Origin of the sequence: Halovivax limisalsi (assembly GCF_023093535.1) — an archaeon.
Taxonomy (GTDB): domain Archaea; phylum Halobacteriota; class Halobacteria; order Halobacteriales; family Natrialbaceae; genus Halovivax; species Halovivax limisalsi.
Genome location: NZ_CP095757.1, coordinates 342684 through 400216, shown reverse-complemented (window position 1 = coordinate 400216; position 57533 = coordinate 342684). Strand labels below are relative to the sequence as shown.

The 57533-nt window shown below is 68.5% G+C and carries 47 protein-coding genes (2 of these 47 cut by a window edge); 23 read left to right on the top strand and 24 right to left on the bottom strand.

Going from position 1 to position 57533, the window contains the following annotated elements:
- Positions 1–1213, bottom strand: the 5' portion of a protein-coding gene (locus MXA07_RS01760) for a thiamine pyrophosphate-dependent enzyme (protein ID WP_247730335.1). It extends 554 nt beyond the left edge of the window; the window shows 1213 of its 1767 coding nt (coding positions 1–1213); it begins with the start codon at positions 1211–1213; its stop codon lies beyond the left edge, outside the window.
- Positions 1214–1358: 145 nt separating this feature from the next.
- Between MXA07_RS01760 and MXA07_RS01755 the strand changes: the two genes are divergently transcribed.
- Positions 1359–2849: an aldehyde dehydrogenase gene (locus MXA07_RS01755; RefSeq protein WP_247730334.1), complete on the top strand. Its 1491-nt coding sequence runs from the start codon at positions 1359–1361 to the stop codon at positions 2847–2849.
- Between the two features lie 113 nt (positions 2850–2962).
- Here the strand turns inward: MXA07_RS01755 and MXA07_RS01750 are convergent, their stop codons facing one another.
- On the bottom strand, positions 2963–3829 hold the full coding sequence (locus tag MXA07_RS01750) for an SDR family NAD(P)-dependent oxidoreductase (protein ID WP_247730333.1): 867 nt from the start codon (positions 3827–3829) through the stop codon (positions 2963–2965).
- 166 nt (positions 3830–3995) lie between these two features.
- On the opposite strand from MXA07_RS01750, the gene MXA07_RS01745 reads away from it, so the two are divergent.
- Together MXA07_RS01745 and MXA07_RS01740 are read left to right on the top strand one after the other, a co-directional pair.
- Positions 3996–4757 (top strand): SDR family oxidoreductase, encoded by a 762-nt coding sequence (locus tag MXA07_RS01745; protein ID WP_247730332.1) that lies wholly within the window; start codon positions 3996–3998, stop codon positions 4755–4757.
- Between the two features lie 180 nt (positions 4758–4937).
- Positions 4938–6704 (top strand): thiamine pyrophosphate-dependent enzyme, encoded by a 1767-nt coding sequence (locus MXA07_RS01740; protein ID WP_247730331.1) that lies wholly within the window; start codon positions 4938–4940, stop codon positions 6702–6704.
- A gap of 157 nt (positions 6705–6861) precedes the next feature.
- Here the strand turns inward: MXA07_RS01740 and MXA07_RS01735 are convergent, their stop codons facing one another.
- Positions 6862–8136 (bottom strand): MFS transporter, encoded by a 1275-nt coding sequence (locus MXA07_RS01735; protein WP_247730330.1) that lies wholly within the window; start codon positions 8134–8136, stop codon positions 6862–6864.
- Between the two features lie 799 nt (positions 8137–8935).
- Entirely contained in the window at positions 8936–9886 is a 951-nt protein-coding gene (locus tag MXA07_RS01730) for a DUF7553 family protein (RefSeq protein ID WP_247730329.1), read from the bottom strand.
- Between the two features lie 27 nt (positions 9887–9913).
- On the opposite strand from MXA07_RS01730, the gene pdhA reads away from it, so the two are divergent.
- Together pdhA and MXA07_RS01720 are read left to right on the top strand one after the other, a co-directional pair.
- Entirely contained in the window at positions 9914–11098 is a 1185-nt protein-coding gene (gene pdhA, locus MXA07_RS01725; protein WP_247730328.1) for a pyruvate dehydrogenase (acetyl-transferring) E1 component subunit alpha, read from the top strand.
- Positions 11091–12059 carry an alpha-ketoacid dehydrogenase subunit beta gene (locus tag MXA07_RS01720; RefSeq protein WP_247730327.1) on the top strand — a complete coding sequence of 323 codons (969 nt, stop codon included), beginning with the start codon at positions 11091–11093 and terminating at the stop codon, positions 12057–12059. The genes pdhA and MXA07_RS01720 overlap by 8 nt, the downstream gene beginning before the upstream one ends.
- A gap of 98 nt (positions 12060–12157) precedes the next feature.
- Here the strand turns inward: MXA07_RS01720 and MXA07_RS01715 are convergent, their stop codons facing one another.
- The 3 genes from MXA07_RS01715 to MXA07_RS01705 all read right to left on the bottom strand — a co-directional run bounded on the left by MXA07_RS01715 (position 12158) and on the right by MXA07_RS01705 (position 15240).
- Positions 12158–13144 (bottom strand): hypothetical protein, encoded by a 987-nt coding sequence (locus tag MXA07_RS01715; protein WP_247730326.1) that lies wholly within the window; start codon positions 13142–13144, stop codon positions 12158–12160.
- Positions 13145–13207: 63 nt separating this feature from the next.
- On the bottom strand, positions 13208–14569 hold the full coding sequence (locus tag MXA07_RS01710) for an NAD-dependent succinate-semialdehyde dehydrogenase (RefSeq protein ID WP_247730325.1): 1362 nt from the start codon (positions 14567–14569) through the stop codon (positions 13208–13210).
- Between the two features lie 149 nt (positions 14570–14718).
- The gene (locus tag MXA07_RS01705; RefSeq protein ID WP_247730324.1) at positions 14719–15240 is read right to left on the bottom strand and encodes a DMT family transporter; all 522 of its coding nucleotides are present in this window, start codon (positions 15238–15240) and stop codon (positions 14719–14721) included.
- A 382-nt stretch (positions 15241–15622) separates the two neighbouring features.
- Here MXA07_RS01705 and MXA07_RS01700 point away from each other — a divergent pair, with 382 nt between their 5' ends.
- Both MXA07_RS01700 and MXA07_RS01695 read left to right on the top strand, forming a co-directional pair.
- Positions 15623–16426 carry a manganese catalase family protein gene (locus tag MXA07_RS01700; protein WP_247730323.1) on the top strand — a complete coding sequence of 268 codons (804 nt, stop codon included), beginning with the start codon at positions 15623–15625 and terminating at the stop codon, positions 16424–16426.
- A 114-nt stretch (positions 16427–16540) separates the two neighbouring features.
- Positions 16541–17713: an NAD(P)/FAD-dependent oxidoreductase gene (locus MXA07_RS01695; RefSeq protein ID WP_247730322.1), complete on the top strand. Its 1173-nt coding sequence runs from the start codon at positions 16541–16543 to the stop codon at positions 17711–17713.
- 189 nt (positions 17714–17902) lie between these two features.
- Here MXA07_RS01695 and MXA07_RS01690 read toward each other — a convergent pair whose 3' ends face one another.
- From MXA07_RS01690 to MXA07_RS01665, 6 genes are all read right to left on the bottom strand, one after another.
- Complete coding sequence (locus MXA07_RS01690) at positions 17903–19072, bottom strand: zinc-dependent alcohol dehydrogenase (protein ID WP_247731691.1); 1170 nt, start codon at positions 19070–19072, stop codon at positions 17903–17905.
- Between the two features lie 2 nt (positions 19073–19074).
- Positions 19075–19866 carry an SRPBCC family protein gene (locus MXA07_RS01685; RefSeq protein WP_247730321.1) on the bottom strand — a complete coding sequence of 264 codons (792 nt, stop codon included), beginning with the start codon at positions 19864–19866 and terminating at the stop codon, positions 19075–19077.
- A 195-nt stretch (positions 19867–20061) separates the two neighbouring features.
- Positions 20062–20655, bottom strand: a complete 594-nt coding sequence (locus MXA07_RS01680; RefSeq protein WP_247730320.1) for an HdeD family acid-resistance protein — start codon at positions 20653–20655, stop codon at positions 20062–20064.
- A gap of 569 nt (positions 20656–21224) precedes the next feature.
- Complete coding sequence (locus MXA07_RS01675) at positions 21225–22421, bottom strand: CaiB/BaiF CoA transferase family protein (RefSeq protein ID WP_247730319.1); 1197 nt, start codon at positions 22419–22421, stop codon at positions 21225–21227.
- A gap of 1 nt (position 22422) precedes the next feature.
- The gene (locus MXA07_RS01670; RefSeq protein ID WP_247730318.1) at positions 22423–23601 is read right to left on the bottom strand and encodes an acyl-CoA dehydrogenase family protein; all 1179 of its coding nucleotides are present in this window, start codon (positions 23599–23601) and stop codon (positions 22423–22425) included.
- 193 nt (positions 23602–23794) lie between these two features.
- On the bottom strand, positions 23795–24310 hold the full coding sequence (locus tag MXA07_RS01665; RefSeq protein ID WP_247730317.1) for a MaoC family dehydratase: 516 nt from the start codon (positions 24308–24310) through the stop codon (positions 23795–23797).
- An 86-nt stretch (positions 24311–24396) separates the two neighbouring features.
- Here MXA07_RS01665 and MXA07_RS01660 point away from each other — a divergent pair, with 86 nt between their 5' ends.
- The 4 genes from MXA07_RS01660 to MXA07_RS01645 all read left to right on the top strand — a co-directional run bounded on the left by MXA07_RS01660 (position 24397) and on the right by MXA07_RS01645 (position 30075).
- The gene (locus MXA07_RS01660) at positions 24397–25773 is read left to right on the top strand and encodes an MmgE/PrpD family protein (RefSeq protein WP_247730316.1); all 1377 of its coding nucleotides are present in this window, start codon (positions 24397–24399) and stop codon (positions 25771–25773) included.
- A gap of 59 nt (positions 25774–25832) precedes the next feature.
- Positions 25833–26315, top strand: coding sequence for an Lrp/AsnC family transcriptional regulator (locus MXA07_RS01655; protein WP_247730315.1), 483 nt, complete (start codon positions 25833–25835; stop codon positions 26313–26315).
- A 374-nt stretch (positions 26316–26689) separates the two neighbouring features.
- Positions 26690–28354: a thiamine pyrophosphate-binding protein gene (locus tag MXA07_RS01650; protein ID WP_247730314.1), complete on the top strand. Its 1665-nt coding sequence runs from the start codon at positions 26690–26692 to the stop codon at positions 28352–28354.
- Positions 28355–28869: 515 nt separating this feature from the next.
- On the top strand, positions 28870–30075 hold the full coding sequence (locus MXA07_RS01645; RefSeq protein ID WP_247730313.1) for a CaiB/BaiF CoA transferase family protein: 1206 nt from the start codon (positions 28870–28872) through the stop codon (positions 30073–30075).
- A 102-nt stretch (positions 30076–30177) separates the two neighbouring features.
- On the opposite strand, the gene MXA07_RS01640 is transcribed toward MXA07_RS01645, so the two are convergent.
- Together MXA07_RS01640 and MXA07_RS01635 are read right to left on the bottom strand one after the other, a co-directional pair.
- The gene (locus tag MXA07_RS01640; protein ID WP_247730312.1) at positions 30178–31212 is read right to left on the bottom strand and encodes a glutamate cyclase domain-containing protein; all 1035 of its coding nucleotides are present in this window, start codon (positions 31210–31212) and stop codon (positions 30178–30180) included.
- Between the two features lie 118 nt (positions 31213–31330).
- Positions 31331–32119 carry an SDR family oxidoreductase gene (locus MXA07_RS01635; protein ID WP_247730311.1) on the bottom strand — a complete coding sequence of 263 codons (789 nt, stop codon included), beginning with the start codon at positions 32117–32119 and terminating at the stop codon, positions 31331–31333.
- Between the two features lie 238 nt (positions 32120–32357).
- On the opposite strand from MXA07_RS01635, the gene MXA07_RS01630 reads away from it, so the two are divergent.
- Complete coding sequence (locus MXA07_RS01630) at positions 32358–32759, top strand: cupin domain-containing protein (protein WP_247730310.1); 402 nt, start codon at positions 32358–32360, stop codon at positions 32757–32759.
- Positions 32760–32797: 38 nt separating this feature from the next.
- Here MXA07_RS01630 and MXA07_RS01625 read toward each other — a convergent pair whose 3' ends face one another.
- A complete protein-coding gene (locus MXA07_RS01625; RefSeq protein WP_247730309.1) occupies positions 32798–33499 on the bottom strand; it encodes a 4-carboxy-4-hydroxy-2-oxoadipate aldolase/oxaloacetate decarboxylase in 702 nt (233 codons plus the stop codon).
- 279 nt (positions 33500–33778) lie between these two features.
- On the opposite strand from MXA07_RS01625, the gene MXA07_RS01620 reads away from it, so the two are divergent.
- The 5 genes from MXA07_RS01620 (at position 33779) to MXA07_RS01600 (ending at position 40936) form a co-directional block, all read left to right on the top strand.
- On the top strand, positions 33779–34891 hold the full coding sequence (locus MXA07_RS01620; protein WP_247730308.1) for a substrate-binding domain-containing protein: 1113 nt from the start codon (positions 33779–33781) through the stop codon (positions 34889–34891).
- A gap of 130 nt (positions 34892–35021) precedes the next feature.
- On the top strand, positions 35022–35540 hold the full coding sequence (locus tag MXA07_RS01615; protein ID WP_247730307.1) for a TRAP transporter small permease: 519 nt from the start codon (positions 35022–35024) through the stop codon (positions 35538–35540).
- On the top strand, positions 35537–36826 hold the full coding sequence (locus tag MXA07_RS01610; protein WP_247730306.1) for a TRAP transporter large permease: 1290 nt from the start codon (positions 35537–35539) through the stop codon (positions 36824–36826). The genes MXA07_RS01615 and MXA07_RS01610 overlap by 4 nt, the downstream gene beginning before the upstream one ends.
- Before the next feature lie 340 nt (positions 36827–37166).
- Positions 37167–39254: a hydantoinase/oxoprolinase family protein gene (locus MXA07_RS01605; protein WP_247730305.1), complete on the top strand. Its 2088-nt coding sequence runs from the start codon at positions 37167–37169 to the stop codon at positions 39252–39254.
- Between the two features lie 2 nt (positions 39255–39256).
- A complete protein-coding gene (locus MXA07_RS01600) occupies positions 39257–40936 on the top strand; it encodes a hydantoinase B/oxoprolinase family protein (RefSeq protein ID WP_247730304.1) in 1680 nt (559 codons plus the stop codon).
- Positions 40937–41079: 143 nt separating this feature from the next.
- Here the strand turns inward: MXA07_RS01600 and MXA07_RS01595 are convergent, their stop codons facing one another.
- Positions 41080–41799, bottom strand: coding sequence for a maleate cis-trans isomerase family protein (locus tag MXA07_RS01595; protein WP_247730303.1), 720 nt, complete (start codon positions 41797–41799; stop codon positions 41080–41082).
- Positions 41800–42110: 311 nt separating this feature from the next.
- Here MXA07_RS01595 and MXA07_RS01590 point away from each other — a divergent pair, with 311 nt between their 5' ends.
- Entirely contained in the window at positions 42111–43259 is a 1149-nt protein-coding gene (locus tag MXA07_RS01590) for a pyridoxal phosphate-dependent aminotransferase (protein WP_247730302.1), read from the top strand.
- Between the two features lie 231 nt (positions 43260–43490).
- Here the strand turns inward: MXA07_RS01590 and MXA07_RS01585 are convergent, their stop codons facing one another.
- From MXA07_RS01585 to MXA07_RS01565, 5 genes are all read right to left on the bottom strand, one after another.
- Positions 43491–43697: a DUF7576 family protein gene (locus MXA07_RS01585; RefSeq protein WP_247730301.1), complete on the bottom strand. Its 207-nt coding sequence runs from the start codon at positions 43695–43697 to the stop codon at positions 43491–43493.
- A 28-nt stretch (positions 43698–43725) separates the two neighbouring features.
- Positions 43726–44025 (bottom strand): DdfA family disk-determining factor, encoded by a 300-nt coding sequence (ddfA, locus tag MXA07_RS01580; protein WP_247730300.1) that lies wholly within the window; start codon positions 44023–44025, stop codon positions 43726–43728.
- A 69-nt stretch (positions 44026–44094) separates the two neighbouring features.
- Positions 44095–46839 carry a bacterio-opsin activator domain-containing protein gene (locus MXA07_RS01575; protein WP_247730299.1) on the bottom strand — a complete coding sequence of 915 codons (2745 nt, stop codon included), beginning with the start codon at positions 46837–46839 and terminating at the stop codon, positions 44095–44097.
- A 1472-nt stretch (positions 46840–48311) separates the two neighbouring features.
- The gene (locus tag MXA07_RS01570) at positions 48312–48722 is read right to left on the bottom strand and encodes a carboxymuconolactone decarboxylase family protein (protein WP_425492210.1); all 411 of its coding nucleotides are present in this window, start codon (positions 48720–48722) and stop codon (positions 48312–48314) included.
- 212 nt (positions 48723–48934) lie between these two features.
- Positions 48935–49855, bottom strand: coding sequence for a DUF7351 domain-containing protein (locus tag MXA07_RS01565; protein WP_247730297.1), 921 nt, complete (start codon positions 49853–49855; stop codon positions 48935–48937).
- Between the two features lie 134 nt (positions 49856–49989).
- On the opposite strand from MXA07_RS01565, the gene MXA07_RS01560 reads away from it, so the two are divergent.
- The 3 genes from MXA07_RS01560 to MXA07_RS01550 all read left to right on the top strand — a co-directional run bounded on the left by MXA07_RS01560 (position 49990) and on the right by MXA07_RS01550 (position 53721).
- Positions 49990–50742, top strand: a complete 753-nt coding sequence (locus tag MXA07_RS01560; RefSeq protein WP_247730296.1) for a GNAT family N-acetyltransferase — start codon at positions 49990–49992, stop codon at positions 50740–50742.
- Positions 50739–51440 carry an HAD family hydrolase gene (locus MXA07_RS01555; protein ID WP_247730295.1) on the top strand — a complete coding sequence of 234 codons (702 nt, stop codon included), beginning with the start codon at positions 50739–50741 and terminating at the stop codon, positions 51438–51440. Before MXA07_RS01560 ends, MXA07_RS01555 begins: the two co-directional genes overlap by 4 nt.
- 73 nt (positions 51441–51513) lie before the next feature.
- The gene (locus MXA07_RS01550; protein ID WP_247730294.1) at positions 51514–53721 is read left to right on the top strand and encodes a CARDB domain-containing protein; all 2208 of its coding nucleotides are present in this window, start codon (positions 51514–51516) and stop codon (positions 53719–53721) included.
- Positions 53722–53791: 70 nt separating this feature from the next.
- On the opposite strand, the gene MXA07_RS01545 is transcribed toward MXA07_RS01550, so the two are convergent.
- Together MXA07_RS01545 and MXA07_RS01540 are read right to left on the bottom strand one after the other, a co-directional pair.
- Positions 53792–55081 carry an MFS transporter gene (locus MXA07_RS01545; RefSeq protein WP_247730293.1) on the bottom strand — a complete coding sequence of 430 codons (1290 nt, stop codon included), beginning with the start codon at positions 55079–55081 and terminating at the stop codon, positions 53792–53794.
- A gap of 3 nt (positions 55082–55084) precedes the next feature.
- Entirely contained in the window at positions 55085–56194 is a 1110-nt protein-coding gene (locus MXA07_RS01540; protein ID WP_247730292.1) for an MBL fold metallo-hydrolase, read from the bottom strand.
- 88 nt (positions 56195–56282) lie between these two features.
- On the opposite strand from MXA07_RS01540, the gene MXA07_RS01535 reads away from it, so the two are divergent.
- Entirely contained in the window at positions 56283–57032 is a 750-nt protein-coding gene (locus tag MXA07_RS01535) for a helix-turn-helix domain-containing protein (RefSeq protein ID WP_247730291.1), read from the top strand.
- A gap of 309 nt (positions 57033–57341) precedes the next feature.
- Positions 57342–57533, top strand: the 5' portion of a protein-coding gene (locus MXA07_RS01530) for a DUF7344 domain-containing protein (RefSeq protein ID WP_247730290.1). The gene runs 150 nt beyond the window's last position; the window shows 192 of its 342 coding nt (coding positions 1–192); the start codon lies at positions 57342–57344; its stop codon lies off the right edge, out of view.

Here is a 57533-nt window from a genome sequence, read left to right as displayed (position 1 = left end):
GCGTCTCGTCGAGGACGCGACACAGCCAGAACGGGTCGATCGGCTGTTCGTCCCGGCCGTCCTCGGCGGCCCGGTCCCACCGGCGCCGCCATTTTTCGTGCTCGTCGCGCCAGTCGACCGGCCGATCGACCGAGGTAGGGGAGACGCGATCGGCCAGCGCAGGCACCAGGGCGGCCGAGTCGGCCTCGACGAGCAGATCGGCCGGATAGTTCCAGTAGTGGCTCCGCTCCTGCAGCGGGTCCTCGTCGACCATGACGATCTCCGCGTCGGTCGGGGCGCCGCCGCGGGGCGGGTACCAGGGAAACGGCGAGTCGAGGACGAAAACGAGGTCGACGTCCTTCGCGAGGTACGCCTCGAGCGTATCCGATTGGAGGAGGCCGGCACCGAGGTACAGCGGGTGGTCCATTGGGAAGTTGTTCACCCGCTTTTCGGTCTCGTAGATCGGCATCTCGAGCGTTTCGGCGAGTCGAACCAGGTCCGGCACGGCGTCCGGGTCGGTCCCGTACGACCCGGTCAACAGGAGCGGGTTCGTCGCCCCCTCCAGCCGGTCGACGAGCGCTTCGAACGTCTCCGGGTCGGGAAACGGTGGCGAGGGAACCGTCGGCTCGACGAACTCTACCGTCTCCTTCGAGCGGTCGTGGGCGAGTTCCCGTGAGATGTTCACGAAGACCGGGCCCTGCGGGGAGGCGCTCGCGACGTTGTACGCTCGCGAGAGCAGTTGTTCGGCGTTGTCGTTCGTGTCGAGCGGACACACCCACTTCGTGTACCGTTTCACGTTGTTCTCGTGCCCGCCGGGTTCCTGCGACCGGAGGTAGTGCGGTCCCGGCGACCCGCCGAACTGTTCGTTCTCGTGTGTCGCGGCGTAGGAAGACAGCACGATCATCGGGGTCCCCGAGTGGTAACTGGCGTGGAGGTCCATCGCCGCGTGGAGCGTCCCGGTGTTGATGTGGAGTTTCACCACCTGCGCTCGGCCCGTCACCATGGTGTAGCCCCGGGCCATGTTGACGGCGACCGATTCGTGCCGACAGTTCACGTACGCCGGGACCGGCGCGTCGGTATCGTCGTCCGCCGAATGCTTCGTCAGGAACTCCCAGTACGGCGCGTCGTCGGAGCCGGGCGAGTTGAAGAAGACGTCGACGCCGAATCGATCGAACAACCGGAGGTAGGCCTCGGCGGCACCCTCGACTGGCGCTGACGAGTCGTCTGCGTCCATGTGCCAGGTGATGGCAGGCCACTGGTGTATAGTTTCCCCCGGTGGAGGTGTCCGCATGCGGATCGAGCGTATTCGGAGGGTCCGCCCGGACGCGCTCGACGAACCGGAGAGACAGGTATATGGAACCCGCGTGCGACGTCGGACCATGGCAAGCGATTTCAGCGGCGACTACGACCACCACGTCGGTGGGTCGTACCGGCGATCGAACGCGGACGACCGGCTCGCGGTCGCTAACCCGTACTCCGGCGAGGAGTGGGCGACGGTCCCCAACGGGACTGACGAGGACGTTGACGACGCCATTACCACTGCTCGCGAGGCGTTCGAGAGCGACGACTGGCGGGGTATCACGCCGAGCGAGCGGGCGACGCTCCTCCACGAGATCGCCGACACGATCGCAGAGTACGCCGCGGAACTCGCCGAACTGGAGACGCGACAGACGGGCAAGCCGATCCGGGACATGGAGGGCCTGATGGCCTTACTGCCGCGCTGGTTCCGCTACTACGCGGGGCTGTGCGAGGTATCAAGCGGCGCAGTCCTCCCGGTCGACGGCGCCCCCGACCAGCAGTTCAACTACACCACGACGGAACCGTACGGGGTCGTGGGCGCGATCACCCCGTGGAACTCGCCGTTGAACCTCACGGTCTCGAAACTCGCGCCGGCGCTGGCCGCGGGCAACACGTTCGTCCACAAACCCAGCGAGAAGACACCCGTAAGCGCCCTCCGGTTCGCGGAGCTACTCTCCGCACACACCGACCTGCCGCCGGGCGCGTACAACGTCGTCACCGGCGACGGCGAGCGGACCGGGAGCGCGCTCACGACCCACGGCGGGATCGACAAGTTCGCCTTCACGGGGAGCACGACCGTCGGGCGCGAGATCGGCCGGAACGCGGGCGATCAGCTCGTCCCCGTCTCGCTCGAACTCGGCGGCAAGAGCCCGAACATCGTCTTCCCGTCTGCGACCGTCGACAACGCCGTCAACGGGATCATGAAGGGCATCTTCTCCTCGTCGGGACAGGCCTGTTTCGCCGGATCCCGCGCGTTCGTCCACGACGCGGTGTACGACGACGTCGTCGAGGCGCTGCTCGAACGCGTCGACTGGATCACCGCGGGCGATCCCCTCGACCCCGAGACCGAGTTCGGCCCCATCGCCTTTGAGGCCCAGCGCGAGAAGATCCGGCGCTACATCGAACGCGGGCAGGAGGAGGGCGCGACGCTGCTGTACGGCGGCGGGGAACCCGACGGCGTCCCCGAGGGCCGGTTCGTCGAACCGACGATCTTCGCGGACGTCTCGAACGACATGGCGATCGCCCAGGACGAAATCTTCGGCCCGGTGCTCTGTCTCATCCGGTTCGACGACGAGGCCGAGGTGATCGAGGCGGCGAACGACACCCGGTACGGGCTGACGGCGGGCGTCTGGTCGAACGACCCCGCGCAGATCCACCGCGTCTCGAACCGCATCCGCGCCGGCGTGATCTGGGTGAACGAGTACCGCCTGGGCTCGCCGCGCGCGCCGTTCGGCGGCTACGACGACAGCGGACTGGGCCGGGAAAACGGGATGGAGGGACTCGACGAGTACCGCCAGACAAAAACCGTCTGGATCGACCACTCCGACACCGTGGCGAACCCCTTCGACTAGTCCGACGGCGTCCGGAGAACGGCGCAATCGGCATCACGATGGCCAACTGATGTACGACTCGACGAGCCGCGTCTCACTCGTGCAGGGTCTATTTCGGCCTGCCTTCCGAGCCCCTACGGCCGGCTCTCTCGATTCAGGTCGATGCCCTGCGTGACGTTCCCCGAGAACCGTTCGGCGATGTCTTCGATCGACCAGCCGTCGTCCTTGACGCCGACCCTGGTGATCTGGGGTTCCGAGACGAACCCGATCTCGTCGTCGCCGGCGTAGACGGTACAGCCGGTGACGTCGGCGGCGGCCTCGGAGAACAGGTAGCCGACCATCGGCGCGACCTTGTCCGGCGAGACGTCCTCCCCGAACGGTTCGTCCGGCACCGACTCGGTCATCCGCGTGTACGCTTTCGGAACCAGCGCGTTGACGCGGACGTTGTAGGGTGCGAGTTCCTCCCGCGTGGACCGAACGAGGCCGAGGATGCCGGCCTTCGAGGCGGCGTAGTTCGACTGGGTGGGGTGGCCCAGCGCGGACGGACTCGAGACGGCCACGAACGACCGATCGCCGGTTCCGTCGCGCTCGACCCAGTGCTCGCTGAACGTCCGCAGTAGCGCGAAGTGCCCGCGCAGGTGGACGTGGACGACGGCGTCCCACATCTCACCGGTCATCTCATGGATCGGCGCGCTGCGCAGATTCCCGGCGAAGTTCGCCACGCCGTCGACCCGGCCGTACTCCGACAGCGCGTCCTCGAGCAGGGTCTGGACGTACTCCAGGTCGGTCACGTCGCCGAAATGTGCCATCGCATCCCCGCCGGCCTCGCGAATCTCCCGGGCGACGGTTTCGGCGGGGTCGGCGTCCGCGCCGGTGCCGTCGAGGTCGACGCCGAGATCGTTGACGACGACGCTCGCGCCGTTGTCCGCCAGTTCGAACGCGACCGCTCGGCCGATTCCCCGCCCGGCACCCGTGACGACGAATACGCTATCGGACAGCATATACACCGAGATGGGATCGCCAGTACGTAAACCCACCCGGTGTTCGACGGGCCGGTCGTCGCTTGGACCGGCCGACGCAGGGGCAGGCGACCACCCTGGTCGATAGGCAGATTTTTGTGAGTACCTGACACACGTCGGCACGGAGCCGCTCAACACACGTGATAGTATGGACGGAGTAGCAGACAGCGTCGGACTGGTAACGGGCGCAGGATCGGGTATCGGCCGAGCGACGGCGACGCGCTTCGCCGAAGCAGGCGCGAACGTGGCCGTCGTGGACATCGACGAGGACGGCGGCCGGGAGACGGTCGCCGCCATCAGCGACGCGGGCGGCGAGGCCACGTTCGTGCAGGCAGACGTCACTCGCGAAGCGGACGTCGAGGAGATGGTCGAGACGGTCGTCTCGACGTACGGCGGCCTCGACTTCGCGCACAACAACGCCGGGACGAGCAGCGCCGAGGCGCCGCTCACCGAACAGACGGAGGAAGCGTGGGACACACTCTACGACCTCAACCTGAAAGCCGTCTGGCGCTGCCTCAAGGCGGAGATCCCGGCCATGCTGGAGGACGGCGGCGGCGCGATCGTCAACACCGCCTCCGTCGCCGGACTCGGCGGCCACTGGAATCTGACGCCGTACGCGGCGACGAAACACGGCGTCGTCGGTCTGACGCGGACGGCGGCGTTGGAGTTCAGCGGCGACGGGGTGCGGGTCAACGCCGTCTGTCCCGGCGTCGTGAAGACCGAGGCCGTCGACCGACTCCAGGAATCGGACCCGGAGCGACTCGAACGGATGTCGATGGGCCGGCCGATGGACCGCCTGGGCAAGCCGGAGGAGGTCGCCAGCGCCGTCGTCTGGCTCTGCTCGGACGAGTCGTCGTTCGTCACGGGCCACCCGCTGGCCGTCGACGGCGGTATCACGGCCTTGCACTGACGGTATCCGCAGCGACGGGTCCACCGTCTCGCGACCGTAACGGACCCAACCGCGCCGGCTCGACGCACGTTCCTCGAGACGGTCCGACGTCTCTCGTAAACGGATCCAGTACCGGGCGATTACCCGTCGCAGATCCGCGGGAGGCACAACACCTACGGTATCGCGCTCGGTGGAGGGTGTATGGACGAGTCGGTTCGACGCGAACCGGTCGACGGGGCAGCGGAGGCGTACCTGCGCGTGTTCGCCGATCAGGGCGTCGAGTACTTCTTCAACTCGCCCGGGTCGGACGACTCCCCCTACTGGGAGTTCCTGGCGAAACACGACGCGACGGAGGAATCGACGGCCCGATCGGTGCCGACGCACATGAACTGCCGGCACGAGGACGTCGCCGTCAACATGGCGCGGGGGTACACGACGATGACCGGCGACCCGCAGGTCGTCAAACTCCACGGGAGTTCCGGGCCGCTCCACGCGGCGATGGATATCAACACGGCCTACCAGAGTTCCGTACCGATGCTCCTCCTCGGATCCCACAGCGCGACCCACGAGAACGAGCAGTTCGGCGGCACGGCGGGACCGTACTACTTCGGCTATCACCCGCCGGGCGGCCACGAGAACAACGTCGCCCGGTACACGAAGTGGATCGCCAACCTCGATACGAACGACAACGCCGAACGTCGCCTCGCACGTGCGTTCCGGATCGCGAACGCCAGCCCCGAGGGGCCGGTGTTGCTGAACATCTCGATGGAACTCTCCCACGACCGGGACAAGACCGAGGTGCACCTCCCGGAACTCGCGCCCGCGACGCCGCCGGCGCCCGACGAGGACGCGATCGAACGGATCGTCTCGACGCTCGAAGCGGCGGCCAACCCCGTCATCCTCACCAGCCGGCTCGGGCGGTCGAACGCGGATCGGGCGGCGCTGGTCGATCTGGCCGAACACCTCCACACGCCGGTGTTCGAGACCCAGCGAAAGACGAACAACTTCCCGATGGACCACCCGCTGTACATGGGAGCGACCCTCGACCAGCCGGGCGCCGACGAGCTGTATCACCACTCCGACGTCGATCTCGTCCTCGTGCTCGACGCGAAGACGCCGTGGTACCCGCCGCACGACGGAGCGCCGTCGGACGCGGAGATCGTCGTGGTCCACGAGGAACCCGTCCAGGAAAAATTCGGGTACTGGAACTATCCGGCCGATCTGCTGGTCACCGCCGCCCCGTCCCGGCTACTGGCGACGCTCCGCGAGCGAACGGCGGCCCACGAGGGGAGCCGGTCGATCGACTGGTCGGCCGCCCACGACGCCTGGCAGCGTCGCTGGGACGGGGCGATTCGTGCGGGCGAGCGGAAGACGCCGATCGACCCGTGCCTGCTCTGTCATACCGTCAACGAGACGCTCCCTCGTGATGCGATGGTCTTCCACGAGGTCATCGTTCACACCCCCGCGGTTTCGAACATCGTCGGATCGCACGGGCGCAACGATCTGTTCGTTTCGCGGGCGAACAGAGGCGGGCTTGGAACGGGACTCAGCGTCGCCCTGGGAGCGAAACTCGCCCGTCCGGATCGCCTGGCGACCGTCCTGATGGGAGACGGGTCGTTCCACTACAACTCCGTCGTGGCCGCGCTCGGGACCGCCCAGGAGTACGACCTTCCGCTGCTCGTCGTGTTGTTCAATAACGGCGCCTACGAGTCGATGAAGTTCAGCCTCCAGCAACGCTACGGCGACGGGTGGGCGGAGCAGACGGACACGTACTACGGCTCGGCGATCGAACCGGACCCCGACTACGCGTCAGTCGCCGACGTCTGGGACGGGTTCGGCGCGACGGTCGCGGATCCGGACGCGCTCGAATCCACGCTGTCGGCGGCGATCGACGCGGTTGAAGCCGGCGACGTCGCAATCGTCGACGTCCGCGTCGAGGACGGCATTCCGGACTACCCGACGCCTTGAGAACCGATAGTGTGCCACCGGGGCGCCGTCGACCTCCCGATCGGGACGCTCGTCCGACGGGCACAGGCGGCCGCGGTCACCCTCCGACGAGACGTGCTTCACTCTCCCGGCCCCGGCGGTCTCGGCCCGCAATCGAAAGGAACGCGGCGTGTTCCCGTCACTGAATTCCGGGTCCCACGTCCCCGTCGTCGAGCGGGCGGTCGGTAGCGGCGTAGACGAAGATCACGCAGCCGACGCAGACGCAGACGCTGAACAACACGACCCCGAGTCCCGCGACGCGCAACGCCGACGCGAAGCCAACCGTGGATTCGGCGAGGGCGACACCGCCTCCGATGGCGATCGGCGTGACGGTCGTCAGGAGCCGAGAGCCCATCGAGCCGAGCCCGACCAGCCCGGCCCTGAGATCGGTCGGCGCGAGGGCGGTGACGAGGCTCCGGAACAGCGTGACCGTGATCCCGAATCCGATTCCCATCGAGACGACGCCCGCGGTCGCGACCGGGAGCGTCGGAGCGAGGACGAAGAAGCCCCATCCGACCGCGAGGAACCCGTTCCCCACGAGCAGCGGCCGGTACCGGGAGCCGAAGACCGACGTGATGCGTCCCGCCTGCGCGCCGGCCAGTGCGTAGACGGCGTTGCCCAGCGCGGCCAACAGCCCGGCCTGAATCACCGTCCCGCCGAGCAACCGCACGACGACCAGCGAGTTGTACGTGATGAAGGCGATCCAGACGACGACGGGGAGCGACCGGCCCACGAGAACCGCGACGACGCGTGGGTTCCCGAGAAATTCGGCCAGCGTCGCGTAATACGACCGCCCGCTATCCGGTCGCCCCGCAGTCGCTCCAGTCGCCGTCGGTTCCTCGAACCACAGCCAGACGACGCCCCCGACGGGGATGGCGACGGCGTAGAGCAGAAAGGGAAACTGCCAGGCGACGCCGACCAGCACGCCGGACAGTAGCGGCATGGTCGCGCCGCTGAACCCGTTCGCCGTCATGCGGATCCCCTGCCCGGTCGATTCCCGGGCGCCGTCGTACATGTCACCGATACAGGTCGTGATGATCGGGGCGAGCCCGGCGTAGCCGACCCCCTGGACGAAGCGAAGAGCGAGAACGACGCGAAAGTCGGTCGTCAGCGCGATACTCGCCCCGGCGGCGCCGAAGCAGATCAGCGAGCCGGCGAGGAGCGGCTTCCGACCGTAGCGATCGGCGAGCGCCCCGGCGGCCGGAATGAGGACGATCGCCGGCGCCGTGACGAACGACATCATCAAGCCGACGTTCGCGGCGCTCGTCCCGAACGGGTCGATCACCGCGTCGAGGATGGGCGAGACGAGCGCCGTTCCCAGGACGGGAAACAGGGCCGTCAAGAGCAGGAGCTGGAAGTTCCGCTCGGACAGGACCGTCGCCTCGTCCCCGAACACGGTGCGGCCGATGGACACGCTGGTGCACCCGTTCCGCTCGCGGTTGCATAAACACGGCGTTTCCGCCGCCGACGGTGGCTCGCAGCGGCGGTCGCGCCGTCGGCACCCAATCTGTCGGCTTCGGGGCCCGGGTTGTTCTGGGTACGCAGCCGCAACCGCGGTATCACGACGGCGGGACTCGTGCTGGCCGCAGTCCCGACCCATCGCGGTTCGTGTGGCCGCCGGATCGGCGAGCGCGCCGGACGAGTATCGCCTGGCCGCTCGCCAATCCGTGGCAACCGGGTCGCATCGGGAACCGACGCCAACTGAGTGCCGGATGCGGAACTGAAACCACTACAAGACAAAAATAGACTCAAAGAATGATCACATATATTTATATACGGGCGGCTGCCAGTGGCGGCATCCTCTCGCCGCCCGCGAAGTGCCGATATCCGTTGGGAATTGCCTCATATCGGGTATTAATGGAACGGACGACCGCGAACGAGGGTGCCGGGGATCGAGACTGCCCGCACCAGCTTCCTGCGCGGGTGGTGGCGCTTCAGGCACCTCCTTGGAGCCGAAATACGGCTTACAGCCGGAAATCGGGCATCAATATCTCTGTTATTGTTCCCGCCTTCGCCAAATATAGAAATTAGAATTTGAATTGCGGTATATTTTGGCTTCTATAACTTGGCGGGAGAAGCCGTGCGCCATCGGTGAGAACGGGGTCAGCCCGCCGACTGCGCCGGCACGAGTTCCTCGTCCAGTCCGGCCCGAGAGTAACGATCTGGAGGTACGTAGCCGAACCCGATCGGCCGCCGGTGATGGGGCCTGCGAATCACTCAGACGATTCCCGATCTGCGAGGTACTCGCGAAGGTGATCCCGGCTCCGTCGAATTCGATCCGCGACCGGCCCCGGCGCTTCCTCGGCCGCCAGCTCGTCGAGTTTGGTGGCCAGTTCCTCGATGCGATCGAGCTTCGGCGGAACGTCGTCGTCGAGTCGTTCCTCGCGGATGCCGGCCTGCACCGAGTCGACGTGGTCCTGGACGGGTTCGTCGGCGGCCTCGCTCGCGCGGGTGAGCTGGCGCTGGGCTCGATCGAGGTCGGTTTCGGTCTCCAGGTCGTGCGCGTCCGGCTCGCTCGAGTCGGCTCGTTCTGTCGAGTCGCCCGACCCGCCCGGATCGTCCGCCTTCTCGCGCGTCGATTCGACGTCCGTCCCCGTATCACGGTCGGAGGCTCGCGATCGTCCCGGGTCGGCCTCGTCCGTCGCTCGATCGGCGTCGACGGGAACGCCGGCGGCGGTGGCCCCGGCGCCGATATCGCGCTCGGTGAGGCCCTCGTCGGCGTCCCCGAGGGCGCCGTCACCGTCGCGGAGTTCGTCGCCGTCGTCGACCTGCTCTCGGAGGCGGACGGCATCGTCGGTGACCGTCTCGACGGCGTCCGGCGCGATGGGGACCGCTTCCGATTCGTCGCCGCGCCAGCCGAGGGCGGCTCTGATCGAGTCCGTCAGGTCGGGATCCGCTTCGACGTACGGCGTGTCGCCCTCGACGGCGACGATGTAGCCGATCGCCGTGCCGCCCGGATCCTCGACGCGCTTGCCGACGTCGTCCTCGGATAGCTGGTGGACCATGCGTTGAGGGTGCGCCGCTGCGCTGGAAACCGGTGCTGCCTGCAGTGTCCGGAGCGAGGTGGCCGCTCCTCGACCGGCCGCCGGGCTCGCGAGGGCGGTTCCGTCGTCCGCGAGGAACGGGATCGAGCGATCCGCTCGCTCGAATGCAAGTCTCCCCATTACCAGCCCCGCCGCCGTACTCCCGCTATGGCTCGCGAGGACGTCGCGGAGTTCTCTATCCAGTCCGTCCAGGTGCTCGCGGCGGACGGCACGGTCGACGAATCGATGGTTCCCGAGTTGACCGACGAGGGGTTGCTGGACCTGTACGAGGGGATGAAGCGCTCGCGCCGGCTCGACGAGCGCGCGATCTCGCTGCAGCGTCGCGGCGAACTCGGCACGTACGCCCCCGCGATCGGGCAGGAGGCGGCCCAGGTGGGCAGCGCGTTCGCCATGGCCGAGGGGGACTGGATCGTCCCCTCCTTCCGCGAACAGCCGGCCTTGCTGGTCCGCGACACGCCGCCGGAAGCGATCCTCCAGTACGCGATGGGGATGGAGGAGGGCGCCGAGGTCCCGGGCGGCGAGGGTGCGCTGCCGCCGGCCATCCCCGTCGGCAGCCAGCCGCTGCACGCCGTCGGCGTCGGCTGGGGCGAGGCCCTCCAGGGCCTGGACGCCGTCGCGGTCACCTACTTCGGCGACGGTGCCACCAGCGAGGGCGACGTCTACGAGGCCCTCAACTTCGCGGGCGTCTACGACGCCCAGACCGTCTTCGTCTGCCAGAACAACCGCTACGCCATCTCGACGCGACTCGAGCACCAGACCGCCGCGGAGACGCTCGCCCAGAAGGCCGTCGCGGCGGGGATAGAGGGGATCCGCGTCGACGGCAACGACGTGCTGGGCGTCTACCGCGTGGCGAAGGCGGCGATCGAGCAGGCGCGCCACGGCGACCCGCTCCTGATCGAGGCGCTGACCTACCGGCGCTCGATGCACACGACCTCCGACGACCCCAGCGTCTACCGCGAGGCCGAGGAGGAATCGGAGTGGGAGGCGCGCGACCCGATCGTCCGCTTCCAGCTGTACCTCGAGGAACGCGGGATCCTCGACGACGAAACCGAGTCGGCGATCGACGAGCGGATCGAGACCGAGATCGCAGACGCGATCGATCGGGCGCGGGCGGCGCGCGAGGAGATCGACCCGGCGGACATGTTCCGCTACGTCTACGACGATCCGCCGCCCGAACTCGAGGCCCAGCGGGCGGCGTTCGAGCGGCGGATCGAGGCGGACGAGCGGGCAACGGAGGCCGAAGCGCGAGGGAACGAGGCTGGCGAGCGGAGCGGCGAGTCGTCCGGGCGAACGAACGAGGCGGACGGGCGCGGGGGTGAGCGGGGTGGCTGAGCGCCTCCGGATGGTCGAGGCGGTTCGCGAGACGCTGCGCGCGGAACTGGAGCGGGACGACGCCGTCCTCGTCTACGGCGAGGACGTCGGCCGGGCGGGCGGCGTCTTTCGCGCGACGGAGGGACTGATCGAGGACCATCCGGACCGCGTGTTCGACGCCCCGGTCGCGGAGGCGGGCATCGTCGGCGTGGGCGTCGGGCTCGCCGCGACGGGGTTGCGCCCCGTCCCGGAGATCCAGTTCCAGAGCTTCCTCTACCAGGGCTTTCACCAGCTCGCCCAGCACGTCGCCCGCATCCGGAGTCGCTCGCGCGGGACGATCTCCTGTCCCATGACGATCCGCACGCCGTACGGCGGCGGCATCCACGCGCTCGAACTGCACTCCGAGAGCTTCGAGGCGGGGTTCGCCCACGTGCCCGGCCTCCAGGTCGTCTTCCCCGCCTCACCGGCCGAGACGGCGGGGCTGCTGCGGAGCGCGATCCGCGACCCGGACCCGGTCGTGTTCATGGAACCCACGCGGCTGTACCGCTCGGTCCGCGAGGACGTGCCCGACGACCACGAGATCCCCCTCGGCGAGGCGCGCGTGGTCGAGCCGGGCGAGGACGTCACGGTCGTCGCCTGGGGATCGATGCTCCGCGAGACGCTCGACGCGGTCGACGAGATCGACGCCGACGTCGAGGTGGTCGACCCCCGGACGCTCTACCCACTCGATACCGAGACGATCGTCGCGTCCGTCCGCGATACCGGCCGCTGCGTCGTCGTCCACGAGGCGCCGAAAACCGCCGGGATGGCGGGCGAGATCATCGCGCGAATCAACGAGGAGGCCTTTTACTACCTCGAGGCGCCGGTCGAGCGGGTGACCGGCTACGACGTGCCGGTGCCGCTGTTCGCCCGCGAGGACGCCTATCTGCCCGACGCAGACCGGATCGAGGCGGGAATCCGGCGCGCGCTCGGCGACGAATGAGTGCACCACGATCGTCGCCGGGATCCGTCGCGACCGTCGTCAGAACCCGCCACGACGACCGTCAGTCACCGCCGTCGGGATCCGCGGAGCGACCGTCGTCAGTCACCGCCGTCGGGATCCGCGGAGCGACCGTCGACCCCGCCCGACGGATCGTAAGTCCAGACGGTCTCGCCGTTCGATCCCCGTCCCCGCTCGACGCCGGGGACGGAGTCGAGGAGAGCGGCCAGCCTGTCCGTGCGATCGTCGCTCGCGGCCGCCGGCGCCGCGGCGTCGACGCCTTCGTCGTCGAGTCCCTCGAGGAGTTCCACCGTCGTCGCCCGTCCGCGCTCGAAGAGGACGGCGAACGCCGCTCGCGCCGGCGCTCGCACGTCGTCTTCTTCCGGTCGCTCGTCCCCGCCGCTCTCGCCCTGTCGAACGTCGTCCGGCCTCGCGCGCTCGATCGCGTGGCGAGCGCTCGCGAACGGCGGCGGCGCGCCCATCGGATCCGCGACCGCGCGGCCGTCCCGGTCGTCGGGCTCGACCGCCGCGGTCCCGTCGTACGTCCACGACTCGGTCCCGTCGATCGGGTCGTCGGGCCGCGCGCGAACGTCGGGCAGGGCCGCCAGTCGATCGCGAACGCAGTCGTCCCACCAGCGGTCGGCCGACCCGTAGCCGGCCGGTACCTCGCTGTAGGTGGCGTCGACGATCTCGGCGGTCGTGGCTTCCTCCCAGTAGCGCAGAAAGGAGAAGGCGCTCCGGACGGCCGACGCCTCGTCCGGCCGAAGGTCGAATCCCTCGATCGCCTGCTCGACGGCGTCTGGCGTGTCGATGCGGTAGTCGCGCGCGCCGACCGGCGTCGCCTCGAGGACGCGGCGGCCGTTTTCGGTGAGTTCGTAGGCGCCGTCGACGCCCGGATCGTCGGCCGCCTCGTCGCCTTCGGCGGCGACGCGGCGGACGAGCGCGTTGTCGACCAGCTGCGCCAGGCGATCGTCGATGGCCTCCCTATCGGCGTCGAGTTCGGTTTCGAGCGCGTCGGCCGTCACTCGCCGCTCCGCGATCGCTTCGAGCGTCGCCCGGCCGAGCTCGTCCAGCGTGTTCGACCCCACGGGTCCTATGCCGCGGCGAACGCACTTAATTCGAACCGGGCGGCCGCACTCGATCGACGTTGGCTACTCGATCCAGACCGTCTTCCGGTTGACGAACTCTTTGATGCCGGCGCCGGCGAGTTCGCGACCGTAGCCCGAGTCCTTGACGCCGCCGAAGGGCACCCGCGGATCGGACTTGGTGAGCTGGTTGACGTACGTGCAGCCGGCGTCGATCCGCGCGGCGACCCGCTCGCCGCGGTCGCGATCCTCGGTCCAGATCGAGGCGCCGAGGCCGAATCGGGTGTCGTTGGCTTTCTCGATCGCCTCGTCCTCGCTCTCGACCGCGAAGACGGCCGCGACGGGACCGAACAGTTCTTCCGAGTCGGCCGGGCAGCCCGGCGGGACGTCGGTCAACACCGTCGGCGGGTAGAACGCGCCCTCGCGGTCGAGCGGTTCGCCGCCCGTCAGCACCGTCGCGCCCGCCTCGACGCTGGCCTCGACCTGCTCGTGGAGGTCCTCGAGGAGGTCCTGGCGGGCCTGCGGGCCGACCTGCGTTTCCTCGTCCGTCGGGTCGCCGACGGTGAGCGACTCGACTTCCTCGAGGAAGTGCTCGAGGAATTCGTCGTACACGGCCTCCTGGACGATGAATCGCTTGGCCGCGATGCAGGACTGGCCGCCGTTCAAGTTGCGCGCCCACGCCCCGGTCTCGGCCGCGTCCTTGAGGTCCGCGTCGTCGAGGACGACGAAGGGGTCGCTGCCTCCGAGTTCGAGGACGGTCTTTTTCAGTTGCTCGCCGGCCGTCGAGGCGACCGCGCGGCCGGCCGGGCCGCTGCCGGTAAGCGTCGCGGCGCGCACCCGCTCGTCCTCGAGGATGTCGTCGACGAGGTCCGAGGGGATCAACAGCGACTGGAAGACGTCGTCGGGGTAGCCCGCCTCGCGGAATATCACCTCGATCGCCAGCGCGCAGCCGGGGACGTTCGAGGCGTGCTTCAGGAGGCCGACGTTGCCCGCGGTCACATACGGCGCGGCGAAGCGAAACACCTGCCAGAACGGGAAGTTCCACGGCATCACCGCCAGGACGGGCCCCAGCGGGTCGAAGCGGGTCTTGACCGTCGTCCCTGGCGGGCTCGGGTGGTGGTCCTCGGCGAGGTAGACGTCCGCGTACTCGGCGTAGTGATCGCAGGCCCACGCGCACTTCTCGACCTCGCTCTCGGCCTGCGTGATCGGCTTGCCCATCTCCCGGGTCATGATCTCGGCCCACTCGCGCTTGCGATCGCGAAGCACGTCGCCCGCGCTCGCGAGCAACTCCTGACGCTCGCGCATCGGAACCTCGCGCCACGTCTCGAAGGCCTCGCTGGCCCGCGAGAGGGCGTCCTCGACGTCGTCGGCCGAATCGTCCTCGTACGTGTCGGTGCGCTCGTTCGTCGACGGATCGATGACCTCCATACGTCGCCGTTCGACGGGCGGGTAAATTAGTGTACCTTCGACCGACGGGTTCGAATTGCCAGCAGCGAAGTGCTGCCTCGGCGGCCGTGCCGACGGCCCGACGACGTCGCGAGCGGAACGGACCGCGACGGTTCGACCGCCGGCCGCGATCACTGCCCGCGCCGGTCGTAGACCGCCGTCGGCCGCGGGTCGGCCGCTCGACGGCGGGAGCGAATCGCGATAGCGCTGGCGGCGCTCGTCAGGAACGCGATCGCACCGGCGACGAGGATCAGCCACTCGCCTATCGCGGTGCTGTCAGCGCCGAGAAGGGCGACGGCGACGACGAGCCAGCCCGCGAGGATCGCGGCGAGCGTCGCGACGCCGACGCTGCCCAGCTCCCCGTTCGACTGGCGATACGCGTTGTACGCGCCCGCGGCGAGCAGTCCCGCGCCGACGATGCCGAGCGAGGCGGCCCAGCCGGGGTCGACGTCGACGCCGAGGGCCAATCCGACGAGGAACGCGCCGAGCAGAGCGACGACGACGGAGGGCGAGCGCCCCGCCCCGCCGGGGTTCGGACGGTGCTCGATGGAATCGTCGCGCGTGACGGCGTCGCCGTTCCGCCGGCGCTCGTCGTGCGGTTCGCTCGGATCGTGCTCGTCCCAATCCCGGTCGTCGGCGCGATGTCCGCTCATCCGTGCCCCTCGTCGATCGTTCGCCGCTGGTCGCGCCGACGTCCGATCCGATGCGGGTGCTCCCCGGCCGACGCCGAGCGGTCGCGTTCCCCGTTCATCCCGGACCGCCGGCCGCCCGCGCGGCGTGGACGGGCGCGGCCGGAGCGGGCGACGATTCGCCGGGTCGGCCCGGTCGCGAACGCTGCGTTCGTCCCGGACGCGGTATCGGTGCGGCGCATCGGTATCGAACCGACGCCCGGCGGCCCCAAAACGGTTCGCCAGCGTCAGGGCTGAGAGTTCCGTATCCACGCTTTTCAGGACCGTTGTGTAGTCAACCCGTCCCCACATACTTCGTGTGCGACGGATGAAACGTTTATCCTCCACTTCGATGTCGGTGGAGTGGATGTACTATCACGAACCCGAACTCCAGTACGAGGTCACCGTCGAGGAGCCGGATCCGCACTTCGCCTCGCTGCTCCAGCAGGCGATCGGCGGCGTCGAGGGCGAGATGCGCGTCGCGTTGCAGTACATGTTTCAGTCCTGGTCGATCCCGGCGACGCACGAGCCGTATCGAAACCTCCTGATGGAGACCGCGACGGAGGAACTCGGCCACATCGAGATGCTCGCCTCGGCCGTCACGAAGAACCTGCGGGGGTCGCCGAAGTCGCCCGACGAGGATATCGAAGCCGCCAGGTCCGCGACCGAACAGAATCCCCGGCAGTTCCTCTCGGCGGGGGAGTCGGCGATGCCGGTCGACAGCAACGGCGTCCCGTTCACCGGCGGCTACATCGTCGCGTCGGGCAATCTCGCCGGCGATCTCTACGCGAACGTGATGGCGGAGGCGACCGGCCGCACCCTGGCGACGCGACTCTGGGAGTACACCGACGACCCCGGCATGAAGGACATGCTCTCGTACCTCATCGCCCGAGATACGATGCACCAGAACCAGTGGCTCGCCGCGCTGGAGTCGCTCGACGACCCGGTGCCGGTTCCCGGGAGCTTTCCGCAGAGCGAGGAGAACCAGGAGGTCAACTACTCCTTCATGTCGACCCGACGGAATCCGCGGGAGGACCCGGAACAACCCTGGACGACGGGGTCCTCGCCCGACGGGAAGGGCGAGTTCTCCTTCCTGGCCGAGCAACCGGGCGGCAACGAGGTCGTCGCCCCGGACCCGGACTCGGTGACCCACGACGAACCCGAAGGGTGAGACCGGGCCGCGGTGCGCTCCACTCCGAACCGAGGGGGCCGGTGTGCGGATCCCGTCGCGCACCTAATCACGCCGGGCCCTGGTACTTCCCGCCTCGCGATGGTACCGTCACCGATGACCGCCACATCACCGCCCGTCTACGAGGTCGCCGTGGTCGGCGGCGGCCCGGCCGGCCTTACGACGGCGCTCTACACCACGCGACTCGGCCACCGAACCGCCCTGTTCGAACGCGAGGGCGGCCGCCACGCCGCGGTCGATCACGTCCACAACCTCCTCGGCGTCTCCGAGGCGGTCTCCGGCCAGGAACTCGCCGACCACGGCATCGATCAGCTCGAGGCCTACGGCGGCGACGTCCACCTCGACAGCGTCGAGCACGTCGAGCGGATCGCCGCGACCGCGGACGGTCCTCGCGGCGGCGACCGCGGGGAGGGACGCGGTGGGACCGCGGTCGGAGACGCCGCCGGCGGTCGCGACGGCCGCTCGTTTCGACTCGAGGCGACGCACGCCACGGTCCACGCCGACTGCGTCGTGCTGGCGACCGGGTTCTCGGATCGCGGCCCCGACGTCGCCCACCTCGAGCGCTACACCGGACGCGGCCTGTACTACTGTCTGCACTGCGACGCCTACGACCTGGGCGACGGCTCGGTCTACGTCCTCGGCCACGACGACCGCGCGGCCCACGTCGCGATGCTCATGCTGCACTTCACCGACGACGTCGACCTCCTGCTCGACGATCGGGGACCGGACTGGAGCGAGGAGACCGCCGCCCAGCTGCGCGCCCACCCGGTCGAGCGGGTCGACACCGAGGTCGTCTCCGCCTACCCCGACCACGCGGACGACTCGCGACTCGGCGGCCTCGCCTTCGGCGACGGAACCGAGCGCGATTACCTCGGCGGCTTCGCGATGTACGGTAGCGAATACAACGCGACCCTCGCCGAGGATCTCGGCTGCGAACTCGCCGACGACGGCGCGGTGGCGGTCGACGAGGACCGGCGAACGAGCGTCGACGGCGTCTACGCGGTGGGAGATCTCACCCACGGCCAGAACCAGACGCCGATCGCGATGGGCGACGGCGCCTACGCCGGTCTGGCGATCCACGAGGCGTTGCGGTCGTTTCCGAAGTCGCTCGACGATCTCGGCGAGGACGAGGCGTCCGAGACCGCGGCCGGTTCGACGCCCGGCGCGCTCGACGTTCCCGGGGCCGACCCGGCGATGCGGGCCCGGATGCGACGAGTCCGCGATCGGGAGACGCTCCCGGGCCTGCGTACCCCGGATCCGAACCGGTAGGGTCGGCGATCGAGGGCCCCTCGGTCGGTGCGGGCGTCCGGTCGGCGGTCGCATCCGGTCGCGTCCGATCGACGCGACCGCCGGAGCGTGAGCCAGGTGCGACCGCCGGAGCACGATTCCGGAGGCGACGCCGTTCGATCCGACGGCCACGTGCGACGACGGCGACGTTGGATTCGCGACGCCGTGCACTCAGGGCGCAAAGACCGGCCGCACGCACCCGTCCGCCTTGTGTTTGAACATGTCGTACCCCTGCGGCGCCTCCTCGAGCGAGAACTCGTGGGTGGCGAGGTAGGAGGGATCGAGGTCGCCCGCGACGGCGTGTTCGATCAGCTCCGGCACGTAGCGCTGGCCGTGTTGCTGAGCCGTGCGGACGGTGAGGCCCTTGTTCATGACGACGCCGAGCGGGAACTTGTCCATCACGCCGTAGACGCCCAGGATCGCGAGGGTACCGCCCTTGCGACACGCCCTGATCGCCTGCCGGAGCGCCTCGCCGCGGTCGGTGTGCAGCCGCAGCCGCTGCTTCGCGCGGTCGTAGGCGTGGGACAGGCCGGAGCCGTGAGCTTCCATCCCGACGGCGTCGATGCAGGCGTCGGGCCCGCGGCCGCCGGTCATCGACTTGAGCGCGTCGACGACGCCGTCGACGTCGGTGTAGTCGATCGTCTCGGAACCGGCCTCGTTCCGGGCGAGTCGCAGGCGTTCGGGGAGTCGATCGATCCCGATCACCTGCTCGGCGCCCATGAGCGCGGCGCTGTGCTGGGCCATCAGCCCGACGCCGCCGCAGCCCCAGACGGCGACCGTGTCGCCGTCCTCGATGTCACAGAAGTCGGCGCCCATGTAGCCCGTCGCCCAGGCGTCGGAGGCGAACAGCGCCTGCTCGTCGTCCAGCTCGTCGGGCACGTGAAAGCAGTTCTCGTCGCCGTGGGGCACGCGGACGTACTCGGCGTGCGAACCCGCGTAGCCGCCGAAGGCGTGGGTGTAGCCGTAGATGCCGGCGGTCGGATAGCCGAGGAGTGGCTCCTGCAACCCCGGATTCGGGTTCGTGTTGTCACAGAGCGACCACTTGTCGTCGCCGCAGAACTGACAGGCGCCGCAGCCGACGAACGACGGGACGACCACGCGGTCGCCCGCGCCGATCGTCTCGACGTCCGGACCGGTCTCCCTGACCACGCCCATGAACTCGTGACCGATCACGTCCCCCTCGCGCATCGTTGGGAGGTAGCCGTCGACGAAGTGCAGGTCCGAGCCGCAGGCGGTGGTCTTGGTCACCTCGACGACCACGTCCCGCGGGTTGGTGAGTTCGGGTTCGGGGACGTCGTTCACCCGCAGGTCGTTCGCGCCGTGCCAGCAGAGCGCGCGCATGCTCATACCAGATCACCCCGACCGCGCGCGGAGACGTTGCCATCGAGCGTGGGGATCTCGCCCGTCTCCGCGAGGCTCTTCAATCGATAGAGAGCCGTGCTCGCGAGCACGTCGCGAGCGAGGAGCCGGTCGACCACCGCCGTTCCGAGCCGACCGCCGGGCGGGTCGAGCCACAGCCGCAGGGTCACCTCGGTTCCCCGGTCGGCCGGTGCCTCCTGGAACGTCAGGGAGTACTCGACCGGCAGGACGGAGCCGTCGGTCGACCGCCATCGACTGAACGAACCCGGCTGCTCGGCGAGGAGTTCCAGCTCCCAGGTGGCGGTCAGCGCTCGCGGGCCGGTGACGGTCCACCGGAGCCAGTCGGGGTCGCCGTCGATCGGCTCGACGGACGCGACCGGACCGACGAGGCGGTCGATCGTCTCCGGATCGTCGACGAGCGCCGCGAGTTCGTCGGCCGACTCGTCGATCGTGATCGAGCGTTCGATGCCCGGTCGATCGGTCGCGGCGCGGAAATCGTGCGACCGTGCTCTCTCGAGCCCCGTTTCTCCGGCCGTCGCGTCCTCGATCGCCGTCGATTCGGACGTCGCGAGCGCCCGGTAGATGGCGTAGCCGCCGACGCCGGCGGTCAGCGCGCCGCCGAGCGACCGCCGCTGCAGGCCGCGAGCCAGCAGGATCCCCCCGACGGCGGCCAGCCCGGCACGCGTGGGCAGGGATCGGGCGTCGCCGATTTCGGTGGCGGCGTCGCGAATCCGATCGATGGTGTCGGTCGCCGCGTCCGTACGGTAGAAACTCACACGCCTACTGCCGACGAACGCGCCGTTCGTCGTTCGGGTTGCACGTGCCTGCGGACGGCCGGATGGACGTACGAGCGCTTGACGAGTCGCGTCGAATCGTCGACGAGTCGCCGGTGTCGCATTCCCGCTCGCTCGACGCTGGCGTCGGGGCCGAGTGCGGATCGCGCGATCGACGACGGTCCGACGCGTATCGGGTCAGGCGCCCCGGGACGTGCCGGTCGCCATCGAGTCCGCCTCGTCCACGGCGCCGCGGGATCCGTAGGCGACGGCGATCATCGAGAGACCGGTCGACACCAGACTCAGACCGACCACGAACCCGACGAACCAGAGCGCGTCGACCGGGAAGCCGATCCAGAGCAAGGCCGCGAGGGCGACCGAGAGAACGCCGCTCGCGGCGATCCACCCGCGCCCGGTCCCTGCCGGTAGCCGCGCGCTCGCGGCCAGTTCCGCGAGGCCGTCGACGAGCAGGTACGCGATAGCTGCGAGCGTCAGGCTCAGCAGGCCGACAACCGGGTTCGCGAGGATGAGGGCGCCGGCGAGGATGGAGACGATCGCGAGCGTCGCCTGCCAGAGCGAACCCGCCCAGCCGTCGATCGTGACGACGTGTCCCGCGTGGACGACGCCGCCGACGAGCAGGGCCGCGCCCGCGACGTACGCGATCGCGATACCCGTCCCGACGGGGAGGAGGATCGCGACGATCCCGAGAACGACCACGAGAATGCCGGCGATTCGAAGCGTCCGCCAGGCGGACGCCCCAGTATCGATTTCGTTCGAGGAATATGCGTTCATTGCTACCACATACCAATGCACGTCGTCAACAGACGTAAACCCCTCCTGTCCCGTACCGAATCGCGGCTGGCACATCGGACCCGGTCGTAAATCGGATCGGGCCGAGAGGTGCTGCACGTTATACGAAACTGATATGTTCAAATACCCACCTCGAACTCGGTCGATGGTATTGTATAATAGTGAACACATACTGCTAACTATCCGCCCCGATACTCTGGTCCAATGCAGATTCCGCCTTCGAACTCACTACCCGTACGAACGTTGCTATTGTAATATATACGCCGGCGAAATCGAACATATCCTGTGTTCAATGTACATACAGCCCCGTTTTCAAAACTAAATCGCGTTCACGAACGCTATTGGCCCGCAATACGGTAGTTTTGACCCATATTCCGGGCGACTCTGTCCCGAACCCCTCGGGGACATTAGTGTATAATTCTCACAATACCATGATGGAGTGAAACTGATTACTGTACTGTCACACTCTCGAAGATCGGCTCTTTCCGGACGGTCGGTTCCGTCGGGGAGACACCGATCGTCGTCTCGATCTTCCCGCCCGCCGCTCTCGATCAGATGACGCCCTCGGCCTCGAGCCGGGCGATCTCCTCGGCCGAGTAGCCGAGCCTGGTGAGGAGGTCGACGTTGTCGGCACCGAGGTCGGGCATCGCCTCGCGTTTCACCGAAGCATCGCCGAAGTCGATCGGGTTGTCGACGACCTTGATCTCGTTCTCGCCCGCCTGGACCGTCTTGATGAGGTCCAGGTGGTCCGTCTGCGGATGCTCCAGTACCTCGTCGATCCGGTTGACGTCGCCCCAGGGAATCCCGGCGTCCTGGAGGCGCTCGGCCCAGTAATCCCGGTCCTGGGTGGCGATCTCGGATTCGACGATGGACTCGAACGTCTCGCGGTGTTCGATGCGCTTCTCGTTGGTCTCGAATCGCTCGTCCGCGAGCAGGGCCGGTCGCTCGATCACGTCCCGGCAGAAGAGCTCGAAGTGATCCTCGCTGAGGACGGCGAAGTTCACGTAGGCGCCGTCGGCCGTCTCGTGGGGGCCGTACGGGGTCAACAAGTGGTGGCGCATCCCGACGCGTTCGGGGATCTCGCCCTCGTGCCAGTACTTGTGCGGGAAGTAGCCGAGCCAGGACAGCATGCCGCCGAACATGGTCACGTCGAGTTCCTGTCCCTCGCCAGTCCGGGCGCGCTGGAAGAGCGCCGTGACCGTCCCGATGGTCGCGTACATCGCGGCGTTGATGTCGCAGATCGACAGCGGGATCTTCGCCGGCGCGTCCGGACTGCCGTTCGAGAGGATCAGCCCGGTCTCGCCCTGCATCACCATGTCGTAGGCCTTGCGGTCGCGGTACGGACCGGAGCGGCCGTAGCCCGAGATGTTGACGTAGATCAGGTCGTCCTGCGCATCGTCGCGTCGCTCGTCGTCGCGCAGCGACTCGTAGTCGAAGCCGAGCCGCTCGACCGCGCCGGGGGCGAAGTTCTGGACGACGACGTCGGCGTCGGCCGCCAGGTCGCGGAAGATGTCCTGGCCCTCGTCGCTCTTCAAGTCGAGCGTCAGGCTGCGCTTGTTCCGGTTGACCCAGACGTGCGCCGAGGACTCGCCGTGGACGGCGTTGTCCCAGTGGCGGCTGTTGTCGCCGACGCCCGGGCGTTCGACCTTGACGACCTCGGCGCCGAGGTCGCCGAGCTGGCGGGTACACAGCGGGGCCGAGACGCCGCTTTCGAGCGCCAGGACCCGGATACCCTCGAGCGGGTGCATCTCAGTAGGACCTCGGCAGGTCGAGGACGTGCTCCCCGATGTAGTTCTTGATCATCTCGTCGGAGATCGGCGCGATGTGGGCGAGGCGAGCCTCGCGGTAGTAGCGCTCGACGTCGTACTCGGTCGCGACGCCGTAGCCGCCGTGGGTCTGGACGGCGTGGTCGGCCGCCTTCGACGCGGCCTCGCGGGCCATGTAGACGGCGATGTTGGCCGCCTCGCCGACGTCGCGGCCGTCCTTGAAAGCGCGTGCGGCCTGGTAGACCAGGTTGCGCGCGCTCGTCGTCCGGGCGTGGGCGTCGGCCAGCGGGTGCTGGATCGCCTGGTTGGCACCGATGGGCCGGTCGAACACCTCGCGCTCGTTGGCGTACTGGACCGCGCGCTCGATCGCGACGCGGGCGAGCCCGACCGCTTCGGCCGCGATGACGACGCGCTCCTCGTTGAGGCCGTCCATCACCTGGTAGAAGCCGTCGTCGACCTCCCCGATGACGTTTGCTTCGGGCACTTCGAGGTCCTCGAACCAGATCTCGTAGGAGGGAACCGCACGTCGAATGCTCTTTTCGATCTTCTGGGTGTCGACCGCGCCCTGGTCGAGCGCGTCCTCGATGTCGACGAGGAAGAGGGTGAGCCCCTCGGTCTTCTTCTCGACCTCGTCGATCGGGGTCGTTCGCGCGACGAGGACCATGTAGTCGGAGGCGTAAAAGCGAGAGCACCAGGTCTTCTGCCCGTTAATGAGGTACCGATCGCCGTCCTTCTCGGCGTTGGTGGTGATCGCCGTCGACTCGTAGCCGGCGTCGGGCTCGGTGAGGCCGAAGCACTGGAGGTACTTCTCGCCGGAAGCCAGCTTCGGCAGGTAGGTCTCCTTCATCTCCTCGGAGCCGTAGTTCAGGATCGACCGCGGGACGAACATGGCGCCGTGACAGGCCATCGAGCCGCTGAAGCCGGCGCCGCTGGCGGCGATCTCCTCGAGGATCAGCGCCGCCTCGAGCGTATCGTAGCCGGTCCCGCCGTACGCCTCGGGGATGATGGTGCCGAGCCAGCCGTGCTCGGCGAGGTCCTCGACGAACTCCTCCGGGTACTCGGCGTCGCGGTCTTTGGCCTGCCAGTACTCGTCCTCGTAGGACGCACAGAGCTTCTGTATCTCCGACTGGATGAGCTGTTGCTCTCCACTGAACTCGAGCATATCCTCCACCTCGGAGGTAGCACCCATAAACATTGCGTCCACCACCCGGCCGGGCCGCCGGCGGTCGACTGGTGTCCGATTCGCTCCCGGGCCTTCCGACGGGCCGCCGAACCGGGTCCGACGGGCTCGACTAGCACCCGGCGACCGGAACCGATGTCGGCCGAATTCCGGTGGGGCCACCGGCCGGCCGAACTCACTCGTCGTCCGTCGACTCGGCGTGTTCGCGGGTGGGAACGAGCACCGAGCGGGTAAATTCGATCACGACGTCGCCGTGCTGGTTGAAGCCGGTCGTCTCCGTCTTCACGATGCCCTGGCCGGGTCGCGACTCGCTCTCGCGCTTCGAGACGACCTCGGATTCGGCCGAGAGCGTGTCGCCGTGAAAGACCGGGTTCGTCATGCGGACCTCCTCCCAGCCGAGGTTGGCGACGGCCTGGTAGGAGACGTCGCTGACGGTCATGCCGAGCACGGTCGAGAGCGTCAGCGCGGAGTTGACCAGCTCCTGGCCCCACTCCGTCCCCGACGCGTACTCGTTGTCGAAGTGCAGCGGGTGCGTGTTCATCGTCAGGAGGGTGAACCAGTAGTTGTCGACGGCCGTGATCGTCCGGTTGGGACGGTGCTCGTAGACGTCGCCGATCTCGAACTCGTCGTAGAATCGGCCGTACTCCTCGCGGTATCGGTTCTCCCCGACCTCGCGGGTTTTGCGAACCATACGCTCACACGGGCGAGGACCGGCTTGAAGATTGTGATGCGGCGAACCGCCGAAAGTGCTTACCCGCTGGCTGCGAAGGGATCGCTATGGACATCACGGACCAGTTAGCCGCGTACTGCGCGTCGCTGACGGCGGCGGACCTGCCGGCCGAGACGGCCGTCCAGGCCAAGCGCGTCCTGCTCGACACGATGGGACTCGCGATCGGCGGGCGCCGGGCGAAGTCGACGCCCACGGTCATGGAGACGGTGCGCGAGTTGAACGGCGAGGGCGGCTCGACCACCGTCCTCGCGACCGGCGACCGGGTGACGCCCGACTACGGCGCGCTCGCGAACGCCGCGCTGGCCCACAGCCTCGACTTCGACGAGACCCACCGGGCGGGGTCGGTCCACGCCGCCGCGCCCGTGCTGGGAGCCACGCTCGCCGCCGCGGAGGAGACGAACGCCAGCGGGACGGACCTCCTGACGGCGTTCGTCGGCGGCTACGAGGTCACGGCGCGACTCGGGATGGCGCTCAACTCGGAGGCCCACTACGCGAAGGGGTTCCACGCGACGAGTACGTGCGGCGTCTTCGGCGCGGCCGCGGCCGCCGGGATGCTGCTGGACGGCTCCGCGGAGACGATCGGGCGGGCCTTCGGGATCGCCGGCAGTCAGGCCGCGGGCTCGTTGCAGTTCCTCGAGGACGGCTCCTGGAACAAGCGGCTCCACCCGGGCCTGGCCGCACACTCGGGCTACCTGGCGACGCGATTCGCCCGGAACGGCTTTCGCGCGACGACCAACCCCATCGAGGGCTCGCGCGGCTTCCTGCAGGCGTACTCCGACGATCCGCGGCCCGAACGGGCCCGCGACGGCCTCGGGGAGTCGTTCGAGATCGACCGGACGGGCCTGAAACCGTATCCCGTCTGTCGATTCCTCCACCCGCTGATCGACGGCGTGGTCGGGCTGGTCACCGAACACGACCTCCAGCCGGCCGACGTGACCGCCGTCCGCGTCGAACTCTCCTCCTCGGGCGAACTGCTCGTCGGGAACCCGTCCAAACCGATCCCCGAGACGGTCGTCGACGGCCAGTTCAGCCTCCCGTTCGTCACCATGCTCGCGATCACCCGGGGCGAGGTGACGGTCGATACCCTCTTCGACGCGATCGACGGCGAGTTCACCGCGGAGGAGAAGCGGCTCGTGGCCGCGACCGAGTCGTCGGCCGCCGACTGGGCCGACGACCTGTACCCCGACCAGTGGGCGATCGAGGTCGAGATCGAGACGACCGACTCCACGGTGTCGAAGCGAGTCCTCGACGCGAAGGGCGATCCCGAGACGCCGCTGTCCTGGGACGACGTCGAGGCGAAGTACGACCGGCTCGTCACGCCCGTCGTCGGCGAGAGCGCCGGTGAAACGCTTCGCGCTCGCATCCGGTCGATCGAATCGTTCGACACCGAGGAACTGCTCGCGCCGATCGCGGGCGACGGCTGAGCCGGCTGGCCGGGGACCGACGACAGAACCCTTAGGTCCGTGCCGACCGACCGGTCGGTATGGCGAATCCACCGACGGACGGGCTGGACGAGATCGATCGCATCATCCTCGGGATCCTCTCCGAAGATCCGCGGACGCCGTACTCGGACATCTCCGAGCGACTCGAACGCCGGGGCCACGAGATGAGCGGCGAGGGGATCCGATACCGGGTGCAGAACCTGTTCGAGTCCACCTCGACGTTCTTCATGCTCGATCCGAACGTCCACGACTGGCACGTGCTGCGCCTCTCGATCACGGTCGACGATGCGCCCGACGCGAAAGCGTCCGTCAAGGAGACCCTGAGCGAACTGCCCTACTGGTTCATCAGCTCCGGCGTCGGGTCGGTCGACATCTACGCCGTCCGACTGGCCGAATCGCTCGCCGACGTCGAGGAGAGCACCGACGCCGTGCGGGCGATCGAGGGCGTCGAGTCAGTCGACTTCTTCCTCGAAACCCGCCGCGAGACGGACATGCGCAAGTACTTCCCGACGTCCGAGAGCTGAGTCGCGAAACGGGCAGCTGCGTCGACCGACTCACCGTCGGTCCGAGTGCCAACCCGCTCCGGCCGTCGAACGACACTCGCCGGCGCATCGACCGGCCGCTCACCGTCGACTCGCCGACCCGACCGTCTCACCGCGGGGATGGCGCGATCGATCGTCGCGCACTCGGTCGTGACCGTCGAATTCTCGATCGGAGACGGATTCCCCATCGGAGACGAGCCATACGGACCGACGAGCCAACCGCTTCGACGGGCCCGGCGACCGAGCGCGAGCGGTCGTCCGCGTCCGTCGATCGGACGGAGTACCGTCTCGACCGGCGAATCATCGCCCTGAGCGATAGTTGTATATGGATTGAGCGAGCGTTCTTTCCCACGAGCATGCACGGACACGACAAAGTAATCGAGATTCTGCAAGCCGAGGGCGTCGACAATCTATTCACGTATATGTCCGAGGACAACATGAGCATGATGTCCGAGATCGCCGAGGGTGACGCGGACATCCGCCTCTACAAGAGCCGACACGAGCAAGGGGCCATCGCGATGTCGGACGGGTACGCACGCGCCACCGACTCGTTCGGCGTCAGCCTCGTCGGCCGGGGGCCGGCGATCGCCCAGGCCGGGACGGCGATGGTGACCGCCCGAAAGAAGGGCTCGAACGTCCTCGTGATGGTGCCCGAGCCGATGGGGTCGGCCGCCTACGATATCAAGGCCTTCGACCAGGAGGGCTACCTCACCTCGACGATCGGCGACGTGATTTCGGTCCGATCGCCGGAGGCGCTCGTCCCGAAGGTGCGCGAGGCGATTCGACGGGTGAAGATCGGCGACGGGCCCCTCGCGCTGCAGATCGCCTGGGACGTCCTCGACGGGCAGTTGCCCGAAACGGAAGCGGAGCGGACCGTCGAGGCGCGCGGAGCCGCGACCGGAGCGCCGGACGCCCGTCTCGACCCCGCCCCGGAGCGCATCGAAGAGGCCGTCGACATGTACGTCGAGTCGGACGCGTTCACGCCGCCGGTGATTCTGGCCGGTCGCGGGGCCGTCCGGGCCGACGCCAAGGAGGCGATCTACGACCTCGCCGAGCGGATGAGCGCGCTGCTGGTCACCTCGCTGCAGGCCAAGGACTACTTCGACGATCACCCGTACTACCTGGGATTCACCGGCAAGTGGGGCAGCGACCTGGCGAACACGCACGCCAACGAGAGCAAACTGCTCGTCGCGATCGGGGCGTCGCTGAATCCCTACACGATCGACAAGGGTCACGTCTTCGGCGACGAGACGGAAGTCATCCACGTCGACAGCGATCCGGGCGTCATCGGCGAACACGCCGATATCGACCTCGGGATTCAGGGCGACGCCAAACGCACCGTGAACCGACTGATCGAGGCGCTCGAGGAGATCGGCATCGACCGCGAGGGCGAGCTGTGGACCGATGACCTCCGGGAGCGGGCCGCGACCTTCGACCCGATGAACGACCGCGAGTTCCCGGAACGGCCCGACGCGATGGATCCGAGGGAGCTGGTGCGCACGCTCGACGAGGTGCTGCCCGCGGACCGCCAGATCACGATCGACGCGGGCCACTTCGCGCGCTGGGTCGCCGACGGAATCTCCGCGCCGCCCTCGAAGTTCCACTTCACGGCCGATTTCGCCTCGATCGGCCTCGGACTCCCCATCGGCCTCGGGACGGCCGTCGGCACCGCGGACGAGCAGTCGTTCGTCATCGCCGGCGACGGCGGCACCATGATGTCGATCCAGGAACTCGAAACCGCGGTCCGCCACGACGTCGACGTCACGGTCATCGTCATGGACGACAGCACGCTCAGCTCAGAGTACCACACCCTCGTCGCGCGCGGCGACGAACCCGAGGTCTCGCGGATCCCCTCGCCCTCCTTCAAAGACGTCGCCGAGGCGTTCGGCGCCGATGCGCATTCGGCGACGTCGATCGACGACGTGCGCGACCTCGCCGACGTCTTCGCCACGCCGCCGGACGGCCCGCGCGTCGTCGAATGTACCGTCAATCACCACGTCCGCCACCGGAGCAAGATCTAACGGCCGTCCCGCCCGCCCGGCTCGAAGTGAGACGACCGACGTACCGGCGTTGTCCCTCGGTGCGTCCGTTCGCCGCGATCGCGGCGTACCGCCGCGTTCCCGGTCTCGTGGTCCACCGTCGACTGCGTCGGTCGTCCCCCGACCGTTCGTCGGGGCCGCCCGCCGTCACTGCGGTCGAGCGTGCTTCGCTCGTGGAGACGAGCTGCGACAGCCGCCCACGGGCCTCAATGGACGCCCAGCGGACATGATCTGTGGCTCTGTAGCTCGGTACTGCAAAATCTCCACATCTCACCGTCCGGTCACCTGTAATAACGCCCTAAGGACGTTATTTCCTCTGGCTGAGTGCCGAGTTCCCACGTCGTGGTATGCCATCCCAGGTTCCCGCGTGACACGATCGAACGCCGGGAACCACGCCGGCGTATTGCCGGGCCGAGCGTACTCGACGCCTCGCACCCGAGCGGCGGGACTATCCGGAGTGCGAATACTTATGTGGAGCCCACCGGAGGCTCGACTGTATGCCTCCGAAGCCACTGGACGGGCTGTCCGTCCTCGAGTTAACGACGATGGTCGCCGGCCCGTACGCCGGGCAGATGCTCGGCGACCTCGGCGCGGACGTGGTCAAAATCGAGCGGCCGTCCGGCGGCGAACTCTCGCGCGGGATCGAACCGGACCTCGGCGGCGAGAGCTTCTACTACCTGACCCCGAACCGGAACAAGCGGAGTCTCGCGATGGACGTGACGAGCGAGGACGGCCGGGACGCCTTCCTCGACCTCGTCGAGGCGGCGGACGTCGTGCTGCTCAACTTCCCGCCGGCCTTCGCCGAGCGCTACGACCTGGATGACGATTCCCTCCGAGAGCGCAACGACGACCTCATCTACTGTTCGATCTCCGCGTTCGGCCACACGGGGCCCTACAGCGGGTACAACGGCGTCGACACCACCGTCCAGGCGCTGAGCGGAGCGATGTCGATGACGCGGACGGAAGAGACGCGGCCGATGCGCTCGGGCATGCCGTTCAACGACATCTACGCCTCGCTCTACGCCGTGCAGGGGATCTTGCTCGCCCTCCTCCACCGACGCGACACCGGCGAGGGCGACTTCGTCGACGTCTCGCTGCTCGACGCGAGCGTCGCCGGCCTCAGCACTCGCGCGACCTACAGCCTGGCGACGGCGGAACCGTACCCGCCCTTCGGCCGCCGGCACAACTACTTCGCGCCGGAAGGGGTCTTCGAGGCCGCCGACGGCGAGCTCCACCTCTCGATCGTCACGGACAGACACTGGCGGCGATTCTGCGACGTGGTCGGGGCGACCGACCTCCGCGAGGACGACCGGTTCGAGACGCTCGACGATCGGATCGAGAACAACGATGCCTGTTTCGAGGCGGTCGCCGCGACGATCGAGTCCCGCTCGCTCGAGTCGCTCATCGACGACTTGCGGGAGGCGGGCGTCCCCGCGGCGCCGATCAACGACACGCTCTCCGTCTTCGATGACGAGCAGGTCCAGGCCAGAGAGATGCGCCGAACGATGACGCACCCGGACGTCGGCGAGGTCGACACGCTCGGCTTCCCCGTCAAGTACGAGAACGCCGAGCAGTCGATCGACGCCCATCCGCCGCGACTCGGCGAACACTCGCGGGAGGTGCTACAGGCGGTCGGCTACGACGACGCGGAGATCGACGCGTTCGTCGAATCGGGTGTTCTCCGCGAACACGAGGAAGAGTAGCCGTGGTCCGAACTGTCGTTGTCCGGGTGATCTGATCCCGCAGACGCGATGCCGGTGCCCGTCCGGTGCGTGATACGATTTCTGACGCAGGCACGTCCTCGTTCAGGCGTCCTCGACCGGTTCGTCGATGTCGCCGTACTCCCGAACCTCGCGGTTGATTTCCGAGGTCCGGTTCTCGATGATGTTGTTGAGAACGGCGACGATGCCCTCCAGCGAGTCCCGGTTCATGCCGTCCACGGTGGCCGTCGGTCGCGTCGTGAGTCCGTCCGCGATTCCCGCCGTCATCCCCGCGTCGAGCATCCGGCGTTCGTCTGCGGGGGTGTGGAACGCGTCCGGGTCGCGTTCGAGGACGGCGATCATCGCGGCGACGCCGTACGCGCCGAGGTTCGACGACCCGCCGACGATCAACTCGTCCGTCTCGATGCGCGTACAGATCTCCTCGCCGGCGGGGATGTGCTCGACGACGGCGTCGCGGATCTTCGCCATCCCGATCTCGTTCCCGCCGTCGCCGAACCCGACCGTCAGGCGTCCCTCCTCGCGAGCCCGGTCGAACAGCGGCCCCAGCTTGGCGTGGTTCGCCGAGCGATCCGCGCCGATCAGGGACCGGACCGTGCCGTCGCGGGTGGGCCCCAGCTTCTCGACGGCGACGAGCGCCTGCGGATCGTGGCGGTCGAGGACGGCCGCCGCCTCCGATTCCGCCTCGTCGGCGTCCTCGGTGTATGGAACCACCGCCGCCGCGTGGTTGCGTTCGTAGAGCGTTTCGACCGAGACGGCGTCGAGGCCGATCGACCGGAGGACGGGTTTCATCGCGTCCGCGTTCCGTTCCTCGGTCGCGATCACCGGACGGACGCCGGCTGTCAGCGCCAGCGTTCGGGCCAGCGCGGCCGCCCCGTACGGCCCGTCAGTCTCGCCCCGCGGATACCACGGCGGGACGTTCGCCCCGTAGGTGATGAGGACGGTGTCGCCGGGCTCGACCGCGTCGAGCAGCGCCGTCGCGGCCGAGTACGTCATCGCCTCGTCGCCGAGCTCGCGGGCGGCCTCGTACAACGGGTGGACCGTCGGCAGGCCGTTCGGACGGGCTTCGATGCCGATCACCTGGTCGATGATCTCGCCGCTGGCGCTGTCGTCGAATGCCATGCCACTCGATTTCCCACCTCGGACGATAAACGTTGTCCCGGTCCGTGGGCCGTCGCGTTGCAGGCGCGTCGAGCACCGTGGCGGTTCGACGCGCCGGCGCCGCGAGTCGGCGTGTCGCTCAGAGCGTCGCCCGCGTCCGACCCCCGTCGACGGTGATCGTCTCGCCGTTGACGAACCCGGCCCGGGGCGAGCAGAGGAAGGCGATCGCGTTCCCGAGTTCGATCGGATCGCCGAGCCGGTCGAGGGGAATCGCCTCGGTTCGCTCGTCGATGTCGTCCTGCACGGTGTCGATCTCGCCGCGCTCGATCTTCTGTTCGGCCAGTTCGCGAATGCGGTCCGTCGCGTGGGCGCCGGGCAACACGGCGTTCGTCCGGACCGCCGGCGCCAGTTCCATCGAGAGCGTCTTCCCGAGTCCGACGACGCCCATTCGGACCGAATTCGACAGCGGATTGTTCGGGACGGCCTCTTCGACGGCTCGCGAGGCGATCATCGTGATGGTGCCGCCGTCGCGTTCGAGGTGCTCGGCGGCGGCCCACACGAGCCGAACCGCGCTCAGTACGAGCAGCTCGTAGGCTCCGATCCAGTCGGCCTCGGTGGTCCGGCGCACGGGCGCACTCGCCGGACCGCCGGCGTTCGTGATCAGGTGGTCGAGTCGCCCGAACGCCTCCACGGTCTCGTCGACGAGCCGATCGACGTCCTCGGCGACCGTGAGATCGGCCGGAACGCCGACGACGCGGCCGGGACCGACGTCCGCGAGCTCCGCGACCGTTTCGTCGATCGTCGCTTCGGTCCGCCCGTTGACGACGACGCCTGCGCCCTCTCGGGCCAGCGCCCGCGCCGTCGCCTTCCCCAGTCCGCGGCTCGACACGGCGACCAGTGCGACCGATCCTTCGAGTTCCAGATCCATGGCTGAACAGCACCAGCCCGGCCCATAATCGTTCTGCCGAGCGAGCAAGCGGCGGTCGGTACGGCGAACCGGCGACCGGGCGGTGGCCGGCGCAGCGGAACGGGCGTCGGCGCCCCTGTTCCGGACCGGGGCCGCGGATCGGCGTCGGCGACCGCGTTCTGTGCCCGAGGCCTGATCCGGGCGAGCGCCTCGATGTTCCGTACGAAACGCTTATTCCCCGACTCGCGCCAGGGTGTGCATGGACGAACTGACCCTGGACGACCTGCTCGAGAAGTACTACGCCGACTACGAGCCGACGGACTTGGTCCACCGCGACGATCCGCCGCTGCAACCTCTCACGTGGCGAGTCGAACCGCCGGGGAGCACGCGAGCGAAGCCGCTATTGCGCGGCGAGCGGATGCTCCTGCTGTACGCCGAACGCGACGCGGGATCCTACGACCCGCCGCACGTCCACCCCGATCACGAATCGCTCTCGTACCTGCTCGAGGGCGAGGTCGATGTCGAAATCGACGGCGAGACGTACGACGCGACGCCCGGCGCCGCGTACTATCACGGTCCCGGCGTCGTCCACTCGGCGCGGGCCCGGACCGACTGCGCCAAACTCGAGATCAAACACGTCCCCGAGGACCGGGTCGACTGAGTCGGGAGACTGGGTCCGGGGTATTCGTCGAGGGAGCGCTATTCGCCGGCGAGTCGCGACGGCAGGTCGACGTCGGCCTCGGCGGCGAGTCGTTCGACGGTCTCGGTCAGGTCGGCGGCTTCGAGGAGCGGCGTGCCGGATTCGATCGCGTCGTCGATCTCCCGCTCTCGCTGCCGTTTCGATTCGGCGGCGTCCGCGACCTCGCTCGCCCGTTCGTGGGGCACGACGGTGACCCCGTCGGCGTCGCCGACGACGACGTCGCCGGGATCGACCGACACGCCGCCGACGACGACGGGGACGTTGACCGATCCGAGTTCGTCCTTGGCCCCGCCGTGGTGGGAGACCGCCGGCGCGAACACCGGGAAGTCGGCCGCCGAAATCTCGGCGACGTCGCGCACGTTCCCGCCGGTGACGACCCCGGCCACGCCGCGTCGCATCGCGTTTTTCGTCGCCAGTTCGCCCCAGGTCGCGGCGGTCTGGGAGCGGGCCTCGATGACGAGGACGTCACCCGGCTCGGCGAACTCGGTACCGACGTGGATCATCAGGTTGTCGCCGGGCGGCAGCGAGACGGTGATGGCCTGGCCGCAGATCGGCCCGCCGGCCGTTCGAAGCGCCATCGGCGGCTCCATCGCACCGGTCTGGTCCATCGCCTCGTGCGCCACCGCCGCGCTGACCGACGCGAGGCGATCGAGCGTCGCCGACGCTAGCCGCGGAATCTCCGCCGTGATCGTGGGTGACATACCCTGTCGATGCCCGGTCGTGCCATTAAACCTGCCGACCGTGGCCCTGGAACGCTGGACGTCCTTCGGTCGATCCCGGAGCGCACCGATTCGCGTTGCGGCCCGACGGACCTCGACTTCTCACCTGGCCCGCCCGGCGACTGTCTCCGATGGTTTCTTCCGACAGGTGCGCGACCCACACGCCACCTCCGACTCCGTTGATTTAAGATAGATATAATTAGTCAAAAATATTGGTGGCGATAGTATTATATCCCCCGCCTTGCTTTGGAGGCACGTAGCATGCCTGAGTCAACGGTTCGCACACGACGGCGGTTCCTTACCGGCGCGGCTGCGGTCGGTGGGGTAACGCTCACGGCGGGATGTACCGAAATCCTCGGCGGTGACGACGGCGGTGAGGGGGCTGCGGCTGGCGAGGATTTCTCCGACCTCGAGTCGATGGAGGCCACGATCGCCCATCCGGCCCCGCCCGGGCTCAACCGGGATCATCGGTACGCCCTTAGCTTCAAGAATTACGTGGAGAACGCGACCGACGGGCAGTTCAGCGTCGAGATCGCGGCCGGCGGCGAGTTGGGTAACGAGACCGAGGTGATGGAGCAGGTCCTCGACGGCGTCATCGAGTTCAACAACACGACCGGCCAGGTGTTCGCGCCGTTCAACCCGAACGTCATCGCCTGGACGATCCCCTACGCGTTCGACGACATGGAGACGCTCCTGTACGCCATCGACAACCAGTGGCAGGAGGAGTTCGATCGGAACCTCCGGGAGAACACCAACGCGATGTTGATGGGGCCGGTCTACGACGGCGGCGGCTTCCAGGTCTGGAGCGCCAACTCGCGCGTCGCCTCGGCGTCCGACTTCGAGGGGATGAGCTTCCGGACGATGGCCTCTCCCTCCCATCAGGCCCTCACCGAGGAACTCGGCGCCACCTCGGAAGTGATGTCCTGGACGGAACTCTACGAGGCGCTCGACACCGGCGTGATCTCTGGCCAGAAGAACCCGATCGCGACGTTCGTGCTCGGCAACCTCCACGAGGTCCAGGACTACATCTTCCTCGACAATCACCAGGCGATGATCCAGGTGCCGTACACGAACGAGGAGTGGTTCAACGGCCTGCCGGCGGCCTACCAGAGCCTGATCAGGGAGGCGGCGTTCTCGGCGGCGATGGACGCCAGGTACCTCAACCGGCTCAACCGCAGTCGCCAGATCCCGATGGTCCGCAACGAGCTGGGCGTCGAGATCGTCGAACCCGACGAGTCGACCCTCGACGAACTCCGATCGCAGACCCAGGAGCCGGTCGAAGAAGTGATCCGCGACGAAATGACGGACACGGCCCTGCTGGACAGCCTGCTCGAAGCGTACGACTGGGCGCTCGAGGAGACGGGCCAGGCGTAAGTTCGGGTCGGTGGACTTTTCGGCGAAGTAAGATTCAAATGGTGTGGCGACACAGTAACGGCAACTTGGACTAATGAACGACAACTCTCGTGAGAGCGTATTCAGGCTGCTAACGACGGCACAGCGGGGGATGCGCGCTGTTACCCGGGTCGTCGGGACGGCGATGTGGTACAGCGCGATCGCGATGATGTACCTGCTGCTCGCGATCGTGTTCATGCGCGTGGTGACGCGGTACCTGTTCGACTTCACCTACGCCTGGAGCCAGGAACTGTCCCAATTCCTGGCGATCTGGCTCTCGCTGCTCGTCGTCGGCAAGCTCCTGATGGAGGACAGTCACCTCGGCGTCGACCTCCTGTTCGAGAAACTCTCGACCGAGTGGCAGTATCGCATCCGGAGCGTCCAGCTCGGCCTGATCTTCGTCCTCGCGGTATTCGTGACCGAGTACGGTCTCGTCTACGCGCTGAACAGCGGGCTGGGCCAGACCTCGCCGACGCTCGGGATCGAGATGTTCTACCCCTACCTGATCATGCCGATCTTCGGACTCCTGCTCGCACTGCACAGCCTGTCGAAGTTCCTCGAGATCACGGTCGACCGGGAGGCGATCGACAGCGTCTCGCGGGCGGAAAAGGTCGAGGAGGTGGCCGAATGAGCCTCGTCCTGGCCGCGATCATGGGCGTCATCCTCGTCGCCCTCATCTTCTCCCGGATGGAGGTGGCGTTCTCGATCGGTCTCGTCGGCCTGCTCTGGCTGTTGCTGATCGAGATGCCGCCGACGGTGCTGGTCTCCCGGGCGTTCAACAGCATCGACCAGTTCATCCTGCTCGCCGTCCCGTTCTTCCTCCTCGCGGGGGAACTGATGAACCGATCGGGCCTCACCGAGAACCTCATCCGCACCGCGAACCTCACGCTCGGCCGGGCGCGCGGCGGCCTCGCCCAGGCCAACGTCGGGACGAGTTTCCTCTTCGCCGGGATCACCGGCGCCGCGGTGGCCGACGTCGCCGCCCTCGGGTCGATCTTCGTCCCGTCGATGGCGAAGGAGGGCTACGACCGCGATTACAGCGCCGCCCTGACCGCCGCCTCGTCGCTGATCGGGCCGATCATCCCGCCGAGCATCATCATCGTGATCTACGGCGGGATGACCGAGACGTCCGTCGGCGGCCTCTTCGCCGCCGCGATCGTCCCGGGGATCCTCCTCGGCGTCGCCGTGATGCTGGTCGTCTACGCCCAGGCGCGCCGGTACGACTTCCCGAAACACGATCCGGACGTCGAGTGGTCCGAAGCGCCGCGGATCCTGTTTCACACCTTCGTCGCGCTGACGATGCCGGCGATCATCCTCCTCGGCATCCTCTTCGGCTACTTCACGCCGACCGAAGCGGCTGCGGTCGCCTCGGTGTACGCGATCTGCATCGGCTTCCTCTACCGAAACCTCGGCGTGGACGGCCTCCACGAGTCGATGAAACTGGCCGTGAGTCGAACCGGCCAGCTCTACATCATTGTGGCCTTCTCCGGCATCCTGTCGTGGCTCATCGCGTTCGAGGGGATCCCGGATCAGCTGGCGGCCGGCATCCAGGGCATGGGACTCGGCCCCGTCGCCTTCCTGCTGCTGACGTTCGCGATCATGCTGTTCGTCGGTACGTGGCTCGAGACCATCGCGGCGACGATCATCCTCGCGCCGACGCTCTCGGACATCGCGCTCTCGCTGGGGATCCACGAGTACCAGTTCGGCATGGTGTTCATCCTGAGCATCAACATCGGGCTGATCACGCCGCCCGTCGGCATCTGCCTCTTCGCCGCCCAGAGCGTCTCGGACGTGCCGGTCTGGGACATCGCGAAGCGGATCGTCCCCTTCTTCGTCCTGATCAGCGCGTCGATCGTGACCGTGATCCTCGTTCCCGAGACCACGACCGTCCTGCCCGAGTACTTCGGCTTCAACTGAGCCCGACTCCCGCGCGGCACCCGCTTTTCGCCCGTCAGCCGATCGACGAACGGTGACCGCCTTCGACGGTCGACCGGGGCCGCGTCGTCGGTCCAGCGTCGTCGTTCGACGGCCGAGCGGTGATCCACCCGACGGCCGAGCAGCGCCGCCCGGCGAACTACTCGCTCTCGGCGCCCGGAATGCCCGCGTCCGGCGAGCCATCGGACGGTGTCACGAATCGGCCGACGTCGATCGCGAATCGCTCGCCGTCGGCGGGCCGATCCGGCGTCGGTCCCGGGTACCGGCGGCCGTGGCTGCGCACAGCGAGAGATTTAAGGCGTTGCTTTCGAGTTAGGAAGTCATGGGCAGGCCGCCAGGCGGACAACAGCTAGGCATAGATATCGGTGGCACGTTCACCGACGTCAGTTTCGTCACGGACGCGACCGAGGAGTTGCTCATCGAGAAGTACCTCACGAGCGACGACCCGATCGACACCGTCGAGCGGGTGCTCGACGACCTCGAGAGCCGGGGACTGCTCGACCTGGGCGCGTGCGACCTGTTCACCCACGCGACGACGCTCGCGACGAACGCGCTGCTCGAGCGCGACGGCGCGAAGACGGGGATGGTGACGACCGAAGGATTCCGGGACGTCGTCGAGATGCGCGACGAGGGACGATACGACATCTACGACCTGATGATCGACAATCCCACGCCGATTCCCGAGCGCCAGTATCGCGCGGGCGTCCCCGAGCGCGTCGATCATCGCGGCGAACTGATCGAGGAACTCGACGTCGACGAACTCGAACGCCAGGTCGGCGACCTCGTCGACCGGGGCGTCGAATCGCTGGCCATCGCCTTCCTCCACTCCTACGCCAACGACGAGAACGAGCGCCGCGCCAGGCGGGTCGTCGAGGAGGCCTACCCCGACCTGGAGATCACCACCTCCTCCGGCATCGCCCCGCGGATGCGCGAGTACCCGCGCTTTACGACTGCGGGGGTCAACGCCTACGTCAAACCGCTGTTGAAGGATTACCTGACCTCGCTGGGGGGCTACCTCGACGAGAAGGGCTTCGACGGGACCTTCCTGATGATGACCTCCGGCGGCGGGCTGATGCCCCCGGAGGCGGCCAAGGAACGGCCGGTCCAGTTACTCGAATCCGGCCCTACCGCCGGCTCGCTCATCTCCCGCCGACTCAGCGAGACGACCGACTCGCCGAACCTGCTCGCCTTCGACATGGGCGGGACGACCTCGAAGGGCTGTCTCATCACCGATCACGAACTCGATCGCTCCTACGTCTTCGAGGCGGCCCGAGAGCACGAGTTCAAGCCGGGCAGCGGCCTGCCCCTGTACATCCCGAACGTCGACCTGATCGAGTTCAGCTCCGGCGGCGGGAGCATCGCGACCATCGACGCCCGCGGCACGCTCGAGGTCGGCCCAGAGAGCGCGGGTTCGAACCCGGGCCCGGCGAGCTACAACCTCGGCGGAACCCGGCCGACGATCACCGACGCGGACATGCACCTCGGCTACCTGCGACCGGACGTCTTCGAGACCAGCGACCTCGACGTCGACCCCGACCTGGCCGAGGAGGCGTTGCGGACGAACGTCGCCGAGGAACTCGACGTCAGCGTCCGCGAGGCGGCCGAAGGGATCTACCGCAAGACGAACGAGAACATCGCGAACGCGTTCCAGGAGCACGCGGCCGAACACGGCGTCGACATCCGAGAGTTCTCGATGCTCGCCTTCGGCGGCGCCGGCCCGATCCACGCCCAGAAGATCGCCGACTCGCTCAACATCGACCGGATCATCGTCCCGCCGAACGCCGGCGTGCTGGCCAGTCTCGGCCTCCTGGTGACGCCGCGGTCGCTACACTCCGTCGAGGCATACAAACACACCCTGCGCGACCTCTCGGTCGACGAGCTGAGTGAGCAGTGGCACCGGATGCGCGACGAGGCCGTCTCGACGCTCTCGCTCGACTCGCTCGCCGACGACGCCGCGACCACAAGCTACAAGCTCGACGCCAGGTTCCGCGGCCAGGGGTTCGACGAGGAGATCGAGGTGCCTGCCCCGACGGAGCTGGCGGACGTCGGGACGATCGAGTCGATCTTCGCGGAGCACTACACCGAGAAGTACGGCCTCTCGCTCGACCGCGACGTCGAGATCACCAACATCAAACTGGAGGTCTCCGCCGGCCGGCAGCGCTTCGACGTCGACTCGATCGCGAAGAGCCAGTCCAGCGCCGACGGCGACGGGCTGATCGAAGAGCGCGACGTCTTCTTCCCCGAGACGGGCGAGTACACGACGACGCCGTTCGTCGACCGCCTGCGACTCCAGCGCGGCGACGAGCTCGAGGGCCCGGCGGTCATCGAGGGGAAGGGCTCCACGACGGTCGTGGGCCCGGAGTCGGTCGCATCGATCGACGACCAGCGAAACATCGTCATCACCCGCTAACCATGAGCACCGAAGACACCCCCGGAGCGGCCGGCGGCGCGGACGAATCGTTCGACGAGATCACGCTCGGCATCTACTGGGACAAGCTCGCCTCCTTCTGCGACCAGATGGTCAACGACCTGGTCCGGACGGCGATCTCGCCCATCATCCGCGAGAGCTACGACCTCTCGACGCTGATCTGCGACAAACACGGCAACCAGGTCGCCCAGAGCACGTTCACGATTCCCGTGTTCACGAAGTCGATGTCGGAGGCGGCCTCGACCATCGCCGAGGAGTACGACGAGGACAGCCTCCAGCCGGGCGACGTTCTGATCAGCAACGACCCGTGGAAGCCGACGACGACCCACGAGTACGACATGGCCATGTTCCGGCCGATCTTCGTCGACGGCGACCTGATCGGCTTCACCGGGACGATGGCTCACCTCTCGGACATCGGCGGCAACCGCTTCTCCCCGTGGGCGGAATCCAACTACGAAGAGGGGCTGACCCTGCCCTTCACGAAGCTGATGCGCGGCGGCGAGCTGAACCAGGAACTGCTCGACATCGTCGGCGCCAACGTCCGGAACCCGGAGGAAGTGATCAGCGACATCAAGGCCTGCCTGTTCGCCCACCACACCGGCAGTTCGCTGGTGACGGACTTCGTCGAGGAGGCGGACGTCGACTTCCAGGCGCTGTGCGACCAGATCGTCGAGACCGCCCGTTCGAGCTTCGTCGAGGAGATCCGAGAGATGCCAAACGGCGAGTACGAAGAGGAGATGACGGTCAGCGGCGTCGACGAGGACCTCACCATCGCCGCGAAAATGACGATCGAGGACGAGCGCATCCACATCGACTACGAGGGGACGAGCCCCCAGATCGACTACGGGCTGAACGTCCCGGCGCTGTACGCGGAGGCCTTTACCCAGTATCCGATCAAGTGCGTGACGACGCCGAAGATCACGGCCAACGAGGGCGACTACATGGCGGTCGACGTCGACATGCCCGAAGGATCGATCTTCAACCCGACGAAGCCGGCGCCGATCAGCGCCCGGCAGACCCTCGGTCACTACGCCTCGCTCATCGTCCTCAAACTGCTCGCGGAGGTCGTCCCCGAGCGGGTGCCCGCCGACCCCGGCATGGTCTCGGTCATCCAGCTCTACGGCGAGTCGACGCCCTCGGAGGAGTTCTCCGTCCTGCACTTCTCGACGGGCGGGTTCGGCGCCCGGCCGACAAAGGACGGCCTCTCCGCGACGGCCGCCCCGACCAACATCAACACGGCCGGCATCGAGGCGATGGAGGAGAAGACCAACAGCCTCCGCTACCACCACAAGCGCCTGTGGACCGACTCCGGCGGTGACGGCACGTACCGCGGCGGCCTCGGCGAGGAGATCGAGTTCGAGTCGACGGCCGAGGGAACGGTCCAGGTCAACCTCATGTGCAACACGGACACGCACCCGCCGGAGGGCCTCGAGGGGGGCGACCCCGGCCACGTGCTCGAAACGGCGGTCAACGGCGAACCGGTCGCCCCGCTCGGGCAGGAACGGCTCGAGACGGGCGACCGATTCACCATCAGGGACGCCGGTGGCGGCGGCTACGGCCCGCCGGAAGAGCGCTCGCCCGAGGCCGTCAGGGCCGACGTCGAGAAGGGCTACATCACCGCCGAAACCGCGCAATCGGTCTACGGCGTCGACGTAGACGAGTAACCGACCACTCTCTGGCACCCCACTATCCCGGTTTCCGTCGGAACCCGACGGTCCGATCGGCGGTCACCCGACGCATCACCGACCCGAGCGACGGCTCTCGGGGCACGATCTCGAAGCAGAATAACCCGAACCGCGCCGACGGCTTACGTTTCCTCGAACAGCGTGCCGGGCCCGACCGGTTCCTCGGGGGAGACCGGGAGGTTCTGCATCACGTCCCAGAGCGTCGCCTGGTTCGAGGAGAGGACGGGCATACCCAGGTCGGCTTCGAGCTTCTCGATGATGTCGAGCGTGGGCAGGTTCGTACAGCTGATGAAGACGGCGTCGGCGCCCGAGTGGTCGGCCTCGCGGACGGTCCGGTAGGTGTCTTCCTGCTTCTGCGCGCCGATCTCGAGGCCGGACTTGATCCCGAGCCCGTTCATGTTGGTCACGTCGTAGCCCGACGCCTCCAGGAACTCGACTTCGAGGTCGTTCAGGTCGTCGATGTAGGGAGCCGTCACCGAGAGGCGCTCGAGGCCGAGGGCATCGAACGCGCGCTTGATCGACGCGGCGGTGGCCACCGTCGGGACGCCGCCGGCCGCCTCGCTGAGCTCGGACTCGAGCTGTTCGTCGAAGCCCAGCCCCTCGTGGAGTGATCCCGCCGTGCAGGTGTACGCGATGACGTCGACGTCGGCCGTGCCGAGGAGGGACGCGCTCTCCTCGGCCTCGCCGGCCATCTTCTCGAGGTGATCGACGGTCCCGTCTTCGAGGTACATCCGGGAGACGTGCGACGAGACGCCATCGGGCATACGCGGGCCGAGCTCCGTCTCTGCCGTGCTGTTGACCGACGGGACGATGAGGCCGGCTCTCGCTCTCCAACCGTACATGAATCCTAGACGATCCAGAAGCAGTATAAGCATATCGGTAAAATTGGCCAAATTTATCGAACAATCCAAACTACGGGGCGCGTACGGAAAGCGGGGCTACGATCTGTGGCCCGTGCGACGATACGCGGGCCCGACGGGGGCGTGGGCGGCCGATCCGCGTCCGCCCGTCGCGAGATCGAGCCGTTTCGACGGCCGGGTGCTGTCGGTCGGGGGCTCCCCTCGGTGTCACTCGGTTCGCAGTCGCCGTCGGGGACCGCGACTCGTGGATCGATACACCTAGCTTTATGTGAGCAGTTCCCCCTGTTTCCGCCATGGAGTTCGCCGATCGGGTAGCCCAGATTACCCCCAGTGAGACGGTCGCGATCATCGACAAAGTCCGGGAGATGGAGGCGGCCGGCACCGACGTGACGAATTTCACGACCGGGACGCAGGCCGAACCGCGCGACTTCGTGACCCCCGAGCACATCAGCGAGGCGAGTCAGGCCGCCCTCGACGACGGCCAGACGCACCTGGCGCCGAGCAAGGGGCTCCCGGAGCTTCGCGAGGCGCTCGCGGCCAAGTTGCGCGACGAGAACGACGTCCCGGTCGAGTCCGACCAGGTGCTGGTGACGCCCGGGACGAAGTACGCGCTGTTCGAGTCGGTCCTCTCCTTCGTCGATCCGGGCGACGAGGTCGTCGTGCTGGACCCCTCCTGGGTGTCGTACAACAAGATGGTCGACATCGCCGACGGCACCGTCGAACGCGTCTCGCTCGACGACGAGTTCCTACTTCGTAACGCCGACCTGGACGAGGCGGTGGGCGATTCGACGCGACTCGTCGTGCTGAACACGCCGCTGAACGCGACCGGCGGCGTGTTCACCCGCGAGGGCCTGGAGCGGCTGCGCGACCTGGCCGTCGAACACGACTTCTGGGTCCTCTCCGACGAGATCTACGAGAAACTGATCTACGAGGGCGAGCACCACGCGATCGCGTCGTTCGACGGGATGGCCGAGCGGACGATCACGGTCAGCGGCTTCTCGAAGGCCTACTCGATGCTGGGCTGGCGGATCGGCTACCTCGCCGCGCCGCAGGCGTTCGTGGACGAAGTCGCCAAGGTCCACTCGAATTCGGTGACGGCGGTGCCGACGTTCCTCCAGCACGGCGCCATCGAGGCGGTGACCGGTCCGCAGGATCACGTCGCGGAAAAGCGTGCGGAACTGGCGCGCCGGCGCGACATCATGGTCGAGCGACTGGCCGACGCCGGCCTCGACTTCCCGAAACCCCACTCCGGGATGTACATGTTCATCCCCGTCGACACCGAGGACGACGTCCAGTTCTGCAAGGACATTCTGGACGACAAGCAACTCGCGTTCACGCCGGGGAGCGCGTTCGGCACGCCGGGCTACGTCCGCGCGACGTGGGTCCTGCCCGACGACGAACTCAGGGCGGGGCTCGACGCCTTCGTCGACTACGTGGCCTGAGGCCGACCGATCGACCCCGGTGTCATCGCGGCTGTATACGCGCTGTCGGTACAGTGCGCTATCGACGTTCAGGCAGTGGTTGATTGCGTCCAGCGTGCGCGTAATACCACGCTACCCGACGAACGTCGCCAGCAACCGGCGCGACCGACGAGCCGAGTCGGGCGGGGGCGGACCCAGTCTCTCGACCGCGTGACCCGACTCGTCGACGAAGCCGTCGCCGGGGGCGCTCGGTCACTCCTCGGCCGCGAGCCAGGCGTTCAGGCAGGTCTCGTCGCAGAACGACCGGATCCGGACCGTTCCGTCCGGTTCGCGCTCGGTCCGGACGGGACACCACACCTCGTCCGGCAGAGTCGCTCCGCAGCGTGCGCAGTAGTCGAGATCGTCGCCCGTCGCTTCGGCTCCGCCCGTCCCCTCCGACTCGTCGGACGAGTCGCTCATCGACCGCTCCGGGCTACCTGATGCGTCGTCACTCGGCGACCTCGCTCTCGACGGTCGGGTCCGGTCCGCTCACCGTCACTCGACCGGCGCCGTCGACGACGACGTCGCAGCCGGCCAGCGTGAACGACAACTGCGCGGCGGACGCCGATTCGGGATCCAGCGAGGCGAAGAGGGCGTCGAGCGAATCGGGGTCGATGGCATCGTACAGGGGCGGCAGCTCCAGCGGATCGGTGCCCGTCGTCTCGGCGATCGCGAAGACGACGGCGGTGCTGACCGGCTGGGTCGAATCGATGCCGTCGATGGTCGGTCGGGATCGAGTCTCTGTCACGTCACTCACTTGGCCCGGGTCGGGGATGAGGGTGACTTGTAGATAGATAGCCGACGCTCGATGCGCGATCTATCTGTCTAGAGTTACCGGCGGCTGCGCTCGCTCGTACAGCAACCCGAGGAGTTCGCGCTGGGCCGCCCGGAGGTGGTGTGCGACCGTCGGCTGGGAGATGCCGAGGGCCTCGCCGATCTCCCGGCCCGTCGTCGCTCTGGGCGAGTCGAAGAAGCCGCTGAAGTACGCCGTCCGAAGGACTTCCGCCTGCCGATCGGTGATCCGATCCTCGAACGCGGCCGCGAACCCCTGTGGCGTTCTGGCGGCCCGGTCCCGGGTCCGACGGGCCGTCAGCTCCGAGTCGGGGTACTTCGTCCGGAGCATCTCGACGAACTCCCGGACGTCGGCCCGCGTGGACAGCTCGACGACGACCGTCGCTTCGCCGTCCTCGGCGACGATCGTCGCTGGGGCGGCCCCGTGGTCCAGCAGGGTCCTCACGAAGCTCTCCTCGGTCAGCACCGCCTCGAACGAGCACGCGTCGGATCCGTCGCCGATGCGCCGGAGGTCGGTGACCGCGAGCAACTCCTCGACGGCGCTCTCGACCGCCGCCGGCTCGGCGCCGCGGGTGGTGAAGTACCCGCTGATATCGCCGTCCGTGTGCGACTGGACGCCGTCGAATTCGAACGCGCAGTCGGCGGCAGCGACCAGCCGGAGGATCGGCAGCGACGGATCGCGAACGACGAACTCGAGTTCGACGATCTCGTCGCCGACGAGCGCCCGTTTGCTCTCGAGTGCGTTGATCGCGTGGCCGGCCGTCTCGCCCAGTTCCGCGACGACCGCCCGTTCCATCTCGGTGAACGCGTCGGACTCGTCCGCGTACACCGTGAGAACGCCGTAGAGTGAATCCTCGTACCGAATCGGAACGGCGATCGCGGATCGAACGCCCCGTTCGAGCGCCGCCTTGCGCCACGGATCGAACGGCGGATCCGTTCGAAGGTCCTGCGCGACGGCCGGCGACCGCGACCGAGCCGCGATGCTGGCTGGGTGGTCTCCACGCGGTCGATCGGACGCGGAGAGCGTCTCCAGGTAGCCGGACTCGACGCCGGCCCACGTTCGGGGCGTGATCGACCCCGAGGCCGACTCCCGGTGTCCGATCCAGGCGAATCGGTACGGCCTGGCCGTCGCCAGTTCGGTACACACCGCCTGCTCGATCTCGGTCCGCGAGGTCGCGTCGACGAGGGACTGGTCGATCGTCCGGATGACGTCGTTGATGCGGTTGAGGCGCTCGAGCCGTTCGTTCTGGTCCGCGAGCGTCGCCTCGCGTTCCCGGAGGAGGTGCTGGCGCTCGGCCTGGTTCAACGCCGTCTCGGCGTCCGCGGCGACGATCTTCGCGAGATCGATCGTCTCCTCGCTCGGCTCGTCGGTGCATCCGACGATGAAGACGCCGTGGCCGCCGATCGGAACGACGACGCCGCCGGTCAGGGACGTGTCGGCCTCTTCGCGGGTGTCGGGATCGTCGACGACGATGGGTTCGTCGGCCCCGAAGGCCTCCCACGCGACGCCCGACGACGGATCGAGGAACGGCACGTCGGACTGGGAGGCCGCGGCGCGCGTCGTTCGCCCGGTCGCCGCCAGCCGGCCGCGTTCCTCGTCGTAGAGCGCGATCGTCGAAATCGGCAGGTCGAGTTCGGTCTCGGCCGCCTCGACGACGATTTCGCTGACGTCCTGGGACGTCTCCGCCGCGAGCAGCGCCCGGCCGAGTTCGTCGAGGGCCGCGAGCCGATCCTCGCGCCGCTTGCGTTCGGTCAGGTCGCGCGTGATCTTCGCGAAGCCGGCGAGCTCGCCGCCGTCGTCGTGAATCGCGGTGAGGACCACCCCGGCCCAGAAGCGCGAGCCGTCTTTGCGGGCGCGCCAGCCCTCGCTGGCAGCGCGACCCTCCGCGGCGGCCCTGTCGAGCAGCGTCCCGGGGTCGATGGTCTCCTCGTCGTCGGGATAGAACGTCGAGAGGTGCTCGCCGACGATCTCGTCTTCCGCGTAGCCCTTGATGCGTTCGGCGCCCTCGTTCCAGGTCTGGATGAACCCGTCCGTATCCAGCCTGAAGATCGCGTAGTCGCGGACCTCCTCGATCATTCGCTGCACGCGCTCTTTCTCCCGGCGGAGCCGACGCTCGGAGGCGTGGCGCTCGGTCATGTCTCGCGTGACCTTCGCGAAGCCGACCAGCTCGTCGGCGTCGTCGCGGATCGGCGAGAGGGTGACGTTCGCCCAGAAACGAGAGCCGTCCTTGCGGACCCGCCAGCCCTCGTCCTCGACGAGGCCGGTCCGTCGAGCCGCTTCGAGGTTCCGCTCGGGGACTCCGTCCGCGGCCGCGTCCTCCGTGTAGAAGACCGAGATGTGCTCGCCGAGGATCTCGTCTTTCGCGTAGCCTTTGACCTGCTGGGCCCCGGCGTTCCAGCTCCGAATGTAGCCGTCGGGGTCGGTCATGAAGATGGCGTACTCCTCGACGCTGTCGACCAGCAGCCGGAACTGCTCCGCGACTTCCTGGTCTCGGTGTCCGTCCTGCGCTCGCTCCGCGGGTAGCGGGTGGCGTTCTGATCGTTCGTCGACGGCCTGCCACCACACGCAGGTGTCCGAATCGAGCCGCTTTCGCCGCAGGTCGCCGCGCTCGGCCAGCGTCGCGAGCCGCTCGGCCGCGACCCCGGTCGGACAGTCGAGCTCGGCCGCGACCTCCGGCGTGGTACGGGGCGCACCCGGATCGTCTCGCTCGACGAAACAGCGACGAGTCGCGCGCAGCGAGACGTCGCCGGGCTGACTCGACCGATCCATACCAGTTCTGGATTCGCGACGCGGAAAAGCACCATCCCTTCGGTGTTCGGTCCCGAACGGGACGGATCGATCCGGGCGGATCGGACGGCACCGGGCGCCCGGGAGCTTTGGAGAACGGGCGCAGGAAGGCCGCCTTTCCGTCTCGACGCGACGACTCGATCGCGGGGGCTGTTCGTCCGGATCCGAGGCCGGGCCGAGCGGCGCTCCGCGACGGGCGAGGAGACGGATTCGCTGGATCGTACTCGTCGCGAACCGACGGCCTCGCCCGCCGACGACTCCGAGTGCTGGTTCGGCCGCGCGAGGGCGACGTTCGGCCTCGGAACGCTCCTCGTCGCCGTCGTCCTCTTCCTGTCCCGGAGCCGCCACCTCGACGATCGGGATCGTCTGCATCGGCGCACGTCCTGCTCTGGCTTCCGGGCAGAGCGAAGTCGGGCCTATCCGGCCCCGAACTCGCTCGAGAATCGGTCGCCTCGATCACCTGCGGATCTCGATTACGTGCCGGACGGACGATTCCGGCGGGTGCGCCGTCGGCGGTGCTCCTCGACCCGTCCGTCTGCCGGATCGGGCAAGCTAGCGCTCACGGGTGACCCGGTCGGTCGACCACGGAACTGCAGGTGCGGTTTTCTGCAAACTGCGACTCACCGCCTCGGCGGAATGACCGTCCCGGCACCCGCTCGAACCACGATAGACGACAGAAGTAATGACAGCTACGTCCGCTCACGCGTCCCCTCTCGCCGATCCGGCGAGATCGCGGACTGGCGCGTCGTGGAACGCGGGGCCGGCGAGGGGGCGCGACGAAGCGCCCGCTGATCGCGATCCGGTACGGACGGGTCCGCCCGTGCCGACAATCACCGGTGTCTCGACCTGGGCGAGCGGGCGGTCGACGGCTGACTCGGCCGGTTCGAGGGGCGCCCGTGCCTGGAGCGGTGACCGACGTCGCTCGGCCGGCCGCCGACATTCGACCGGGGCCGGCGCGAGGGGGCCGAACGGCCCGTCCGGCGACTGTCGCCCGATATCTGGTCCGACGCGGCCGGCTGGACGACCGCCCGATCGGGTCGGACGGGGCCGCGATGCACACCCAGCACCGAGATCCGACGGGTCCGTGAGCGTCCTCCTCGGGTAGGCGCCTCCTCCGTCAGGTCGGCCCCGATCCGGGTCGATATCGGACCGATAAAAATGCGGATAATTATGTCTCTTATTGGTTTTTCGTCGTGCTTCGATCCGGCGACCGGTCCGGGTGGGTTCGGGCCTGCCCCGAGTCCATCGCGACACTCGGTCGTCGCTCCGTCGGCACCCGTTAGCTTGTCCGGCGGTGCTCCTCGCGGAGTTCGTCGTCGGAGTACTCGGCGCCGTGAACCGACTGCATGTGATTTCGCGCCAGTTCGATCCCCTCGGATTCGTCCTCCGACTGGACGATAACGTGGCAGTCGCCCGTCGCCGATTCGCGGTCGAGTTTGAGTACCCGTGTCAGATCAATCCCCTGCCGCCTGCTGTGACTGGACGTGCGTTGCGATCCGTTCGGCCTCGTCGTAGAATTCGTCGAGGTCGTAGTCCAGCGCCTGGATCATCGCGCTGTAGCGCGGCGTGTAGCTGGCCAGGAACGCCAGTTCCGCGAGCTCGTCCTCGCTCGCGCCGTGGAGCTTCGCGACCCCTCGGTGGAAGTGCCTGCAATACTCGCAGCCGATCGCCGCCGCGACCGCCAGCCCGACCAGTTCTCGGGTCTTGGGATCGATCGCGGACTCGCCGAAGAGAAACCGCTTCAGCGTCGGCCACTCGTTCACCAGCGCGTCCTCCGGCAGTTCCGCTAGGTACCCCGGGACGAGGCCCAGCGTCTCCTCGATGTCCGTCGTCGTCTCGTCGTACGGTGTGGTGTTCGTCGCCATGCGTGCCCCGGTGATCGGAAAGTGTGTCACCTGCTACCGACCACCGAAGTTCGTACTACCATACCCTACTTAATGCTTTCAGTCGAAACCAACGGCACCCGAATCCCGAACCCGAGGCGGGTACCGGCCGTGAGCGCCTGAGGGGTCACGTTCGAGTGCGTCCGTTGGCGGGAACGGACCGGTCGACGTACCTGTATCTAGCTCTCGACGGGTTAGCCCACGTTCCGCCACTCCGCGAGGTCGACGTCGGCGTCGACGACGGCCCGCCAGACGGTGTCGTCCAGCGGAACGTCGAGCGAGACCCGGCGCGGATCGTCCTCCTGGATCTTTGACGCCGAAAAGACGCCCCACTCGAACGTCCAGAACGGCGCGTCTGTGAGACGAACGCCGTGGTCTGACAGCGTCGCCCGGACGCGCGGCCGCGTCGACAACACGAGGCCGAGCGGTGCGCGAATCCGGCCGGTACAGCCCGAACACTCGAACCTGACGGCGCAGCTCTTTGGCTCACCGCCGCGGTCGGGCGACGAGGGGTCGGGCCAGTCTTCGAGCGTCGCTCGCGTCGGTTGCGCGCAGAACGGGCAGACGCCCTCGTCGGCGAGGCCGACGAATCGCCGGGTTCGCGCCGCGTACGCTTCGACGAAGGCCTCGGTTTCGAGACGGCGAGCGGCGCCCGGCGGAAAGTCGAACGCGCTGTGGGTGCGCTCGCAGGACGGACAGGTGACGATCCCTTCCCCACCTCGATACGCGATCTCGACCCGAACCGCCCCGCAGTGGCCACACGGGCCGTCGATCGATTCCCCTTCGCGCGTCGTCTCGCCGTCGAGGACGTCCGCGATCAGGAGGTTGTGCGCCCACCGGCCCTGCTGGGTGAGTTCGTAGCCCTCGTCCGACGCCCGGAGCAGCGACCCGCCGAGTCGTCTGAGGTGGTAGTTGAGCCGCCCGGCGTCGGTAGCCGACGAGCGTTCGAGCAGCGTCGAGTGCGACGGCGGCGCCTCGCTCCGGGCGACGATGGCGAGCAGTTCCAGGCGGAGATCGCTCGCGAGCCGCCCGAAGGCGTCGTCCCCGACGGACGTCGGCGGTCGGTCGCCGTCGTCGCGATCGCCGCCCTCCGGGGTCGAATTCCGGCGTGTCATACCGGACCTGTCGGCCCGCACCGGAAAGCGGTTTCCCTCGCCATCCGGGGGACGGTAGTTTCACTCGCCGGCCGGGGGAAGGTAATTTCTCCAAACCGCTATGGCCCGCCCGCACCGACGATCGCACACGAACCATGCCCGGTCCCGTCTTCTGTCGCGGCGATCGTCTCGACCTGCGCGCGGTCGAGCAGACCGACGTCGACCGTCGCTTCCTCGGCTACGTGCGCAACGATCCCGACTTCAGGCGCGCGCTCGGGTTCGACTCGCCGTGGCCGCGGGGGCGAACCGACGCCTTCCTCGAGTCCACCCTCGCGGACGAATCCAACTGCAATTGCTTCGTCTGTCCGCGCGACCATCACCGCGAGGCTGGCGAGGGGGCGGACGGCGAGTCAACCCCGCCGCCCGGCGCCGAGCGCGCCCTCCCTCCTGGTGGCGAGTCCGCCCTTCCGCCCGCGGTCCGCGAGGCCCAGGCGAACGCGGACCACCCGGTCGCCGGCGCGGTCAACCTCTTCGACGTCGACCGCGTTTCGGGGACGCTCAGTTACTGGCTGTTCGACGCGTACAGGGGCCGCGGCTACGCGAGCGAGGCGGTCTCGCTGCTCGTCGACGTCGCGTTCGCGGATCTCGGCCTCCACCGGATCGAGGCCGAGGTGTTCGCCGAGAACGACGACTCCCGACGCCTCCTCGAGCGACTCGGATTCGTCCACGAGGGAACGATGCGGGAGTGTCGCATCACAAACGGCGACTACGGGGACGTCGACCGCTACGCCGTCCTCGAAGATGCGTGGCGTCGCGAGCGGTGCTCGGACGCCGATCGGCGTTTCGACGCGGCTCCCGACGGCGATCGCGACGAGGTCGGCGCCGGAGGACGGAGTGGCCGCGGATGAGTGGCGACGAGCGACCGTACGACGCGGTCCTGTTCGACCTCGACGGGACGCTCATCGAGCACGAGGAGTCTCCCGCGACCGCGTTCGAGGCGGCGTGCGCGGCGCGTGAGCTGGACCCGTTCTGCCGGCCGGAGACGCTGCGACTGGCGAAACGGGTCGTCGCCGCCGAGACGACCGATCTCGACGCCGCGACGTTCGGCCGGCGCGTCTTCGAGACGGCCGGCGCGGCCGCCGGCGTCGACGTGGACGGCGCCGCCCTCGCGTCGGCGTACGAGGCGGCGTTCGATCCGGGGACCGCCTCGCGGCGCCCGGGCGTCGGCGAGGCGGTCTCGGCGTCGGACTCGCTCGCGACCGCGCTGCTCACGAACGGCCCCGAGCGCACTCACGCGCCCAAACTGGACGCGGTCGGTCTCGCCGGTCGCTTCGACGCGACGGTGTTCGGGGACGACGTCGATCGGGTGAAACCGGCCGCGGACCCGTTCGAGCGGGCCCTCGCGGAACTCGGGTGCGATCCCGAGCGGGCGCTGAAGGTGGGCGACTCGCTCGCCACGGACGTGCGCGGGGCGACGGCGCTCGGCATCGACGCGGCGTGGATCCCGGACGAGCGCGCGTCCGTCCCGCCCGGCGAACCGAAGCCGACGTACGTCCTCCCGTCGCTGGCCGACCTCTCGGCCGTCATCGGCGGTTCGCGGCCCTGATCGCGGACTCCCACGCCGATCGGACCGACTCGACCACAAGGGATTTGCTCGTCCGCCGCGCCGACACGTCTAGATGCGAGAGGGTATCGCGGTCGTGCTGGTCGCGCTGCTCGTCCTGTCGGGGGCGGGCGCCGGAGCCGTCGGCGCGGCCGGTGACGGGCCGGATTCGGCCGGAGCGGTTGACCCGGTCGGCGACGGGCCGAACACGGTCGATGACGGGCTCGTCTCGTCCGGCGGCGACACCGTTCCGACCGGCGCTGCCGTGCCAGCGACGGCGACCCGGACGCGCCCGGACGCGGCGACCATCGAGGAAGCGCTCGTCCTGACCCAGCGCCCGGACCGGCCGGGCGAGTTCGGCGCCGAGGCGACCGTGTCGGTCCCGGACGCGGTCTCACACCTCGAGGTGTCGGTTCCGCGGACGGCGACCGCCGAGTCCCTCGACGGTTTCGAGCGGGCGGGGCCGTCGACGCTGGTCTGGACGGGCGAGACGGCTACCCCGACGGCCACGTTCGCCGTCGAGGCGAACCGGACGCAGGGGACTGGCCCGTACGAACCCGGACCGACCGACGAACCGGCGACGGTCGGCGGGGACGCTGGCGGGTCGCACGGCGCGGCGGCCCGGGGAACTGACGATGGCCTCGACTTCGTCGAGACGGGCCAGTGGGGTATCGTGGCCATCCCGCAGTTCGGCTACCAGTGGGAACACCGCCGCGGAACCGCGATCTCGGTCGACCGGTCGGCGTCGGTCGACGGACCGGGGACCGCGGGCGAGACGATCGCCGTCTTCGGCCAGATCGAGGAGTACGTGGCCGACGCGGGCGCCGAGACGCACCGCCTCGTCGTCCCCGAGGCGGCCGACCTCGCCGAATCGCCCGACGCCGTCCTCTCGGCGCTGGGGCGGGCCGAGTCCGCGCTGCCGGTCGGGGCGAGCAACGACGAGTTCTTCGTGGTGGCCGCGCCGACCGAGGGCGTCGAGTGGCGATCCCGGGGGACCCAGTACGGTGACGACGACGCGTGGGTGCGCGCCGACGCCCGCCTCGACGAGCCCGGCAACGTCTGGCTGCACGAGTACGTCCACTCGCGTCAGCCGTACGCGGGTGTCGAGGGCGGAACGACCGAGTCGATGCGCTGGCTGGTCGAGGGCCAGGCCGAGTACCTCGCCGCGCTGCTGGCCCACGAATCCGGCGCCGTTTCCTACCGCGAGTTCCGCGACCACCTCGAACGCGGCGCCCGCCACCCCTACGACGAGGGCGTCCTCGCCGACCCGGGGTCGTGGGCGGACCGGACACTGCCGTACGCCCGCGGCCCGCTGGCGCTGGCCGCGATCGACCGCGAGATCCGGGCGGCCACCGACAACGACCGGACGCTGCTCGACGCCGTCCGGGCGCTCAACCGCGCGGAGCGTCCGATCGGACGCGAGGGCTTCTACGACGCCGTCGGGGACGCTGGCGGGAGCGAGGCGGTCGCCGTCGCCGAGCGCGCAGTCGAGCGCGAGTCGATCCCCGACACCTGGACGCGCCTCGAACACGAACGCGTCTTCGGCGCCGACCCGACGGCGTTCGACGTCGCGACCGGGGAGGCTCCCTTCCAGGTCACGGGCCCCTATCGAAACGCGACCGTCGCCTCCCTCGCCGCCGTCGTCCCGGAGGAGACGGTTCGCGTCCCGGTGTCAGTGCGAAACGTCGACGACGAAGCGGGCTCCTTCAGCGTCTATGCGCAGGCGGGCGCCCGCGTGGTCGACGAGGCGCGCGGCCGGCTCGACCCCGGCGCGAGCACGACCGTCGACCTCGCCTGGACGCCCGAAACGGCGGGCGAAATCGACCTCCGAGTACGTTCCGGGCGAGACGGTTCGGGGCAGCGGGCGAGCGTGTCGATCCGACCGCCGGCGGAGGCGAAGGTGTCCGATCTCTCCGTCTCCGCGCGGTCGGCGGCCGTCGGCGAGCCGGTGACCGCGACGGTGACGGTCGCGGGTCACGAGACGCGGCCGTCGCGCACGACGCTCGTCGTCTCCACGCCGGACGATGCCACCGAACGGACGGTCCACCTGGGGCCCGGCGAGACGAGGCGCGTCGAGACGACCGTCACCTTCACTCGGGAGGGACGAAACGAGGTAACCGTCGGGGACGAGCAGGTTCTGGTCGGCGTGGGGACGATTCCCGGGCTGCTCGTCCGCGCGGAGACCGCCGTCACGTCGACCGACCCGGGAACGGCGCTGGCCGTCGGCGTCGGTCTGATCGGTCTCGTCGGCCTGGTCGCGGCGCGCCGTCGCGGGCTGGTCTGACGGTGGTCGCGATGCTCGCGAGTGTTCGGTACGAATAGGAAGAGCGACTGTTCGGGCCTACCTGCCGCCCTCAGTCCTCGGCCGGTCCCCCGCTCGCCGGTGTCGCGGCCGGCGCGGGCGGCTCGTGCGTGCCGAAGTCGGGATGGGTCTCCTCCATCCACAGGTAGACGACGACGCCGGAGAGCAGCATGGCGATCCCGGTCACGTAGAACGCGGCTTCCGCGCTCGCGAATTGCATCGCGACGCCGATCAGGATGGCGCCGACGCCGTAGCCCGCGTCGCGCCACATGCGGTAGACGCCCATGCCGGCCGAGCGCCAGGTGGGGTGGGCGGCGTCGCCCGGCACCGTCATCAGGTTCGGGTAGAGCAGCGCCATCCCGAGCCCGGAGACGGCGGCCAGGCCCGTCCACGCGAGGTAGCCCTCGACGAAGACCATCCCGAGGACGCCACCGCCGGCGACGAACATCCCGACCACCACGGGCGGGCGGCGGCCGATGCGGTCGGCCAGGCCGCCGGTCGCGATCTGGGCGAAGTACATCGCGCTGTGGACGCCGACGACGACTCCGACGGCCTCGATCGCCAGGCCCCGACTCGTGAGGTACAGCGGGACGGCGATCCAGAACAGGGTGTCGACGAAGTTTTCGATGTGGCCGGCTTGGGCCGCCGCGAAGAGCGTCCGATCGCCGTAGGTGGCCCGCTTGAGGACGGCGACGAACGGCAGGTTCGCGTCGTGGTGATCCTCGTCGCCCTCGAGCTGGGCGAACTGGACGGTCTCCCTGACGAGGAATATCGAGACGAGCGTCGCCAGGACCACGACGACGGCGAGGAAGTAGAACGGCTCCGGACGCAGACTCGTCCGGCCGGCGATGACGCCCGTGAGCCAGGCGCCGGCGGCGACGCCGGTGTAGCCGAACGCCTCGTCGATCCCCACGGCGAGCCCGCGCTGGTCGGGCCCGGCGAGGTCGATCTTGGCGTTGATCGCCATGCTCCAGGTCAGCGCCTGGTTGACCCCCAGCAGCACGTTCCCGACGGTGATCCAGCTCCAGCTCGGCGCGTAGATGAGGACGACCGGAATCGGCAGGGCGGTGAGCCACCCCGCGACGAGGACCGGCTTGCGGCCGTACGTCTCGCCCCACTTGCCGGCGTAGAGGTTGAGTAGCGCCTTCACGAAGCCGAAGGAGACGACGAACGAGCCGATGACGAGAAACGACTCGACGCCGAGGACCTCCTCGCCGAGGATGGGGACGACGGTCCGTTCGGAGCCGATCGTCAGTCCCGTCGCGAACACCAGCAGAACGTGCAGCGAGAACTGGCCGAGGTGCTCGCGGATGCCCTGCGTGAGTCGGGTGGACTCGCTCATCGATCACTCCGCGGCACAGCGGTTTGGCCCCAGTTCGAGCTCGGACAGTTCGTCGTCCGGAACGTCCGCCCGGCCGACGTTCGCTCGCTTGACGCGTTCGAAGTTCGGCGGGTGGTCCGGGACATCCGCCGCGAGCGTCCGGACGAACGCCGCCCGGTCGCGATCGAGATCCGGATTTCGCGCCCGAACCTCGTCGAGCGTCGCGCTCACCGGCGGTTCCGGCGAGCCGGGATCGTGCGCCGGGAGGACGACCGCGTCGTCCGGTCGTTCGATGATGCGCTGGAGGCTCTCGTAGAGCGTTGCCGCGTTCGACTCGACGTCCGAGTCCTCGATGCCGGCCTCGACACCCAGCTCGACGCGACCGACGCTCTCGTGAAAGAGCGTATCGCCCGTCAGGAGCGCCTCGCCCGCGAGGGCGAAGGTGACGCTGCCCTCGCTGTGGCCGGGCGTGTGGATCACGTCGATGTCGACCGTCCCGACCGTGATCGTCTCACCGTCAGCGATCGGGGCAACGTCGATCGCGAGCGCGTCGTCGGGGTGCAGGTAGTACGGGACGTCGTGGCGCGCGGCGAGGTCGGCCCCGCCGGAGACGTGATCCGCGTGGGCGTGCGTGTCGAAGACGCCGACGAGATCGGCGTCGTACGCCTCGAGGATCGCGTCGTACGCCGCGAGGTAGTGCGAGGGGTCGAAGACCGCGGCCTCGCCGTCGGCCACGAGCACGTGCGAGAGACAGCCCTTCCCCGGACGGGCGACCTGGACGAGCGTGCCGTCGAGATCGGTCCTGACGACGGCGCTCCGGTGCACGCGGCTCCAGCCGTTCATCCCGTCGACGAGCGTCTTCGCGTCGTAGCCCCTGTCTCGAAGGGCGTCCGCCGCCGTCTCCGCGACGACTCCGGCGGCGCAGACGGTGACGATCTCTCGGTCTTCGGGCAGGTCCGCGAGCGATTCGGCCGCCGCGGCCGGGTCCGATTGCAGCTCGTCGTAGACGTCGACGTTGATACTTCCCGGGACGTGCCAGTCAGCGTACTCCTCCTGTGAGCGAACGTCGACGACGAGCGGGGCCTCGTCGGTCCCGATCCGGTCGCCGAGTTCAGCGGGCGTGATTTCGGTCATCCGTGGTCACCCGTAGGCACCGATCCTCGATGTAAGCACTGCCGGTCATGACCGGCACCCTTACGCGACGTCGTCCCCTTCATTCGGTATGAGCCTGTACCAGGCCTCGTTCCGGATTCGCCACGAGTGTCCCTACCGGGAGCTATCCGAGCGGCACCCGGACCTGACGATCCGCGAGTGGTACCTGCACGACTGCCAGGTGCTCGAGCTCGACGCGCCGGGGACGCCGACGGACGACCTGCTGGCCGAGATCGAGTCGATGGGGACGATCCTCCACCGCTCGATCGACGAGTCCGGCCTGCACGTCGTGACCCGGGCCTGCCTCTGCTCGCTCGAATCGTCGATCGTCGAGCGATTCGAGGCGCACAACTGCCTCTACCAGCCGCCGACGGTTCACCGCCAGGGCTGGGAGCACTACAGCGTGATCGCCTTCGACGAGGCCGACGTCCGGGCGCTCCACCGGGATCTGGAGGCCGATCGCGACATCGACGTCCGCTCGAAGATCGAACTCGCCGAGGGAACCCTCCCCTACAGCATGCTGGCGCCGGTCGACCGGCTCTTCGATTCGCTGACCGATCGGCAGCTCGCCGCTCTCCGACTGGCGCTGGAGCGCGGGTACTACGAACAGCCGCGACGGACGTCGCTTCGCGACCTCGCCGAGCGGACCGCCGTCGCGCGCTCGACGTTCGAAGAGCACCTCCGGAAGGCGGAGAACAAGGTGCTGACGAACGCGGGCGAGTTCCTCCGGCTGCTAACCGCGCCCGCGGATGCGAATCCGCTGGGCGTCGAGCGGACGGCGGCCGACGCGCCGTCGGCGAGCGGAGCGGACGGCGATTGAGGGCCCTCACCCTACCGGCGCCGCGGCGATTCACGCCGTCGCGCGACCGGCTTCGACGGCCGAACCGTCTATCGGGCGTCGGGCGCGGGTAGCGGGTCGAACGAGGCGCTTTCCCGCGGGGCTCCGTCGATGGAGGGATCTCTCACCCGTGGTCGTCCGGTAACGCTCTGCAGGCGACGGCACTTTCGTTAAAATATCCGATCCGAATGACTGGTTCGATCGACCTGGCCTAATCACTGTGGCCGCACCCTTAGGGAGACGGCGGGTTATCTATCGTTACGAAGCAGTAGTCCGCTACTACGTGAAATCATGTCCCAATCACGCAACCGAGCGGCCGACGAGAGGGTGCGATCGATCGAACTGCCCGCGAGCGATCGCCACGAGCTGCTCGCCTCCCGGCGACGACGGCAGGTGATCGCGGTCCTCGAAACGGCGCCACGAACGGTCGACCTCGCGGACGTCGCGGCGGCGATCGCCGCGATGGACGGACCCGACGGGGGC

Excerpts from the sequence above, each read along its gene's own strand:
- MXA07_RS01755 (WP_247730334.1), top strand. The coding sequence starts at position 1,359 with ATGGCAAGCGATTTCAGCGGCGACTACGACCACCACGTCGGTGGGTCG.
- MXA07_RS01750 (WP_247730333.1), bottom strand. The coding sequence starts at position 3,829 with ATGCTGTCCGATAGCGTATTCGTCGTCACGGGTGCCGGGCGGGGAATC.
- MXA07_RS01745 (WP_247730332.1), top strand. The coding sequence starts at position 3,996 with ATGGACGGAGTAGCAGACAGCGTCGGACTGGTAACGGGCGCAGGATCG.
- MXA07_RS01740 (WP_247730331.1), top strand. The coding sequence starts at position 4,938 with ATGGACGAGTCGGTTCGACGCGAACCGGTCGACGGGGCAGCGGAGGCG.
- MXA07_RS01730 (WP_247730329.1), bottom strand. The coding sequence starts at position 9,886 with ATGGGGAGACTTGCATTCGAGCGAGCGGATCGCTCGATCCCGTTCCTC.
- pdhA (WP_247730328.1), top strand. The coding sequence starts at position 9,914 with ATGGCTCGCGAGGACGTCGCGGAGTTCTCTATCCAGTCCGTCCAGGTG.
- MXA07_RS01710 (WP_247730325.1), bottom strand. The coding sequence starts at position 14,569 with ATGGAGGTCATCGATCCGTCGACGAACGAGCGCACCGACACGTACGAG.
- MXA07_RS01705 (WP_247730324.1), bottom strand. The coding sequence starts at position 15,240 with ATGAGCGGACATCGCGCCGACGACCGGGATTGGGACGAGCACGATCCG.
- MXA07_RS01700 (WP_247730323.1), top strand. The coding sequence starts at position 15,623 with ATGTACTATCACGAACCCGAACTCCAGTACGAGGTCACCGTCGAGGAG.
- MXA07_RS01695 (WP_247730322.1), top strand. The coding sequence starts at position 16,541 with ATGACCGCCACATCACCGCCCGTCTACGAGGTCGCCGTGGTCGGCGGC.
- MXA07_RS01690 (WP_247731691.1), bottom strand. The coding sequence starts at position 19,072 with ATGCGCGCGCTCTGCTGGCACGGCGCGAACGACCTGCGGGTGAACGAC.
- MXA07_RS01680 (WP_247730320.1), bottom strand. The coding sequence starts at position 20,655 with ATGAACGCATATTCCTCGAACGAAATCGATACTGGGGCGTCCGCCTGG.
- MXA07_RS01675 (WP_247730319.1), bottom strand. The coding sequence starts at position 22,421 with ATGCACCCGCTCGAGGGTATCCGGGTCCTGGCGCTCGAAAGCGGCGTC.
- MXA07_RS01670 (WP_247730318.1), bottom strand. The coding sequence starts at position 23,601 with ATGCTCGAGTTCAGTGGAGAGCAACAGCTCATCCAGTCGGAGATACAG.
- MXA07_RS01665 (WP_247730317.1), bottom strand. The coding sequence starts at position 24,310 with ATGGTTCGCAAAACCCGCGAGGTCGGGGAGAACCGATACCGCGAGGAG.
- MXA07_RS01660 (WP_247730316.1), top strand. The coding sequence starts at position 24,397 with ATGGACATCACGGACCAGTTAGCCGCGTACTGCGCGTCGCTGACGGCG.
- MXA07_RS01655 (WP_247730315.1), top strand. The coding sequence starts at position 25,833 with ATGGCGAATCCACCGACGGACGGGCTGGACGAGATCGATCGCATCATC.
- MXA07_RS01650 (WP_247730314.1), top strand. The coding sequence starts at position 26,690 with ATGCACGGACACGACAAAGTAATCGAGATTCTGCAAGCCGAGGGCGTC.
- MXA07_RS01645 (WP_247730313.1), top strand. The coding sequence starts at position 28,870 with ATGCCTCCGAAGCCACTGGACGGGCTGTCCGTCCTCGAGTTAACGACG.
- MXA07_RS01640 (WP_247730312.1), bottom strand. The coding sequence starts at position 31,212 with ATGGCATTCGACGACAGCGCCAGCGGCGAGATCATCGACCAGGTGATC.
- MXA07_RS01635 (WP_247730311.1), bottom strand. The coding sequence starts at position 32,119 with ATGGATCTGGAACTCGAAGGATCGGTCGCACTGGTCGCCGTGTCGAGC.
- MXA07_RS01630 (WP_247730310.1), top strand. The coding sequence starts at position 32,358 with ATGGACGAACTGACCCTGGACGACCTGCTCGAGAAGTACTACGCCGAC.
- MXA07_RS01625 (WP_247730309.1), bottom strand. The coding sequence starts at position 33,499 with ATGTCACCCACGATCACGGCGGAGATTCCGCGGCTAGCGTCGGCGACG.
- MXA07_RS01620 (WP_247730308.1), top strand. The coding sequence starts at position 33,779 with ATGCCTGAGTCAACGGTTCGCACACGACGGCGGTTCCTTACCGGCGCG.
- MXA07_RS01615 (WP_247730307.1), top strand. The coding sequence starts at position 35,022 with ATGCGCGCTGTTACCCGGGTCGTCGGGACGGCGATGTGGTACAGCGCG.
- MXA07_RS01610 (WP_247730306.1), top strand. The coding sequence starts at position 35,537 with ATGAGCCTCGTCCTGGCCGCGATCATGGGCGTCATCCTCGTCGCCCTC.
- MXA07_RS01605 (WP_247730305.1), top strand. The coding sequence starts at position 37,167 with ATGGGCAGGCCGCCAGGCGGACAACAGCTAGGCATAGATATCGGTGGC.
- MXA07_RS01600 (WP_247730304.1), top strand. The coding sequence starts at position 39,257 with ATGAGCACCGAAGACACCCCCGGAGCGGCCGGCGGCGCGGACGAATCG.
- MXA07_RS01595 (WP_247730303.1), bottom strand. The coding sequence starts at position 41,799 with ATGTACGGTTGGAGAGCGAGAGCCGGCCTCATCGTCCCGTCGGTCAAC.
- MXA07_RS01590 (WP_247730302.1), top strand. The coding sequence starts at position 42,111 with ATGGAGTTCGCCGATCGGGTAGCCCAGATTACCCCCAGTGAGACGGTC.
- MXA07_RS01585 (WP_247730301.1), bottom strand. The coding sequence starts at position 43,697 with ATGAGCGACTCGTCCGACGAGTCGGAGGGGACGGGCGGAGCCGAAGCG.
- MXA07_RS01575 (WP_247730299.1), bottom strand. The coding sequence starts at position 46,839 with ATGGATCGGTCGAGTCAGCCCGGCGACGTCTCGCTGCGCGCGACTCGT.
- MXA07_RS01570 (WP_425492210.1), bottom strand. The coding sequence starts at position 48,722 with ATGGCGACGAACACCACACCGTACGACGAGACGACGACGGACATCGAG.
- MXA07_RS01565 (WP_247730297.1), bottom strand. The coding sequence starts at position 49,855 with ATGACACGCCGGAATTCGACCCCGGAGGGCGGCGATCGCGACGACGGC.
- MXA07_RS01560 (WP_247730296.1), top strand. The coding sequence starts at position 49,990 with ATGCCCGGTCCCGTCTTCTGTCGCGGCGATCGTCTCGACCTGCGCGCG.
- MXA07_RS01555 (WP_247730295.1), top strand. The coding sequence starts at position 50,739 with ATGAGTGGCGACGAGCGACCGTACGACGCGGTCCTGTTCGACCTCGAC.
- MXA07_RS01550 (WP_247730294.1), top strand. The coding sequence starts at position 51,514 with ATGCGAGAGGGTATCGCGGTCGTGCTGGTCGCGCTGCTCGTCCTGTCG.
- MXA07_RS01545 (WP_247730293.1), bottom strand. The coding sequence starts at position 55,081 with ATGAGCGAGTCCACCCGACTCACGCAGGGCATCCGCGAGCACCTCGGC.
- MXA07_RS01540 (WP_247730292.1), bottom strand. The coding sequence starts at position 56,194 with ATGACCGAAATCACGCCCGCTGAACTCGGCGACCGGATCGGGACCGAC.
- MXA07_RS01535 (WP_247730291.1), top strand. The coding sequence starts at position 56,283 with ATGAGCCTGTACCAGGCCTCGTTCCGGATTCGCCACGAGTGTCCCTAC.